Source organism: Phyllobacterium sp. (assembly GCF_037994405.1).
GTDB lineage: Bacteria > Pseudomonadota > Alphaproteobacteria > Rhizobiales > Rhizobiaceae > Phyllobacterium.
On record NZ_JBBNAN010000449.1, the window covers coordinates 1 to 53,152 of the forward strand.

Genomic DNA, 53,152 nt, shown 5'->3' on the forward strand with positions numbered 1-53,152 from the left:
AGGTGGTGCTATTTCGCCAGGAACTTTTCGATGCGTTCGATGGCGCGGAGGATGTTCTCCTCCGAATTGGCGTAGGAAAGGCGGACATAGCCTTCACCAAGTATGCCGAAATCCGGTCCGCCAATCAGCGCGACGCCCGCTTCGTCGAGCAGTGCCGCGGCAAGCTGCTTGGCCGGCCAGCCGGTTTCCTTGACGTTCGGGAAGGCATAGAAGGCGCCCTTCGGCGTGGTACAACTGATGCCCGGGAGACTGTTGAGCCCATCGACGACGATCTTGCGGCGATTATCGAAAGCCTTGCACATCTTTACCACATCGTCCTGCGGACCATCGATGGCAGCGATGCCCGCGAACTGGCTCGGCGCGTTGACGCAGGACCAGCAATTGACCGCGAGCTTGCGCACCTTGTCATAGAGCTGATCAGGCCAGATCGACCAGCCCATGCGCCAGCCGGTCATCGCCCAGGTCTTCGACCAGCCATTCAGCACGATGAGCCGGTCGCGAATCTCCGGGAAGGTGAGGAGCGAACAATGTTCCTCGCCGTCATAGGTCATGACGTCGTAGATTTCGTCGGACATGATGGCGACGTGCGGATGCGCTTCGAGGCCCTTCACCAGCTTTTCGATCTCGGCTTTGGGCGTTACGCCGCCGGTCGGATTAGCGGGTGAATTGAGGATCAGGAGCCGCGTCTTCGGCGTGATCAGGGCAAGTGTCTCTTCGGCGCAGAAGGCGAACCCGTTCTCCTCGCGGATCGGTACGGGAATGGGCTTCGCGCCGGTGAATTCGATCATCGAGCGATAGATCGGGAAGCCCGGATCCGGATAGAGGATTTCCGCCCCTGGCTCGCCGAAGATCAGAATAGCGGCGAACATCGTCACCTTGCCACCGGGTACGATCATGACGTTTTCCGGCGAGACCTCAACGCCAGTGGTGGTGAGTGCGCGCCGTGCCACCGCTTCGCGCGCAGCGAGCAGGCCGGTTGCCGGCGTATAGCCGTGATGGCCGTCCCTCAATGCCTTGATCGCGGCCTCGACGATATGGGCGGGTGTCTTGAAGTCAGGCTGGCCGATGCCGAGATTGATGATGTCCTTGCCTTGCGCGGCGAGGGCAGTAGCGCGGGCGAGAACCGCAAAGGCATTCTCCTCGCCGATACGGTCGAACCCGGAAATAGTCCGCAGCATTTTCTTGTCTCACATACAATTTTCAACTTCTGCTTTGTGCGTGGAGTACAGTAACAAGTCAAATACTCTGACGCTAAAGGCCCGCAATATCATGACCGATTTGACAAACTGGACGCCGCGCCCATTACCTGTCCGCGAACCGCTCGAGGGGCACTATGTGCGCCTGGAGCCGCTTGACGCGGCAAAGCATGGCGAGGAGCTCTACGAGGCCTCATCGGTCGCGGATGCTGGCGATCGGTTCCGCTTCCTCTTCGAAAATCCGGCCGACGACCGCGAAGCGTTTACGACGTGGCTGGAAAAGGTCGAAGCGAGCAAGGACCCGCTCTTCTTCGCCGTCATCGACAAGGCGAGCGGCAAGGTGGCCGGGCGCCAGACACTGATGCGCATCGATCCGGCGTTTGGTGTGATCGAGATCGGCAATATCTACTGGGGTCCGCTGATTTCGCGCAAGCCGGCAGCCACGGAAGCACAGTTTCTCTTCATGCAATACGCCTTCGATGGCCTTGGCTACCGGCGTTATGAATGGAAATGCAACAATGCCAATGAGCCATCGAAGCGGGCAGCAGAGCGGTTCGGCTTCACGTTCGAAGGCATTTTCCGCCAGCATATGGTGCAAAAGGGCAAGAACCGCGACACCGCCTGGTATTCTGTCATCGACAGTGAATGGCCGGCGCTGAAGGCCGCCTATCGGGCCTGGCTGTCGCCGGGCAATTTCGATGCAGACGGCAAGCAGATCAAGCGGCTGGAGGCGTTTCGGGCTGTAAAATAGTGGTGCGTGGTTCGACTCACCACGAGGGAAGTGGTTTGTTTGCAAGCAGGATCAGGAACCTCGGCGTTTCTTGGCTCCCTGCAAAACTCTACCTCCCTCATGGTGAGTCCCGTCGAACCACGCACTCCTTTACTGCCCCCACCCTTGCATTAAAACACAAGGAAGCTACAACGCACTGAAATGCGTTGGAAAAGGGCTTGTGAAGCGCGATGGATCCGAAAACCCGCAATGCGGCGATAGCGGCCGCCTGTATCATGTTCGGCTTCGGAATTGTCGCCTACTGGATGCCGACGATGATGCTGGCGCTCGGCGAACGCTCTACACTCGCGGCGGGTATCTTTGCCGTGGTATTTGTTGCGGGGTTCTTCTTTGTTTTTTGGCTGCGGGCCAGAAAACAGCATGAGGATGACCGGTCCTAAAACCGCATCGAGGCGGTCAGGAGCAAAGCGCCGAACAGCACAATGAACAGCGCGCCGCCGATCTCGATGATGTTTTGAACACGGCCTGAAAGCGCCGACGCGCCGGAAACCTTAAGCGCCACATTCTTCGCTGTGACTGCGAGGGTTGCCAGTGTCGCGACGGTGATGAACGTGCCGAGTGCCATGGCGAAGACGGAGAGCACGCCGCCGAGGATGAGGCCGTTCAGCAGCGAGAAGGTCAGGACAATCAGCGCGCCCGAACAGGGGCGCAGGCCTACCGCAACGATTGCCGCCCATGCGGTCTTCCAGTTGAATTCTCCGGCAAGCATCGCTGGATCGGGCGCATGCGAATGGCCGCAGGTCGCGCAGATTTCCCCCTCAGCGTGATGGTGATGACCATCATGGCCATGGTCATGGTGGTAATGGCCGTGGCTGCGAGCGGCGTGGGAATGCGCGTGCGAGTGATCGTGATGATCGTGACCATGATGATCATGGTGGTCATGCGCGTGATCGTGATCATGCAGAGCGCCATGCTTTTCGGGCACGAGATGCGCCACGCGCGGGCGGAAAAGCAGTGGCACCTTGCGCCACAGCAATGACAGGCCAAACGCGATGATCAGGACAAAGCTCGCCATTTCCATGTAATGGGCGGCGTCGTCCATCGAGACTGTCGAGCCGCGCAGCACCAGAAAGGTGAGGCCGATGATGAAAAGCGCGGTCAGCGCCTGCAGCATCGACGATGCAAAGGAGAGAAGGACGCCGCGTTTCAGTGTCGTCTCGTTGGCCAGCATATAGGAGGATATCACCGCCTTGCCATGGCCTGGACCGACCGCATGCAAAATGCCGTAGAGGAAAGACAGCCCGACGAGGATCGACGCCTGCCATGGGTCTTCGCGCATGCCTTTGAGCGCGTGCGTCATGGCCAGGTAGAAATTGCGCTGCTGGACATTGATCCACAGGATGAGTTCGGCGAATGGACCCGTGGGCTGCATGGCAACTTCATTCGAGCCGATGCCCAGAGACGATGTCTGCGCCAGCGCATGGCTGCCGAGGAATGCCACAAGGGCCAAAGCGCCAAACAAGGTCCGTTTTCGCATCATCTCACCCTTTCTTGGCGCATTCGATTTCGAGCCGGGTCGCGAAGATTTTCGACATGTTGGTGCCGGTCGGGTCATTGAAGAAAGCATCGGTCAGCGTCGCCTTGTTATCGGCAATTGCCTGGTCCGGGTCAGGGCGCACGACCTTCTGCGTGCAGCCGGCTGGCAGGCCGTTAACATGGATATCGGTATCATTCACGTAGTCGATGGCCGTGTAGAAGGTCGGGTCATAGACGCCAAAACTGGTCTTCTTGCCGAGTTTCAGCGGCTGTTTCGGTGTGCTTTCGAAGATGATCAGCAATTGATTGTTCTGGAAGTCGGCCAAGAGATGTGCAGGCGCTGCCATGGCGATGTTCTTGCCATCGAGAGTAACGGTCTGAAAATAATCGTACTCGGAGATGGACTCGTTGATAGTACTGGCGAGATCCGCCAGTTCCTTTTCATCGAGTTTCATATCGGCGTTCTTGTCGAACTCGACCAGAACCGTCGAGGAGAAGAGATCGTCGAAACGCCAGACATGGCCGAGTTTTTCGACCGTTCCATCGGGCTTGATGGTGATATCGAGCCGTGCTTCAGCAAAGACATGCGGATGCACATAGGCGGGCGTGGCGAAGATCAACCCAGCCGCAAGCGCGCCGATGAAGACCGCGAATCTCTGGTGCATAGATGACCCTTTGTAAGTTGCCGAACAGGACATCCCGAACTTGGCGAAATTGGGACGGTATAGCATTATGCGTTGCGCCGGTTGTCCTTGAACCACTTGGCCAGGTAGTCGACAAGAACCCGCACCTTGGCCGGAAGGTACCGGCGATGCGGATAGACCGCGTAGATGCCGGCATCGCGAGGCACGAATTCTTCGAGAACGCCGACAAGCCTGCCGCTGTCGATATCGGCCTGGGCGATGAAATCCGGGATCAGCGCAAACCCTAGCCCGGCAAGCGCCGCGCGCCGTCCCGAAAGGGGGCTGTTGATTTCGATTGGACCGGCGACCTGCACGGATAGTGGCGCCCCGTCATTATTATGAAACTGCCAGGCATTGCGCGTGCGATTGTTGGTGTCGATGATGCAGGGGAGGCCTGCCAGCTGTTCGGGCCGCGCCGGCTTGCCCACGCGCTCTATCAGCTCCGGCGAGCCGCAGACGATGACGTGAAAGGGTGCAATGCGCTTGGCAATGAGAGACGAGTCCTGCATGCGGGTGATGCGGATGGCGAGATCGAAGCCTTCTTCGACAAGATCGACAAAGCGATCGTCCAGCCGCACGTCGAGAACGATATCCGGCTGTTCGGCGCAGAAATCGACAAGGCACTGACCGATATCCGCATCGGCGAAGGTGCGTGGCGCCGATATCTTGATACGGCCCTTGATGTCGCTGCTCGATTCGCGCACCGCTTCCTGCAGGCTTTCGACTTCGCGCAGGATCTCACTGGCGCGCTGATAATAGGTGTGCCCTGCTTCGGTCAGCGAGAATTGCCGCGTGGTGCGGTTGAGCAGAAGCGCACCGAGTTCGTCTTCCAACTCACGCACATATTTGGACAACAGTGCCTTGGACCGCCCGATCTTGCGCGCCGCCGCCGAGAAACCTTCTGCCTCGACCACGTCGATAAAAGCGCGCATCCGGGTGAGCGTGTCCATCAGGTGGCCTTTTCCAATATGGTGCGCCCAAGCCGGATCAGTGCGTTATCGCTACCCTTCGGGCCGAGCAGGGAAATACCGAAAGGTGCGCCATGCACCTGCCCGAGCGGCAGGGTGATTTGCGGAAAACCCGACAGGCCGGAAAGGCAGAACAGTCGCACGCAGCGTTCGCGATAGGCTTGCAAATCGCCAAACGAGGCGGTGACAAGCGGCGCAGCGCCTGGGACTGTCGGCATGACCATGACACCGTCATCCTTCAACAAATCCGCCAACTCGCTACGAAACAGGTCACGCCGCTTCGTCTGCAAATTATAGGTTTCGATGTCGATGGTCGAACCATAATCAAAGCGCTCCTTGACGGCAGGACCCAAGTTCCGTTCTCTTGCCGAAATCCAGGTGCCATGTGCCGCCCAGGCTTCATAACCCTGGATCTGTCTCAGGCAGAGATAGAGATCGTCCATCGATGCTGTCGCCTGGCGGGCCGAACGCGCCTGACCGAGTTGCGCGCATACGGCCGCATACATCGCCCTGTAGGCCGCGTCTTCCGCCTCGCCGAGCAACAGGTGTTCGAGCAGGGGAATGAAGAGCGGGCGATTGAGCTTGAAGTCGGAACTATCCGGGCCGAGCAGGACCGCGCCGACCTTCTCGTAAAGCGCGATATCCCTGGCGAACCACCCGAAAGTGTCGAGGGAAGGGGCGAGCGGAATCGTTGCTTCAAGGGTGATGCGTCCATGCGAGGTGCGTAGCCCGACAAGTCCGCAAAAGCTTGCCGGTGCGCGGATGGAGCCGCCGGTATCAGAACCAACCGCTATTGTGGCGAGATCGCCAGCAACGGCAGCGGCAGAGCCGGAGGACGAGCCTCCGGTAACGCGGTCCGGCGCTGCCGGATTGACCGGGTGCGGGAAGTGTGTGTTCTGGCCCATCATGGAGAAGGCGAGTTCGTCGGTCTGGGTCTTGCCAATGAAGCGGGCGCCGGCGTCGAGCAGGCTTTGCACCGCTGGGGCGGTCTTCGTCGCAGCGGATGATTCGCGCGCCTTTTGCGGATTACCACCGCCGGTGACGAGGCCAGCCACATCAAATATGTCCTTGACTGCCAAGGTCTCGCCGGTCAGCGGGCCGCTACCCGAAGCAATGACGGGCAAAGGCAGATTCAACAGCGCGTTCAGAGGGGGAATTGTGCTCATCGTTCAACGATTCTAGGTCATTTATCCCCTGTTGTTCAATGAATAAAAAATTTCGCGCTGCCCCATTATTTTCATTGATTGGACACATCTTTCCACTTATATGGCCCTTGCCCAAAGTCGCACGTGCCCATGGGTGTCCGCCGATCTTCATTATGGTGAGGAAACGGTATGGTACCTGGAACTAACCCCTCCAGTCAGTTTAACGGCCAACTGTTAAGCTGAGGACATCTGAAGCAACGACGGTGCGGGCCTTTCTGGTGTCTTCCGGCTGTCCATAAGCCGGGATTACTGAAGAGGCACACCTTCATTGCCGGTAGTGCGGATGGGTTCATCCAAGCCAAGGCAGACAAAGCGGATTTACGCTGACTTTAGCGTCGATCCATCGCCGCATGAATCTTTCCCGTGGTTCCAGCATCTCCAAAGGCTGGCCTCGCGCTGGACCGACTCATGCACTTTGTCCCTGCGGTCCATCGGGCGTGTCCCATGAAAACCGCGACTTGCACAAGGCGGCCGGAAGTGCCGCTACGGATTGGAGACCCAAGATGGCTACACAGCGCATCCTCGACTTCATCAATACACGACGCCCGAACGGCCCCTGCATGGTGCTTGATCTCGAGGTGGTTCGGGAAAATTTCCATAATTTCGAGATGGCGTTGCCGGAATCGAAGATCTTCTATGCGGTGAAGGCCAATCCTGCGCCGGAAATCCTGCGCCTGCTCGCCTCGCTTGGCTCGAGCTTCGACACGGCATCGGTTGCCGAAGTTGAAATGGCGCTCGACGCCGGCGCAACGGCTGATCGCATCTCGTTCGGCAACACCATCAAGAAGGAGCGTGACATTGCGCGTGCCTTCGAACTCGGCATTCGGCTCTTTGCTGTCGATTGCGTCGAGGAAGTCGAGAAGGTCGCCCGTGCGGCTCCCGGCTCGCGCGTGTTCTGCCGCGTCCTGACCGACGGTGCCGGGGCCGAATGGCCGCTGTCGCGCAAGTTCGGCTGCGTGCCGGCAATGGCGGTCGACGTGCTGCGTGCCGCGCAGAAGCTTGGCCTGGAATCCTATGGTGTCTCGTTCCATGTCGGTTCGCAGCAGACGGATCTCTCCGCCTGGGACCGTGCGCTTGGCGATGCGAAGCAGGTCTTCGATACGCTTGCCCAGGAAGGCATCACGCTGAAGATGGTCAATATGGGCGGCGGGTTCCCGACCCGCTACCTGAAGGACGTGCCGACTGCACAGGCCTACGGCCAGGCGATCTTCCAGGCACTGAGCAAGCATTTCGGCAACCGTCTGCCCGAGACCATCATCGAGCCGGGCCGTGGCATGGTCGGCAATGCCGGTGTGATCAAGGCGGAAGTCGTGCTCGTGTCGAAGAAGGCCGACAATGACAATGTGCGCTGGGTCTATCTCGACATCGGCAAGTTCGGCGGTCTCGCCGAGACGATGGACGAGGCTATCCGCTACCAGATCACCACGCCGCGCGATGGCGATCACAGCGCGCCCTGCGTTCTTGCAGGCCCGACCTGCGACAGCGCCGACGTGATGTACGAGAAGAACCCCTATCCGCTCCCCATCTCGCTGACCATTGGCGATGAGGTGCTGATCGAGGGAACTGGCGCCTACACCACGACCTACTCGGCGGTTGCTTTCAACGGGTTTGAACCACTCCGATCATACGTAATTTAACATCTGGCACCTCTATACCCTCCCCTTGTGGGCAGGGACGGACCGCAGGTCCGCGGAGGGGTCTTTCGGGCGTACGTTGAGCATTTCAAAAGGCCCACCCTGCTGCTTCGCAGCCTGCCTCCCCAAAAAGGGGAGGGTATGGGAAACAGCCTTACGATCGAAGATTGGTCAAGACAATGAGCGCAGTAGACTTCATCGAACAAAACCTGCATCCGGACGGATCGCGGGCTTTTGCCATCCTCAACGAAACCGCGCAGGACGAACGGGCGCGGGAGGCCTTGCTGGACCGCGCCATGGGCGAGGGCCGCCGCCGCAAGTCATCGGAAAAGCTGCGGCGCGGCCGGCTGCCCTCCGAGGGTCTTGCCTTCGTGGCCCGTGGTCAGGACGGCACGTTGCTGGGCACGGTGCGGCTGTGGGACATCCAGGCCGGGCATGACGCAGCGGGCAAGCCGGTACGGGCTCTTTTGCTCGGACCTTTGGCCGTCGAACCGGCGCTCAAGGGGCAGGGCATTGGCGTCGCGCTGATGCGCCATGCGACGGCGGAGGCCGCGCGTCTTGGTCACGGTGCGGTCATCCTGGTTGGTGATCTGGAATATTACGAGCGCTTCGGTTTTACCGGCGCGAAGACCACCGACCTTGCCATGCCAGGTCCCGTGGAGCGCAGGCGGTTCCTGGCGCTGGAACTGAAGGCGGGCCATCTTGACGGTGCGCATGGATTGCTGACGCCAAGAGGGCGGCGGTCATCGCGGGCGATGAAGATCCTGCCCGTCTCCCTGCGGTTTTCAATGTAGATAAAAGAACCGGCCCGAACGGGCCGGTTTTGTTTAACGCACGTTCTCGCCAACGAAGCGCTCGATTGCTGCGACTTCGCTCTGCTGGATTTCATGACCACCGGAATGCCAGACAAGATTGGTCGCGGCACCCTGCAAGGTCAGATAATCTGCAAAGGATTGAGTCAGGTCGGGCGGACAGATCGGGTCCCGTTGTCCTGCAGTGATCAAAACGCGCTTGCCTGCAAGGCCAGGTTGTGGTGCCGGTTTCCAGGGTATCAATGGATGCAGCAGAACCGCGGCATCGAACAGGTCCGGTTTTGTCAGCATCACCGAAGCCAGAATATTGGCGCCGTTGGAATAGCCGAGGCCCATCGCATTCGAGGCCTTCGCGCTTTGCTTGTGGGTCTGGATGAAATCAGCCATGGCGCTGGTGCGTTCGGCGAGATCATCCATATCATAGACGCCCTCGCCGGTACGGCGAAAGAAGCGCGCTGCGCCGTGTTCTAAGACGTCGCCGCGCGGCGATACGATGCCGGCCTGCGGCAGCAACCGCCGGCCGAAATCGAAGAACTGATTTTCGTCGCCGCCGGTGCCATGAAAGACGAACAGCAGCGGGCTACCCGGCTGGTCAGCCTTGTGGATGCGATATTGATAAGACATGTCTAACCTCTCCGACGCGGATGTCTTTGTCCGCACCTCCATTGGTTGCGTTTGCATGTCTGGCATATGTTGCGAGGGTGGGCATTGTTAAACCCGCCTCCCGCTTGATAGATTGTCGCCGCCCTGTAGACAGTCGCGGCAGCATGCATCCTGTCTGTTGACGCTATCAACCCACATCCGACCAAGGACCGTGGAAGTCACCTTCCTCGTCCAGCCGCTTGAAGCCGTGCGCCCCAAAGAAATCGCGCTGGGCCTGGATAAGGTTGGCGGTGCCACGCGCCTGGCGGTAACCGTCGAAATAATTGAGCGCGGCCGAAAGCGCCGGGGTCGGCAGCCCGGCGAGGGCAGCTTCGGCGACGATCTTGCGCAATGACTTCGAACCGGTCTTCATCCGCTCGACGAAGGCTGGCACGAGGAGCAGGTTCTTGCCTTCGCTACCTTCAAAGGCGGCTGCGATCTGGTCGAGGAATTGCGAGCGGATGATGCAGCCGGCGCGCCAGATGCGCGCCGTTGTGGCGAGCGGGATATTCCAACCGTGTTCCTTCGATGCGCTTGCCATGACGTCAAAGCCCTGCGCATAGGCGGCGATCTTGCCGGCGAGGAGACCTTGTTCCAGCGCATCGATGAAAGCTGCGCTTGCATCGGAAAGCCTGGATGTCGCGTGATCGCCATAAGCTTTCGAAGCCTCGCCGCGTTCCTTGACGAGTGATGAGATCGAGCGTGCGGCGACGGCAGCTTCGATGGCGGTTGCCGGAATCCCGAGCATCTGCGCCTCGATCGCGGCCCAGCGCCCTGTGCCCTTCTGGCCGGCGCTGTCGAGAATGACATCGACCGCAGGCCTGCCAGTCTTGTTGTCGGTTGCCTGCAGCACCTTGGCGGTGATTTCGATGAGATAGGAGTTCAGTGGACCTGCATTCCACTTTTCAAAAATCCTGCCGATTGCTTCGGGCGCGAGGCCGAGACCGTCGCGCAGCACGCCATAAACTTCGGCGATCATCTGCATGTCGGCATATTCGATGCCGTTGTGGATGGTCTTGACGAAATGGCCAGCACCATCGGGTCCGAGCAGGGCGGAGCAGGGATAGCCTTCATATTTCGCCGAAATGGCGGTCAGGACCGGTTCGATGCGCGCATAGGATTCAGGTGTGCCGCCGACCATGATCGACGGGCCGTGGCGCGCACCTTCCTCGCCGCCGGAGACACCCATACCGACGAAGGTCGGATCATTGGGCCCGAGTTCGGCGAGGCGCCGTACGGTGTCGTGGAAATTGGCGTTGCCGGCGTCGATAATGATGTCATCCTTGGCAAGAAACGGCTTCAGCGCCGTAATCTGTTCGTCGACGGCTTCACCGGCCTTGACCATCAGGATGATCGGGCGTGGCGGACGGATGTTTTTTGCCAAATCTTCGAGCGTCTCGCACGGTATGATCCTGTCTTTCAGGCTGCCAGCTTCTTCGTAGAACTCATGGGTCTTTGCCACCGTCCTGTTGAAAACCGCGACGCGATAACCGTTTTCAGCGATATTGAGCGCCAGATTGGCGCCCATGACGCCAAGGCCGATCAATCCGATGTCAGCTTGCTGCATGATTTTGGTCCTTGCTTACTTCGATGCATATTCGCTGTGTGCGAGCCCTTGGAGACCTCTTCAGTCCGGGAAGAGCATTTGTATATCAATGAGCATCGGCGGCAATGGCTAGAGCAAATTTTGTCTATTTGGAGCCGGTTCTGTTTCGCGGATGGCGAGACAACCCACGCGGAAGGTGGCGAGGCCGATGCATTTCCATCGGACGAAGCCGCTTGACAAAGTGGTTGGCCGCCCGCCGGAAACCCAGCCGTTGGTTTGCATTGGCAAACCAACAAGCTGTCAAACCCGCTGGTCGAATTGACCGCATTTCGAGAGAAATGCGCTTCGACCGGTGGGCCGGGTGAATTCGGGCCAAATCCAGCGAGCTTTGCCTTCATCCGATGCAAAAGACATCGGCCTCGCCAAACCCCTTGTCCTTGTCCACCAATTCCCTCCGGCAGAACGACTGCAAATAGGCAAAACTTGCTTTGCACACGCTAAATATCCCGCAGCTTTTCCATCTCACGGATGCGGTTGGCGCTGCCTTTCTCCAGCTTGCGTGTAACTTCGGCGATAAGTGTTTCGGCTACGAGGAAGAGCGTTGCGGACGAGTCCCACGGCGAGGGGACGGCAGTTCGCCCGGCAATAACGTGGCGGGCAAATCGGGCGATGGGCGAAAGCCACTGATCGGTGATCAGGACGATCTCGACGCCGCGCGCCTGTGCCTTTTCAGCAAACCGGATGAGGCTTTCCTGGTAGCGGCGGATATCGAAGATGACGAGCACATCCTTCTTGCCCATGTCGATCAACTGGTCGCGCCAATGGCTTTCCTGCCCGGTGAGATGGGTAACGCCCGGCCGGGTGATCTTGAGGTGCGCCGCCATGTATCTTGCAATCGGATCTGTAAAACGGCCACCAAGAAGATAGATGCGCGCACGGTTGCGGCTAATGGCATCCGTAACATCGTCAAGCTGCTGCACGGAGAGGTGCTGGAAGGTTTCGCGAATGTTCTCAATGGCAGCTTCCATGAGAGGAAAAACAGGCCCACCTTTCGCGGTCTGGATCGCGGCCGCCCGGTTCCATGGCGATTGCACCTGCGCAGCGAGTTCCTCTTGCAGCGCACTCTGGAATTCCGGGTAGCTCTGGAAGCCAAGGCGGGAAACAAAGCGCAGAATCGTTGGTGAACTGACGCCGGCCTGAGTCGAAAACTCGGCAACTGTGCGCAAACCGATCAGTGGGTAGTTGCCAATCAGCGTCTGTGCGGCCTTGCGTTCCGATGCCGACATGGCGTCGATTTTCTCAGCAATCAGCTCGGAAATGCTGGTGTTCATCGATGGTTCCCGTCTCTGTCATGGCCGAATTCTGCGAAATGCGATTTTCGGATTTGACAATTTTAATTGTTGTGTATCAAATCATACGAGAGCGGAAATAAAAATACAAAATGTAATGTAAAGTACAGTTTGCCGAAGAGGGCAAGAAATGGGCCAGACAATCCCCAAAGGGGTGCCGCAGGCAGTGCAGCATGACTGGCGTCCTGTCCGGGTATCGAACCCTGATGGGCGTGGCCCGTATGTCATTCTTTGCGACCATGCATCCAATCATGTACCGGCACCTTTTGGCACGCTGGGGCTTCAGCCGGGCGATCTGCAGAGGCACATTGCCTGGGACCCGGGTGCCCTGGGTGTCAGTCAGGTCATGAGCCAACAGTTGGATGCGCCATTGGTCGAATCCTGCGTGTCGCGCCTTATCATCGATTGCAATCGGCCGCTCGACGCGCCAGACCTTGTCCCGTCGTTGAGTGAAGCCACGACGATTCCCGCTAATGTCGGTTTGGACGAGGCAGCAAAGCAGCAGCGTATCGCGCTATCGCATCGGCCCTATCACGCTGCCATCGAAAAGTTGGCGCAGGAACGGCCCGGCAAGGGCCTTCCTGACCCAATCTATGTGGCGGTTCATTCCTACACACCTGTTTATCGCGGCCTAGAGCGCCCCTGGCATATCGGTATCATTCACGATGATGATGACAGGGTTGCGGCGCCTTTGATCGCAGGCCTGCAGGCGTTGAATCAATTTAACGTCGGCATCAACGAACCCTATTCACCGGCGGACCGTGTCTATTACACGTTGGAGCGGCACGCATCTGCCTTTGGATTGCCGGCGGTAATGATCGAGATTCGAAACGATCTCATTACAACGCCAAAAGAAGAGATGGCATGGGCTGAAAAACTCTCAAGCCTCCTCAAGGACATCATACAAAACCCGCTTTCGGGAAAAGCGGGACTATCAAAAAGGGAAACGGCAAACAGGAATTAGAGGGCTTGTTGCTCTCACGGGCGGTTGGAATCTGACGTTGCAATTCTTTCAAGAATAACAGGGGAACGTGATGACACACCAAGATTATACCGAAACAGACAAATCGGAGGACGTGCAGGTCCTCCATAGCATGGGTTATGCCCAGGAACTCGAGCGGCGCCTCAGCCGCTTTTCTAACTTCGCAGTTTCATTCTCGATCATCTGCATCCTGTCCGGCGGCATCAACTCGCTGGCGCAGGCAACAGCGGGCGCCGGCGGCATCGGCATCGGCATCGGCTGGCTGGTCGGCTGCTTCGTATCACTGACATTCGCAGTTGCCATGTCACAGATCAGTTCTGCCTATCCGACCGCGGGCGGCCTCTATCACTGGGGTTCCATCCTCGGCAATCGCGGCACGGGCTGGGTAACGGCCTGGCTCAATTTGCTCGGCCTGATCACCGTGCTCGGTGCCATCAATGTTGGCACCTGGACGTTCTTCGTCGGTGCTTTTGGCCCGGCCCTTGGCATCGAAAACACACTCACGACACAAACGATCTTCCTGATCATCATCACCGGTGCTCAGGCGCTCATCAACCATCTCGGCATCAAGCTGACAGCCAAACTCACGGATTTTTCCGGTTACCTGATCTTCTTTGGCTCTATTCTCATTGCTGTCGTCTGCCTGTTCGCAGCCGAAACGTGGGATTTCAGCCGGCTGTTCACCTTCCACAATTATTCCGGCGAGGCGGGCGGAAATGTCTGGCCGGCCGTTTCGAACTGGTGGGTGTTCGCGCTTGGCCTCTTGCTGCCGATCTATACGATCACCGGCTATGACGCTTCGGCCCATACGTCGGAAGAAACTCTGAAGGCAGCTCATTCCGTACCGCGCGCCATGGTCATGTCTGTGGTGTGGTCGGCAATCTTCGGATATCTGTTCCTCGCCGCATTTGTGCTGATGATCCCGAACATGGACGAGGCTGCCAAGCAGGGCTGGAACGTGTTCTTCTGGGCGTTCGACCAACGGGTCGGCACGGGCCTCAAGGAATTTGTCTATCTGGTTGTGTTCCTGGCACAGCTGCTTTGCGGTCTCGCGACCGTGACTTCGGCATCACGCATGATCTTCGCCTTCTCGCGTGATGGTGGGCTACCTGGATCATCGGCACTGGCCAAGGTCAGCCCTACTTACCGCACACCGGTGGCTGCCATCTGGACATCGGCCGTTCTGTCGGTGTTGTTCGTCTGGGGCTCTTCAGTGGTATCGGTTGCAGGTACCTCGGCCTATACGATCGTCGTGTCCTGCACGGTCATTTTCCTGTTCCTCTCCTTTACTGTGCCAATCGTGCTTGGCCTGCTCGCTTGGGGCACACCGAAATGGGACAGGATGGGTCCGTGGAACATGGGGCGCGGTGTTTTCACACTCTTTGCCATCCTGTCGATCCTGTCGATGATCCTGATCTTTGTCATCGGCATCCAGCCGCCGAATGACTGGGCGCTTTACATCACGGTCGGGTTCTTCATCCTGACGGCGATCATCTGGTTCGGCTTCGAGAAGCGCCGCTTCCAGGGTCCGCCGCTCGGCGACATCATCGCCAAGCGCCAGGCGGTAATTGCCGCTGCGGAAAAGGCGGTCGGCGAAACATCCTGATTTTAGAACCAGGGGCGACCGGGCTTTGGCGGGTCGCCCCTTTTATTTTGCCCTAGATCGACATTTTGCTTGAGGAAAAAATATGCCCGGACATTGGAGTTTCGACGAATTAAAGCGCCATGTTACCAATGGCGAGATTGATACGGTGCTGGCCTGCTTCGTCGACATGCAGGGCCGCTTGATCGGCAAGCGGTTCCACGCTTCCTACTTCGTTGAATCCGCGCATGACGAGACGCATGGCTGCAACTACCTGCTTGCCAACGATATCGATATGGAGCCGGTGCCGGGGTACAAGGCCGCGAGCTGGAAGCAGGGCTATGGCGATTTTGTCATCAAGCCGGATCTTTCGACGATCCGCCATATCCCCTGGCTGGAAAAATGCGCGCTGGTTCTGTGCGACATTCTCGATCATCACCATCACGAGGACCTGGCGCATTCGCCGCGCAGCATTTTGAAGCGCCAGCTCGCCCGGCTGAAGGAGCGCGGTTATCTTGCCTATTTTGCTTCAGAGCTCGAGTTCTACCTTTTCGACGAGACCTATGAGAGTGCCCGTGCAAAGCACTGGACGGGCATGGCGACGGCGTCGCCCTATATCCAGGATTATGTGATCCAGATGACCACCAAGGAAGACGCGGTGATGCGCGCCATCCGCAACGGGCTCTTCGATGCAGGTATTCCGGTGGAGAATTCCAAGGGCGAGTGGGGCCCCGGGCAGGAAGAGATTAATGTGCGCTATGCCGAGGCGCTGGAAATGGCCGACCGGCATGTGATCATGAAAAATGGCTGCAAGGAGATCGCCACCCAGATGGGCAAGGCGATCACCTTCATGGCGAAATATGACTACTCGCGGGCCGGAAGCTCCAGCCATGTCCACAATTCGCTGTGGAGCGCGGACGGCAGGACACCGCTGTTCTACGACAAGAAGGCTGAACACACGATGTCACCGCTAATGCGGCAGTGGGTGGCGGGACAGCTGAAATATGCCGACGATTTCACTTATTTTCTTGCGCCCTATATCAATTCCTACAAGCGCTTTCAGGCGGGCACTTTTGCACCGACGAAGAATGTGTGGAGCCTCGACAACCGCACTGCAGGCTTTCGCCTGTGTGGCGAGGGGACGAAGGGTATCCGGATCGAATGCCGCATCGGCGGTGCCGATCTCAACCCCTATCTCGCCTTCGCCGGACTCATCGCTTCAGGTCTTGCTGGTATCGATGAGAAGCTGGAACTCGCCAAGCCGTTCCAGGGTGATGCCTATGGTGGCGCTCGCCTGAGGGAAATCCCGAAGACATTGCGGGATGCTACCGATACGCTCGCGCGCTCGAAGATGCTGAAAGAGGCGTTGGGTGAAGATGTCGTTGAGCATTACTTACACACCGCCAAATGGGAACAGTTCGAATATGACCGTCGGGTAACCGACTGGGAGTTGCATCGCGGCTTCGAACGGTATTGAAGAAAGTGGAATGCAGGAATACCCCTCGCTGCTGCTGCGCAGCCTCCCTCCCCCTTGTGGGGAGGGACGGAGCGAAGCGATGGGGAGGGGTCTTTGAATCAAATGAGTGAGGTTTTGCCATGACCGAGACGGTCAAACTGATTACCCCGATCGACGGCTCTGTTTATGCGGAACGTCCCATCGCAACCGACAAGGCCATCGATGCCGCTGTGGAATCTGCAAAGCAGGTGCAGGCAGACTGGGCGCAGACAAGCATTGCCGAGCGCGGCCGCCTGTGCCTGGCGGCGCTCGATGCGCTCCTTGCCATGAATGACGAGATCGTGTCGGAAATCGCCTGGCAGATGGGCCGGCCGGTGCGTTATGGCGGCGAGAAGGGCGGTGTCGAAGAACGCACGCGCTACATGGTCAGGATTGCCGAACAGGCACTCGCACCTGTCGTCGAGAACGACAAGCCCGGTTTCCGCCGTTATATCAAACATGCGCCGCTTGGCGTGGTCATGGTCATCGCACCGTGGAACTATCCATATCTTACAGCTGTCAACACGATCATCCCGGCGCTGATGGCAGGCAACAGCGTGATCCTGAAGCACGCGGCTCAGACGCTGCTTGTTGGTGAGCGCTTTGCGCAGGCGTTCGAGAAGGCGGGTCTGCCGAAAGGCGTGTTCCAGAACATCGTTCTCAGTCATGCCCAGACGGAAAAACTTCTGGGTTCTGGCCGTATCGATCACGTCAATTTCACCGGCTCCGTTGGCGGCGGCCGCGCCATCGAAAAGGCGGCGGCCGGGACATTCATGACATTGGGACTGGAGCTTGGCGGCAAAGATCCGGCCTATGTGCTGCCGGACGTCAATCTCGACCACGCAGTTGCCAATCTCGTCGATGGCGCTTTCTTCAATTCGGGCCAATGCTGCTGCGGTATCGAGCGTATTTATGTGCATGAAAAGGTCTACGACCGCTTCGTCGACGGCTTCATCGATCTCACCAAGCAGTATGTGGTCGGCAACCCGCTGGATGCGGCAACGACGATGGGACCCATGGCGCAGACGCGCTTTGCCGATCTGGTACGCGAGCAGAAGGCCGAAGCCCTGCGCAAGGGTGCCAAGGCGCATGTCAATATGAGCGTTGCCAATGACAAGGTCGGCTCGCCCTACCTTGCACCGGAAGTATTAACCGGCGTCGACCACCAGATGAGTGTCATGCGCGAAGAGAGCTTCGGCCCGATCGTCGGCATCATGAAGGTGCGCAATGACGAGGAAGCCGTCGCGCTGATGAATGACAGCCAGTACGGGCTGACGGCGTCACTTTGGACCACTGATACGGATCACGCGGCGGCCATCGGCGACCGGGTCGAGACGGGCACTGTGTTCATGAACCGTTGCGACTACATCGACCCGGCGCTGGTATGGACCGGTGTCAAGGAGACGGGCAAAGGGGCGGCCATGTCGGCCATCGGTTACGGCAATTTGACCCGGCCGAAATCCTATCACCTGCGTGAAGCAATATAAGTTCTCTGTTTTCTGAAAGAGCATGACATGAGCAAACTCATTTCCAAATGGAACTATCCGACCACTGTCCGCTTTGGTGCAGGGCGCATCAAGGAACTGCCGGAGGTTCTGGAGGCGACGGGGATCAAGAAGCCCTTGTTCGTCACGGATCCTGGCCTCGCCAAGCTGCCAGTGGTGGCGAGCACCTTGAAAATCCTCGACGATGCGAAGGTGCGTTACGGCGTGTTTTCGGACGTCAAGCCAAACCCGGTCGATTCCAATCTGACTGCGGGCATCGCGGTGTTCAAGAAGGGCAAGCATGATGGCGTCATCGCTTTTGGCGGCGGCTCGGCGCTCGATCTCGGCAAGCTCATCGCATTCCAGGCGGGGCAGACGCGGCCGGTCTGGGATTTCGAGGATGTGGGCGACTGGTGGACACGCGCCAACAGCGATGCGATCGCGCCAATCGTTGCCGTGCCGACAACGGCGGGAACGGGCTCCGAAGTCGGGCGCGCCGGTGTCATCACCAATGAGGAAACGCATACGAAGAAGGTGATCTTCCATCCGAAGCTGTTGCCGGCGGTGGTAATTGCCGATCCCGAGCTTTCGGTTGGCATGCCGGCATTCATCACTGCCGGGACCGGCATGGATGCGCTGGCGCATTGCCTCGAGGCCTATTGCGCTCCGGGGTATCACCCGATGGCGGACGGCATCGCGGTTGAAGGCATCCGGCTGGTGTTCGAGAACCTGCCGAAGGCCTTTACCAATGGCAAGGACCTGACTGCGAGGGCGCATATGATGAGCGCTGCAGCGATGGGTGCAGCAGCTTTCCAAAAGGGCCTCGGCGCGATCCATTCGCTATCGCATCCGATCGGTGCGCTCTACGACACGCATCACGGCATGACCAATGCGGTGTTCATGCCCTATGTGCTGGCGTTCAACCGCGATGCGGTGGAGGAGCGAATTGCCCGCCTAGCCAGCTATATCGGCATCAAGGGTGGCTTCGACGGGTTCGCAAAGTCGGTGCTGAAGCTGCGCAAGGAACTGAAGGTGCCGCACACTCTGCCGGGTCTGATCAAGGACCTGAACATGACCAAGAAGCAGAAAGAACTGATTGCCGACATGGCCATTGTCGATCCAACGGCTGGCGGCAATCCGGTCAAACTGACGAAGAAAGCAGCGTTGAAGCTGCTGGACGAGGCGATTGCGGGTTAGTTGTCGGGCAACCCCTTGAGCGTCAAACTGAAATGGGGCGCTGGAAACAGCGTCCCATCTGCTTTGAATCGCACGCGTTGTGTGACTTTGGTAGCGATTATCTCCACCGACATTCGTGCTACTCTTAGGGCATGCCAATCCGGAGGATACCGTGAACGAACCTGCCAACGGCGCTGCTAAAGCAATTGCATTTCAATACTTGTTCCACGGCGCGATGATGGCATTGGCTTTTGGCATGAGTTTCTATCTGCTTGACGACGGTCGAAGCCTCGCCTTTGTAAAAGCGCTGGCGACAGCGCTCTATTTGCTGGCGGGTCGTGGCGTAGCTGGCCTTTGCCCCATCGACCCTAGCAATCACTTCTTCTCAGGCCCATATCTTGGACGGCTATTCCTCGACGCGGCATTGCTTTCGGGCTGGCTTGTGATCTTCCTGTGGAACCCCGCCCAATCACTCGGGAGCGTGATCATTAGTTTCGTGACGTTTGCGCCGATCTATGTTGCCATTACGATTCTGTCGCGTTGGCTCAGGTCTGCTTTGCCCTAATGCCCCAGAACCAGCAGGTCCTTCGCGGCAAGGCTGACCTTGACGTCTTCACCGGGTTCTGGCGGAGGGGCGCTCGGATTGTTGAAGGTGTCGAAAGACACGGTGTTTTCGCCGAGCGATGCGCGGATGCGGATGACCGATCCCAGGAAATGCACGCTGTTGATCTTGCCATCGAGCGTGGTTTCACGCTTGTCGGTGGCTTCACCGAGGCTGACGGCTTCCGGGCGGACAGCGAGTGAAATCTTGTCGCCAGTCTTGTGGCCGTTGAGGCGAGTCCGGTCGATCGCGATATCCTTGCCATCGATGCTGATGACGCCCGATGCTGCATCGCGCACCGTGGCGTCCAGCGTGTTGAGGGTACCGACGAAGGAGGCCACGAAACGCGAGGCGGGCTGATTGTAGATCTCGAAGGGTGCGCCGACCTGCTCGGCATTGCCTTCATACATCACGACGATGCGATCGGAGATCGAAAGGGCTTCTTCCTGGTCATGCGTGACGAAGATCGTGGTGATGCCAAGCTTACGCTGGATCGCCCGGATTTCCTCGCGCAGGGAAACACGGATTTTGGCATCAAGAGCCGAGAGCGGTTCATCCAGCAGGAGAACCTGCGGCTTGGTGGCAAGTGCACGCGCGAGCGCCACGCGCTGCTGCTGGCCGCCCGAGAGCTGGTAGGGGAACCTTTCGGCAAGGTGGTCGAGTTTGATCAGCGACAGCATTTCATGCACGGTCGCGTTGATCTCGGCTTGCGCCTTCTTGGCAACCTTCAGACCGAAGGCGACATTCTGCGCGACTGTCATATTGGGAAAGAGCGCATAGGCCTGGAACACCATGCCGATATTGCGCTGGTTCGGCTTCAGATTGACGACATCCTTGCCGCCAATGCTGATCGTGCCGGAGGTCGGTGTTTCAAAGCCTGCAACCATGCGCAGGACCGTGGTCTTGCCGCAACCGCTTGGTCCAAGAAAGGATATGAATTCGCCCTTCTGGATGTCCAGATTGAAATCATGAACGACGGTGGTTGCTCCGAAACTCTTTTTCAAATGGCTGATGCTGAGAAAGGACATGAGTGAGGTTCCGGCTTATCGCTTGGTCGCGGCGAGGGACTTGTTGAAACGGGTAACGATCTGGATGAGGCCCATGCAGACCCATGTGATGGCAAAGGCGATCACGGAGAGTGCTGCCGGTTCGTAGGCACGATTGGCCCCGAGCAACTGCAGGAACGGGCCAAATGCCGGTCGATTGAGCAGCGCCGCCATGGTGAATTCGCCAATGACGATGGCGAAAGTCAGGAAGGCGCCGGACAGGACTGCGACGAGCACATTCGGGAGAATGATGCGCGACATGATGGTGATGCGGCTCGCTCCGAGGCTTTCAGCGGCTTCGGTCATTGTGCGGATATCGATCGCGCCAAGGCCGGTGTCGACGGCGCGGTACATATAGGGCAAGGCGAGCGTCGTGTATCCGAGGCAGAGCAGGATATTCGTTCCCATTGCCGATCCAGTCAGGGGCAGGATCGAAGATGTGTTGTAGAGGCGGATATAGCCAAACACGATGACAATTGCAGGAATAACGAGCGGCAGCAGCGTGATGAATTCTATAAATGGCCGCCAGCCAGGTAGCCTCAATCGCACCCAATAGGCAGTCGGAACGACGAGAACGATCCCGACGATGATTGTTGCGATTGCCATGACGACGGAAAAGGTGAACGTCGCCTGAAATCCCGGATCGCTTAACACTACCCAATACGCATCGAACGAATAGGTGCCGCGACGCATGCGCAGCGAAAACTCGAGCAGGCCAAGCAGCGGCAAGATGAAGTAGAGAATGCCGAAGGCGAGGGCAATCCAGGACCAGAAACGATTTGTTTTCATTTGAGCCACCGCTCGCTGCGGGCACGCATCCAGATGTAAATGCCGTTGGAAACGCCGGTGATGACGATCATGCCGAAGGCCAGGGCATAGCCAAGCTGCGGATCCTGCAACACATCGCCGCGGATCTGCGCGTAGAGGACGATCGGCACGATGCTGAGTGACGAGCCGGTCAGCGCATACGCTGTCGCGATCGCGCCGAAGGAATTGGCGAAAAGCAGGAGAATGGTACCGAGCAGCGCAGGCCACAGAATTGGGAAAGCAACCATGCGCCAGTATTGAGGGCCGGTCGCGCCAAGAATGAGTGCTGCTTCCTTCCATTCACGCTTCAACCCGTCGAGGGCAGGGGCGATGATGAGGACCATCAACGGGATCTGAAAGTACAGATAGGTGAGCGTCAGGCCCCAGAAGCTGAGCAGATTGAAGCCATGGGCATAGAGGTTGAAGCCGAAAATGTTGATCAGCAGGTAGGTGACGAGGCCAGTACGCCCAAGCGTGAACAGGAAGGCATAAGCAAGCGGAACGCCGGCGAAATTCGACGCGACGCCGGAAAAGGTCATCAGCGGTGAGCGGATCCAGCTTGGTAGTCCGCCAAGGGTGACGGCGGCGGCGATACAAAAGCCGATCGCTGCGCCCAATAGAGCGGATGCCAGGGAGATCTTGATCGATATCCAGTAGGCGTCGCGGATCGATGGCTGGAAGAGATTGACCATATTGGCCAGGGTGAGATTGCCCTGCGCGTCCTGAAAGGCGCCTGCCACAAGATAAATCGTTGGCAGCACCAGGAACATCACGGCAAAAATCATGAATGGCATGACGCCAAGCCAGTCGAGCGACAGGCGCTTGCGCTCCGGCGTGATAGCCGGACTTGCGGGACCAGTTTCTGAAATCACACTCATTTGTGTCTTCGAGACCGCTTCTTGGGTTCCAACTCGTTGCCGTCGCACAATTGTGAGACAAGCAACCCGACTATAGATTTATCCAGATCGCGCCTGCACAAAATAGCACGTTGCGTCATGGAAAACAGGAATCCCCGCGGATAGCTCCGCGGGGATGCAATAGTCAGAAATTACTTGACGTTGGCGCCGACGACCTTGTCCCAACCCTTGGTGATGGCTTCCTTGGCGGCCGCCTGCTCGTCAAGAGTAGGGAAGAATGCCTTTTCATAGGCTGCCGCAGGCGGAAGCTTGTCGAGGACTTCTTTCGGTACCTTGTTGTTCTTCACCAGATCCTGGAAACGTGCCGGGTGGCAATAGCCTTTCAGATAGCCGATCTGCCCCTCGTCGGAATAGAGATACTCCATCCAGAGCTTGGCGGCATTCGGATGCGGCGCATATGCGCTGATGGCCTGAACATAGACACCGGCAAGGACGCCGGAGGCAGGCACTACCACTTCAACCGGCGGATTGCCCTTAAGTGTATCGCGACCGGCCAGGGCGTTGTAATCCCAGGTGATGATGATAGGCGTCGCACCCTGCGCAAGCGTGCCGGACTTGCCGATAACCGGGACGAAATTGCCAGCCTTGTTGAGTTCGGCAAAATATTTCAGGCCGGCTTCGCCGCCTGTCGTGCCAGGCTTGGCACCGGTCGATGCGCCAGCAGCAGACACAGCAAGAATAGCCTGGTTCGATGCGCGCGGGTCGCCGGCCAGCGCAACGCTGTTGGCATATTCCGGCTTGAGCAGGTCAGCCCAGTCCTTCGGGATGTTCTTGACGATATCCTTGTTCACTTCAAGCGCCATGACGCCGTAGTAATCGCCATACCAATGGCCGTCAGCATCCTTCAACGCCGCCGGGATCGAATCCCAGGTGGAAACCTTATAGGGCAACGTCAGACCGTCTTTCTTGGCATCTGGGCCAAACGAAAGACCAACATCGATAACGTCAGGCGCCTGTGGCCCCTTATTATCCTTGTTCGCCTTGATTGCCTCAACTTCGTCCTTCGAACCGGCGTCCGGGTTCAACTCGTTGACTTCGAGGCCATATTTGGCTTTGAAGCCTGCAATAATGTCGCCGTAACCGCACCAGTCATGCGGCAGCGCGATAGTTGTGAGCGAGCCTTCCTTCTTCGCAGCAGCGACGAGTTCCGCCGGTGCATCGGCGAATGAAATTGTTGTGCCCGCGAACAGCAGAGCTGTCGACAGCGCGAGCGCGCGTTTTGAGTAACCAACCATTTTTAACACCCCTGTTTAAGCGATACGTCATTGGCTCTGTTTCGACGTTCAGCCTCCCGATATAGGTGTCTCGTGTCAGTTGGATGACAGACCGATGACATGGCCGTGAACGTTGTTTTCCTGAGCAGTGAACGGGAGTGAACCACTTTTTTCGTGGCTTAGCAATTCAGCCAAAGGGTAAATTTCTGGCGTAACCCCTTGATGTTTAAATTGGTTCATCAACGACAAAAATATTCGCAGTTGCGGCAATTAGCCGGATAATGAGCGTCGCTTTAATCTGGTTGCGACATTGCCGCTAGAAGCCAGCGCTTGACCAGTGAAAAATTACCTTAGGGGGCTAAGCTTATTCTTGCCAAATCCTCGCTTGGCCGGCGGCCGGCCAGAGCGAATCCTCAATGTCCGCCGCCGCCACCGGGAGCCGGAGCGCCTGGCTTGCGCATCATGATGGCAAAGACTGCAAGCGAGGCAAACAGCATGGTCAGGATGTAGAAAACATCCATGAACGATAGCAGCGACGCTTGCTGGTGCACCATGCCAGAGACTTTGCTGAGCGCGGTGGTTGGACCATCAAGACCATTGGAAGTGAAATTCCTGGTCATCGTCGCTATGAGGTCTTCTGCTTCGGGATTGCCCCAGTGGACGTTCTCGGAAAGCTGCGCATAGTGGATCGCGCCGCGATCGGTCAGGATCTGGTTGATCACGGCGAGGCCAACCGCGCCGCCGAGATTACGCATGAGATTAAAGAGGCCTGAGGCATTCTTGAGCCGGGCTGGTGGTAGCGTTCCAAGCGCCAGATTATTGATCGGCACCATACATAGCATCAGCGAGCAGCCGCGCAAGATCTGCGGGATCAGCAATTCATAGAAATCCCAGTCTGCCGTCAGATGGGTCATGGTCCAAGTGCCTGCGGCGAAGCCGAGAAAACCGGTCATGATCATGATGCGTGGGTCCATCCGGCCGGAGAGGAAGCCGGCTACCGGGGCGGTCATGAACATGGCAAGGCCGCTGACAAAGAGCGCTTCACCGATCATCAGGGCGTCGTAGCCACGGATCCGGCCAAGATAGACCGGATAGATATACGTTAGACCATAAAGGCCGATGCCGAGGACAAAGGAGAAAGCCGAACCGAAGGCAAAGTTCAGATTCTTGAACGCAAACAGATCGACGATCGGCTGTTCCGCCGTGAAGGCACGGTAGAAGAACACCACTGCACCAATGACCATGACAATGCTGCAATAATAGACAGCATGATCCTGCAACCAATCGTTGCGCGGACCTTCTTCCAGCACATATTCAAGCGAGCCGAGGAACGCGGCCATGGCAGCGAGACCCCACCAGTCGAACTTGTTGAGCAATGAGCGGTCGCCCTTGTCAAAATCGATGAGGTTCCAGGCGGCAATCGCCACTGCAATACCAGGGATGACGTTGACGAGGAAGAGCCAGTGCCAGGAGAAGGCGTTGCTCAGATAGCCGCCGACTGTCGGTCCGATGGTCGGTGCAAGGGTAGCAACCAGACCGATCATCGGGGAAACGATGGAGCGCTTTGACGGCGGAAAGATCGTGAAGGCAGCCGCAAACACGCTTGGGATCATACCGCCGCCGATGAAACCCTGAATGGCGCGGTAGACGATCATCTGGTCGATATTCGTTGCCGTAGCGCAGAGGATACTGGCTGCGGTGAAGCCCGCGGCGGAAACCGAGAACAGAATACGGGTCGATACCAGCCGGCCGAGGAAGCCCGAGAGCGGGATCATGATGACTTCGGCGATCAGATAGGACGTCTGAACCCAGGAAATCTCGTCGGAACTTGCGCTCAGGCCTGCTTGAATCTCTGCGAGCGACGCCGAGACGATCTGGATATCGAGAATGGCCATGAACATGCCGAACACCATCGCCAGGAAGGCGATGGCTTTCTTCGGATCGATATGCTCGTCCGGAACAGCAGGTGCTCCAGCATGACCAACAGTGGTGGCGTTCGACATGATCTTCGGCCTATCCGGAGGGTGTTGTTACTAGGTTGCTGGGCTTGTGCGCGTATCGACGTCGACGACCACGCTCAGACCGGCCTGCAGCTTACCGCTTGCCAGCACATCGGCGGGCAGGGCGATGCGAACGGGCACGCGCTGCACGACCTTGGTGAAGTTGCCGGTAGCGTTTTCCGGCGGAAGCAGGGAGAAGACTGCGCCGGACGCAGGAGCCACCGAGGCGACGGTGCCTTCGAACGTATCACCGGACAGGGCATCAACCCGGACCTTGACTTTCTGACCGACGACGATGTCACGCAGCTGCGTTTCCTTGTAATTCGCGTCGATATAGAGAGCGTTTACCGGAACGAGCGCGGCGAGACGCTGGCCGGGGCTGACGAGATCACCCTTCTTGGCGGCAAGATTGCCAATAACGCCGTCGACCGGAGCGCGGATGACAGTGAAGCCGAGGTCGCGCGCGGCCTTGTCCTTGGCGAGCTGCAGCGAAGCGATTGAGCTTTCGGTTTCCTTGTATTGGGCTTCAAGCACGCCGACATTGGCAACGGCAGTGGCAATCTGCGCGTCGGCAGATGCAATATTGGCCTTTGCCTGATCAAGGGCGGCAGTCGCATCGTCAAGCTGGGACTGCGAGGCGAAGCGTGTCGCATGCAGCTGGTTAGCGCGGACTGATGCGGCCTGTGCGTTGGTCAGTACGGCCTGGGCCGCCTGTTTGCCGGCTTGCGCCTGCTGCAGCGAAGCCTTGGCTGCTTCGGTCTGCGCCTTGATGCGGTCGAGCGACAGCTTTTGCGTCGCTATCTGGGCCTCGGCCTGATTCTCCGCGATCGTATAGTCGCCATTGTCGAGTGTAATCAATGGATCGCCGGCCTTGACGCGCTGGTTGGCAACCACATTGATCGTATCGATATAGCCCGTGACTTTCGGGGCAATCGCCGTGATGTCGCCCTGAACATAGGCGTCATCGGTCGAAACCATGAAGCGGCCGGTCGTCCACCAATCGTGACCGTACCAGGCGCCTGCGCCTACCGCTGCTATAATCAAAACAGGCAGCGCTAAGCGCTTTGCGGAGCGCTTGGGCGGGGCCGGTGTATTGGTTACAACATCGGGTTGCGGTGCTTCGACCTTTGCTGGTGCTTCAGCTTTTGAAGCAGGAGCCGGGGCTGGAAACTGACGGATCTCAGCTTCATTCGTTGCTTTCGACGCGGACATTTGATGGCTCTTTCTCAAGAAATTCACTCGGAAAAGTGATTGAACCAATCGGTTCGATCATTGACATAGCGCAAATGGGAGCGCATATCAAGTGGATCGAACCGATTGGTTCGAAAAAGAATCGAAAATGAGGAAATTAGGCTAAGATGTCATCTACGAAGCCAGCCGTTTCATCAACGACGGTGTCAGATGCAGATTTCATGACTGACGTGGAACGCCCCAGCCGCCTTGCGGCAGGACAGGATCCGGCCAAGCGCCAGCAGATACTCGAGGGTGCAAATCGCGTTTTTTCGCAGATGGGCTTCGATGCCGCGAGCATGAACGACATAACCCGTGAAGCTGGTGTGTCCAAAGGGACGATTTACGTCTACTTCGACAGCAAGGAAGAGCTCTTCATGGAGCTCTGCAACCATTATCGCGAAATCCTGTTCGCCGATATCTACCATGCGCTGGAAAGCGATGGGGATCTCCGCGATGCGCTGATCGAGTTCGGAACAGCCTTGGCGACGGTCGTTACGTCCGATGTCGTCATTCGTGCGCAACGCGTGGTGATCGGCGTTGCCGAGCGCATGCCGTCGATGAGCCGCGAGTTCTATGAGAGAGGTCCAAGACGCGGACAGGCTCTGATGCGAGCGCTCATCGAAAAACATGTGGCCGCGGGCACACTCGATATTGATGACACCGAACTTGCCACCTATCAGCTGGCGGATCTGTTCATGTCGGGCATGTTCAAGAAGCGCCTGTTTGGTTGCATGGCGACTGCTCCGTCGCAAGAACTTATCCGCAAGACGGTGACGTCGGGTGTTGATCTGTTCCTGAAAGCCTACAAGCACTGAGCCTTGGGCTCAGGCAGTCCCGCAGCTGGCGCAAACGCCGCGAATTTCGATCGTTGTCTTGGACTGCTTGAAGCCGTTGCTGCTGGTCCATTCGCGCACACGGGCGGTGATGACATCGTCGGAGAATTCCGAGACCTGTCCGCATTTCTCACAAATGGCAAAAGCGATCATGCCATGGCTGTGGCTATGGCTGTGCGGATGCGAACAGGCGACGAAGGCATTGATGCTTTCAAGCCGGTGGATCATGCCGTAGTCGAGCAATTTGTCGAGGGCTCGGTAGACCTGGAGCGGGGCACGGAAGCCATCGCCGCGCAGTTGGTCGAGGATTGTATAGGCGCTGAGCGGGCCATCAGCGCGAGCCAATGCATTGAAAACCAGGGATTGGTTTTTGGTCAGCTCCTGCGTCGATGTCATGCCTTATGCGCTCCTTGGTGACAGCCTAGAGATAGGAATTTTTTTCTTCTGACGCCAGTGGGTAGATCAGGTCGATGCAATTATGAATTGACGACCTGAATTTCCACTGTTCTCAAATTCGCCATTGTTGACTAATGTAATAACATCACATATCGAAATGGCAAGCTGCGACATGGCCAACCGCCCCGTCGCGTTTCCGGATGCGGATATTCGAATGACTGAATCATGCCTGACCTTTAACGATCTGACGCTTGGCTATCATCGCCACCCGGCCGTTCATCATTTGAGCGGAAGCATCAAACGTGGCTCATTAACAGCGGTCGTCGGTTCCAACGGTTCAGGCAAGTCGACACTCATGAAAGGTATTGTCGGTGTTCTGAAACCGATGTCCGGTTCGTGCACAGTCGAGAACGATGTTCGTATAGCCTATCTGCCGCAGCAGTCCGAGCTCGACCGGTCGTTTCCGGCGCGTGTAATCGATCTGGTATCGCTCGGCCTTTGGCCCAAGCGCGGCCTGCTTGGCCGCTTTACATCAGATGATCGCGAAAGAGTATCCAAGGCATTGATGAGCGTCGGGCTCGAAGGTTTTGAGAAGCGCCCGATCGACACGCTGTCCGGCGGACAATTGCAGCGCGCGCTGTTCGCAAGGGTGCTGGTCCAGGATGCGGATCTGATCCTGCTGGACGAACCGTTCAATGCGATCGACGCCAAGACGGTGAGCGATCTCATTGAGCTGATCAAGCGCTGGCATGGCGAAAAGCGCACGATCATGGTCGTTGTGCACGATCTGCATCTGGTGCGCGAGCATTTTCCCGAGACGCTGCTGCTGGCACGCAAGCCGATTGCCTGGGGCGAATCGCGCGAAACCTTACGCCCGGAGAATCTGCTGCATGCCCGGCAATTCCATGAGGCTTGGGAAGAAGGTGCGCCATGGTGCGAGGACGATCCGGCGCATGCCGCACATGACGATCACAGCCATGGTCATACGCATTCCCATCATCACCACGATGATCATGATCATAGCGGGCCAAAGGTGGCGTGATCCATGTATGATTTCCTGATCGCTCCCTTTGTCGACTACAGTTTCATGCAGCGCGCGCTTATCGGCTCGCTCGCTCTTGCTCTTGGCTCGTGTCCGGTCGGTGTTTTCCTGATGTTGCGGCGCATGAGCCTGACCGGCGACGCAATGGCCCATGCGATCTTGCCGGGGGCTGCGGTTGGGTTCCTGCTCTATGGGCTGCAGATCGTACCGATGACGATTGGCGGGTTGATCGCCGGTGTCATCGTGGCGCTCGGCGCCGGTGCCGTGTCGCGCTTCACGATCCAGAAGGAAGATGCCTCAATGGCAGCTTTCTATCTCATCTCGCTGGCTCTTGGCGTCCTGATCGTCTCGTTGCGCGGATCGAATGTCGATCTGATGCATGTGCTTTTCGGAACGGTTCTGGCGCTCAACAATGAGGCGCTGAGCCTGATCGGGATGATTTCTGCGATCAGTGTCATAACGTTGGCGATCTTCTGGCGCGGGCTCGTCGCGGAATGCCTTGATCCGCTGTTCCTGCGCTCGGTCAGCCGAATCGGAACGCCCGTCCATTTCATCTTTCTGGCGCTGGTGGTCATCAATCTTGTCGGCGGCTTCCAGGCGCTGGGGACGTTGCTCGCGGTCGGATTGATGATGCTGCCGGCTGCTGCCGCGCGTTTCTGGACATCCCGGGTCGGACCCATGTGTGGGCTGGCCATCATCATCGGTTGCGTCTCGTGTGCGGGCGGGCTGCTGATCTCCTACCACTTCTCTGTGCCGTCGGGACCAGCCATCATCCTTTCCGCCGGTGCAATTTACCTCTGCTCCATCCTCATCGGCTCACGTGGTGTTATCAACACCCGCCTGCGCCCGCATCGCCACAGAACAGCTTAGAAACAGAAGGAAGTCGCTATGATCAAGGTCATCAAACTCGCCATTGCGTTGAATGTTATACTATTACTTAGTGCCGGATATTCTGTCGCCTCGGCTGAAGGTCTGAAAGTGGTATCGAGCTTCACTGTTATTTCCGATTTTGCCAGGAATGTGGGCGGCGACAAGGTCTCCATCACGACGCTGGTAGGACCGGACGGCGACGCCCATGTCTACGAGCCAAAGCCTGCTGACGCGGCTGCGGTAGCCGCAGCCGATGTGGTGTTGGTCAACGGTCTGCATTTCGAGGGGTTCCTGCCGCGTCTTGTCGAGGCCAGCGCCACCAAGGCACCCATCGTCGAGCTAACCAAGGGCGTCGAGCCGATCAAGAGCGCCGAAGAAGATCATGACCACGGAGCCGCAGGTGCGGAAAAGCAAGAGCATGGCGCCTATGATCCCCACGCCTTCCAGTCCATCGCCAACGCCAAGATTTACGTAACGAACATCGTCGACGCCTTCTGCAATGCCGACGCAGCGAATTGCGATATCTATAAGACCAATGCCGCGGCCTACACAAAAAAACTCGATGCGACCGAAGCCGATGTAAAGGCGGCAATCGCCTCTATTCCGGAATCAAAGCGTCTGATCATTACTTCGCATGATGCGTTTGGCTATTTCCAGCATGAATATGGGCTGAAATTCCTCGCGCCTGAAGGTATCTCGACCGATGCCGAAGCATCGGCTGCCGATATCGTGGCCCTCATCAAGCAGATCAAGGAAGACAAGGCTTCGGCAATTTTTGTCGAGAACATCACCAATCCGCGCCTGATCGAGCAGATCGCCAGCGAAACCAAGCTGAATGTCGGCGGTACGCTGTTTTCGGATGCACTTTCGAAGCCGGAAGAAGGCGCTAGCACCTATATCGACATGATGCATCACAATATCGATACGTTCAAAAAGGCCATTCTCGGCAGCTGAACACCAAACCCAAGCAAAAGCGGAGCTATGGTTCCGCTTTTTTCATCAACAGTTTTGTAATGTTATTACATAAAAAGGCATCGTCATGCAAAACAAAGCCACAGTCAATCGACTGCCAGTCACCGTCCTTTCGGGCTTTCTCGGAGCGGGAAAAACCACGCTTGTCAATCATATTCTGAATAATCGTGAAGGCCGCCGCGTTGCTGTCATCGTCAATGACATGAGCGAGGTCAATATCGATGCGGCGCTGGTGCGCGATGGCAGCGCCAATCTCTCTTGCACCGACGAACAGCTTGTCGAAATGACCAATGGCTGCATCTGCTGCACGTTACGCGACGATCTCCTGAAGGAGGTCCGTGCGTTAGCGGAGCAGGGCAGGTTTGATCATCTGCTGATTGAATCGACGGGGATTTCCGAGCCCTTGCCGGTCGCCTCCACGTTCGACTTTCGTGACGAGAACGGGCACAGCCTTTCCGATGTATCGCGGCTTGATACAATGGTGACCGTCGTCGACGCCGCGAACCTCGTCAATGATTACGCATCGAGCGATTTCCAGAAAGATCGTGGCGAGTCGCTTGGCGATGCGGATAATCGCACACTCGTCGATCTTCTGGTCGATCAGATCGAGTTCGCGAACGTGATCATCCTCAACAAGATATCCGCTGCATCGCTCTACGATCGCGATCTGACGCGCAAGATCCTCCGTGCCTTGAACCCCGATGCAAAGGTCATCGAAACAGACTTCGCAAAGGTTGCATTGGATGAGGTTTTGAACACCGGCCTCTTCGATTTTGACAAGGCGCAGGAGCATCCGCTCTGGTACAAGGAGCTGAACGGCTTTGCCGATCATGTGCCTGAGACCGAGGAATATGGCGTGCGGTCCTTCGTCTATCGCGAGCGGCGGCCTTTCGATCCGCAAAAGTTTCAGGATTTCATCCAAAGAAACTGGACCGGCGTGATTCGGGCCAAGGGATTTTTCTGGCTGGCAACGCGGCCCGACCATGTGGGCGAGCTCAGCCAGGCGGGCGCTCTGGTTCGGACAGAAAAGCGTGGCCTGTGGTGGGCGTCAATTTCGAGGAGTCGCTGGCCTGATCATCCGGAATGGCAGGTTGCGATGAAGCCCTATCTCGATCCGGTCTGGGGCGACCGGCGGCAGGAACTGGCTTTCATCGGGGTTGATCCGATGAATGAAGCGGACCTGCGTGCGCAGCTCGATGCCTGCCTGGTCAATGCGACGGAGTTCACGCCGCACAAATGGGAAGACTTGTGCTATCCGTTTCCGAGTTGGGCACCGCAGGCAGCTTGAGCTGAACTTTCTTAGCCAGGGAGGCATTTCCTACCCTCCCCCTTGTGGGGAGGACAAGCGGAGCCGGGCCATGTCAGCCTCAAATAAAGGCAGCCGTTTGTGTCGGCGAGATGCGTACCTTGCCAATATTGCGGCCGTCCATCTCGACGATTTCATATTCAAGGTCGTCGACGGTCAGTCTCTCGCCTTCGGCCGGGATATGGCCGAGATTCCACAGGATATAGCCGGCGAGCGTCGTATAGCGGTCGCCCTCGTCCGTTAGATCGCGTTCGATCAGGCCACCGAGCCGGCGTATGTCGATATAGGCATCGACAACCATGCTGCCATCTTCCGAGCGTTCGAGAACAGGGCTTTCCTCGCCCTCTTCGGGAAAGTCGCCGGCAATGGCCTCGAGAACGTCGGTCGGCGTGACGACGCCTTCGAACGAACCATGTTCGTCGAGAACCACGCCCATCTGCACCGAGGAACCACGCAGCTGTTCCATCACACGCAGCACATTGGCATTTTCGTGCAGGATCAGCGGCTGGCGGGTCACCTTGTCCCAGTCGATCTTGCCACCGTCGAGAATAGCGAACAACAGATCCTTGGTCAGCGCGACGCCGACGAATTCATCGACTCGCCCGCGTGCCAGCACGACGCGGCTGTGGCTGAGTGTACGGATTTCAGCGAGCAGTTCCTCATTGGTCTCGTCAAGGTCAAGCCACTCGACCTCGTTACGCGGCGACATGATTGAGCGCACCGGGCGTTCGACCAGATCGAGCACGCCGCGGATCATTTCCTTTTCCTCTGGATGGAACACTTCGCCCGCCGCGCTGTGCTCGGCGATGACATCAAGCGTGTCGGAATGGGGTGCATCGCCGCGCCCTCCACCGAGCAGCCGCAGGACCGCGCCGGCAGTGCGATCGCGCAGATCCATTGTGGTGATGCGCTTCTCGCGATTATGCCGCCCGACCTGGTTGGCCGCTTCGACGAGTACCGAGAAGCCAATGGCTGCGTAGAGGTAACCCTTCGGGATGTGGAAGCCAAAACCTTCGACGATCAGGCTGAAACCGATCATCATCAGGAAGCCAAGGCAGAGAATGACGACAGTCGGATGCTTGTTGATGAAGGTCATCAAGGGTTTCGATGCCAGCATCATGACGCCGACAGCGATCACCACCGCGATCATCATGACCTCAAGATACTTCACCATGCCGACGGCAGTGATCACACTGTCGAGGGAGAAAACGGCATCAAGGACGACAATCTGAGCAATCACCTGCCAGAAGACCGCATGGGCCGCATTGCTTTCCTTGGCGGACAAATGGCCTTCCAGCCGTTCATGCAGCTCCATTGTGCCTTTGAACAACAGGAAGATGCCGCCGAGAATGAGGATAATGTCACGCCCGGCGAATTCGAGACCTGCGACGCTGAACAGGGGTGTGGTGAGCCTCACAACCCAGGATATGGAGACGAGCAGCAGGAGGCGCATGATTAACGCCAGCGAGAGGCCGACAAGGCGTGCTCGGTTACGCTGGTGCGGGGGCAGCTTGTCGGCGAGGATCGCGATGAAAACGAGATTGTCGATGCCAAGCACGATCTCAAGCACGACAAGCGTGGCAAGACCAATCCAGGCATTGGGGTCGGCAATCCAGTCCAGTGTCCAGTCCATTGGAGAGTCAGATCCTCTTAATGATGAAATCAGCGTGCGGCTTCACAAGCGGATACGCTTGCGAAAGACAGCGCAGACCCACCTGAAATGCAGGCAGAAGGGAGAACGGGAAACAGGGGGATTGGTTGCTGACGCTGCAGAGGCAGGGTCAGCATGCTTCGCAAGTCCGGACTTGGAGGCTCTTCAGATTGATCGTCCGGCATCGATGCGCGGTCAGTCCCTGTTTGACTGGCGGTCACGGTGAAATTGAAAGGTGCCAGATGCACCTATAATGGCAGTCCGGAGGGTACCGTTCAAGAGGCCAGCACAAGAAAGGCAATAGGCCAATCAATGTCACTCTATCCGGAGAATCCGCCGCCATCGAGGAACGCCTGTTCCTCTTCAGTCGTAGGGCGCCCCAGAATGATGTTGCGGTGGGGGAAACGGCCGAAGCGGCGGATAATATCATAGTGATGATCGGCATATTCGAGGTTGGCCGGGGCGCCCTCCCGGCAAAGTTCGACCGAGCGGCGCTGGTCGTCGACATTTTCCGAATGCATGAACGGCAGATAGAAGAAGGCGCGCAGTTGCGGCATGAATGACAGGTCGTGCCCCTTTTCCAGCGCTCGGCTGGCATAGATGCGGGCAAGGCCATCCGTTGCATACATGTGGCCGGTGTCGCGGAAGAAATTGCGTGGGAACTGGTCGAGCAGGATCATCAGTGCGAGCGCGCCGTCCGGTGTCTCCACCCAAGTCTCATGTTCGCGGCGCGCGGCGGCATAATGATCGTCGAGAAAGCGCTGGCGACAGGTCTCGTCGAACGCTTCGTCTTTGGCGAACCATTTGTCTGGACCGGCTTCGCGCCAGAAATCGACGATGGCGGCAATGTTCTCGCTCTCAGCCATGAGCTTTGCTCCCCCGTTTGTTCAATTTGCATCCGCGCGTTGCGGCGAAGGCAGGACGCTGGCGGTCTCTTCATTGAGCGCGCGGCCCGTCTGGCGCGGCTTGACCAGCGGCCCCGGTACCGGCGCGTTGCCCTTCATCAGGTCGCTGCCGGCCCGAATGCCGCCCGCGAGTTGCAGATCAAGCCGTTCGGCGTCACGCCGGCGCACGTCAGCTGCGATGTCGGCTGCTTCCTGCGGATCCACGCCAAGGCCGATCAAGGTGTTTTCGCCGAAGACCACTGCCGATTCGAATGTCTCGCGCATCTGATATTCCACACCGAGCTTGACGAGTTCGATTGTCGTGCCGCGATCATAGGCGCGCGCGTAGACCTGCACGAGCGGAAATTCGGACTTGACGAGAGCGGCGATGGTCAGAATGGTTTCAGCCTTGTCGACGCAGATGAGGACGGCCTGCGCCCGGCCAGCACCTGCCGCATGGAGAATGTCGAGGCGCGTGCCGTCGCCATAATAGACCTTGAAGCCGAACTGTGCCGCGGCCTGGATCATCTCGATGTCATTGTCGATGATGGAGATATCGACGCCGCGCAGCAGCAGGGGCTGACTTGATATCTGACCGAAACGGCCGAAACCGATGATCAGCACGCTGCCGGACAGGCCTTCGGCAATTTCGACACCCTCCAGCGCCTGCTCCTCTTTTGGCAGAAGGAGACGCAAGGCGAGAATGAACAGCGGCGTGAGCACCATCGAGAAGATGATGATAGCGGTCAGGATGGCATTGGCCTCGCCATCAAGAATGCCGACGGCGGTCGCGGTCGAATAGAGCACAAAGGCAAATTCACCGCCTTGCCCCATGATGACCGCTCGCTCGAGCGCTTCGCGATTGGAGGACTTGAGCAGCCGCGCCGCGATATAGATGCCGGCGCCCTTGACGATCTTGAAGGCGAGAACGTAGAACAGCACCGTATGCCAGTTCGCCGCGACAACGCTGAGGTCGAGCGACATGCCGACGGCAAGGAAGAACAGGCCAAGCAGAATGCCGCGGAATGGTTCGACATCGGCTTCGAGCTGATGGCGGAAGGTCGATTCAGACAGGAGCACGCCGGCGAGAAATGCGCCCATCGCCATCGAGAGGCCGCTGACCTGCATGACGAGCGCGGCACCCAGCACCACGAGAAGCGCGGCAGCCGTCATGACCTCACGGGCGCGCGACTGGGCGAGAAATCCGAACAGGGGATTGAGCAGGTACTTGCCCGCAAGGACAAGACCGACAATGGCGCCGATACCGATCCCCATATCGATCCAGTGCAGGCCGCCGGTCTCTGTCGTGCTCATCGGTGCAAGGAAGGCGACGAGGGCGAGGAGCGGAACAATCGCGAGATCCTCGAGCAGCAGGATCGACACGATGCGCTGGCCCTGCGGCGAAGCGATTTCGCCGCGCTCCTCTAGCAATTGCATGACGATGGCCGTTGATGTCAGGACGAAACCGGCGCCGGCCACGAACGACTGGGCAATCGGAAAGCCCGTCGCGATACCGACACTCGTCAAAAGCACGGCGCAGAGCCCGACCTGCAGTGCGCCAAGGCCGAAAATATCCTTGCGCAGACCCCAGAGCCTGGAAGGTTGCATTTCTAGTCCGATCAGGAACAGGAACATCACAATGCCGAGTTCCGCGACATGCAGGATCGTTTGCGGGTCGGTGAAGAATTTAAGGCCGAACGGACCGATCACGAGACCGGCCGCGAGATAGCCAAGGACAGAGCCGAGCCCCAGCCGTTTGAACAGCGGCACGGCGACGACCCCGGCGCCAAGCAGAACGACAACACTCAAAAGGTCGGGTCCGCTTACTTGCGCTGCCATTGTCGCTCCTGCCTATATTCGCTTGCTCTGATGTCAGAGGTAAAGCGGGAGGATGCTACAGGCAAGTCTATTCGGATGGGCGCGAGGGTTTGGTACGATTACGCCAAGTTCCAAATCCGCTTTGCGTTCGCTGAAAACAGCTTGGTCTTTTCACTGTCACTGCAGCCGGACAGCAGAGCGTGGGTTGCAGCAACCCAGGTGGCGAGACCACCGCCGAGCGTGCAGACCGGCCAGTCACTGCCCCAGACGAGGCGATCCCAGCCAAAACGTTCAATGACATGAAGCACGTAAGGTTCGAGGGTTTCGACCCGCCACGTCTGCGCATCAGCATAGGCGACGACACCGGATATCTTGGCAGTCACGTTTGGCCGCTTGGCGAGATCGGTGATCTTGCCACGCCAGTCGTCCAGGCCGTCGCCCTTGATATCGGGAACGCCACAATGGTCGAGTATAAACTGGACATCGGGGGCAAGGTCGGCGAGCGCGATGGCCTTGTCGATCTGCCTGGGCAGCACACAAAGGTCGAAGGTGTGGCGTGTACCTGCGAGCCGATTGATGTTCTCGCGGAACAGAGCGCTTTCCGACAGATCGTCCGGCATGACATGGAGCACGCGGCGAAATCCCTTTACAAAGGGATTGGCCTGCTGGCGCTCGAGGAAAGCGGCAAAGCCATCCTCTTCCGGACGGCAGGAGGCGATGGCGCCGGCGATCAGGTTACCCTCGCGAATTGCAAGGGTTGCGATGTAGTCCGACTCCGATTCAATATCGGAAGGCGCTACATCCACTTCCATGTGCAATGCCTGGGTGATGCCCGCGCGATGCGCTTGAAGCGCATATTCTTCATAGCGAAAGTCGCGGTTGAGGGCTACAACCCCCGACAGCCATGGATAGGACAGGGCTGACTGATCGATCAAATGTAGATGAGTGTCGATCATCGGCGTAAGTGACATGGTCGATCTTCCTCCGTTCAAGCTTGGCGAAGAACGCTCGAATGAATGACGTCGGCGCCGGCGAGTTGCGAGAGTTTTTGCGCAGTAGCAACGAGCATCTTGCGTGCATCATCGACACCCGGCGCATCAGGAATGTTGAGCAGCTGAATATAAGGACAGGTCAGTGCCGCAATGGCTCTTCCGTCAGGTCCAAGGACAGGTGCCGAGACGTTGAATACACCAGCGGTTTGCGCGCTAGGCATGATCTCATAGCCGCGTTCGCGGATCTGGTTCAGGCGCTCGCGGAAATCCGGCGGCTCCGCAACATCGTCGGCACGTTTTTCGGATTCGGCGATCATCAGGGCTCGTTCTTCGTCAGAGCGAAAAGCCAGCAGGACATGGCCGGACCCAGTGTTGAAAAGGCTGATATGTGAGCCCACCCGGATCGAAATGCCCCAATAGTCGGGCGCTTCCTGCTGGGCGATCACGACCGCTGCGCCGCGGTCAAAGACACTGAGCTGATTGGCCTGTTTCGAGAGGACGGCAAGGTCGCGCATCAACGGCGTCGCATAGGAGGCGAGGCGTCGAACAGGAGCGTGCAGTTGAGCCAGGCCGAACAGCTTCAATGTCAGTGAATAGCGGTCGCCTTCAAGCCGCGTGACATAGCCGCGGCGCACCAATCGGTCGAGCATGCGATAGAATTCATTGGGACTGCGGCCAAGAAACTTGGCGATTTCCGCCTGGGTCAGGCCGCCGTCGATACCGGAAAGAAGTTCCAGAATATCCAGTCCCTTATCGAGCGCCGGGGCGCGATACCGGTCGCTGTCGTCTTCTTCTGTCATGTGGATCTCCCCCTCAACGCGTATGCATATACGAAGATCATATTCGTAGGAAAGCAGTTTCCTTGCTTGACGGTCAAGTCTATTAATGTTTGTATATGAATGAAACGCCCATATGTGGGTATTCAAAATTGCGAGAACCAGGATCGGTGCTCGCCAAGGGGAGGAATTTTCAATGAAGAACCTGTTGGCCAGTGTTTCAGCTGGCGTGATTGCAATTCTCAGCGCGCAAGCTGCCTTTGCGGCAGATCTGCCGGGAAAATTCGAAGGCGTGACGATTGACGCCAAGCTTATTGGCGGCCAGCAATACGAGCCGCTCTACGAGCGCATCGGCGAATGGGAAAAACTTACCGGCGCCAAGGTCAATATCCTGTCGAAGAAGAATCACTTCGAACTCGACAAGGAGATCAAGTCGGACATTGCCTCGGGCAGCCTCAACTGGTGTGTCGGCTCGAATCATTCGTCCTTCGCCCCGCAATACCCGGGCATCTATACCGACCTGAACAAGATTATACCGGCCGAAGAGATTGCTGCGTTCGTCCCGACCAACATCAAATCGTCGACCCTTGATGGCAAGCTGATCATGCTGCCGCGCGCACAGTTCGACGTGTCGGCGCTTTATTATCAGAAGAGCCTCTATGAGGACGAGGGCAACAAGAAAGCCTTTAAGGAGAAGTACGGCTACGATCTGACCCCGCCGGACACCTGGCAGCAGGTCACCGACCAGGCGATGTTCTTCACCAAGGCGCCGGATTTCTACGGCACGCAGTTTGCCGGCAAGGAAGAGGCGATCAATGGCCGTTTCTATGAAATGGTGCTTGCGGAGGGCGGTGAATATATCGACGCTAAAGGCAAGCCCGCGTTCAATTCGGAAGCCGGTATCAAGGCGCTTGACTGGTTCGTCAATCTCTACAAGGCCAAGGCCGTTCCGGCTGGCACGACCAATTATCTCTGGGATGATCTTGGCCAGGGCTTCGCGTCAGGTTCCATCGCCATCAATCTGGACTGGCCGGGCTGGGCCAGCTTCTTCAATGATCCGAAATCGTCGAAGGTTGCCGGCAATGTCGGCGTGAAGGTCGCGCCGGCGGGCTCTTCAGGCAAGCGGACAGGCTGGTCCGGCCATCATGGCTTCTCGGTGACGGAAGCCTGCGCCCACAAGGATGCGGCCGCCTCCCTCGTCTGGTGGCTGACCAATGAGGACAGCCAGAAGCTCGAAGCCAAAGCCGGGCCTTTGCCAACGCGTACCGCCGTCTGGGCCTGGGACATCGAGCAGGCGAAGGGCGATCCCTACAAGACCGAAGTCCTCAACGCCTTCCAGGAAGAAGCGAAGAATGCATTCCCGGTTCCGCCGCTTGCCGAGTGGATCGAGATTTCCAATGCGGTCTATCCGGAGCTGCAGGCGGCCATTCTCGGCGACAAGACGTCGAAGGAGGCACTCGACACCGCCGCCAAAAAGGCGACCGAAATCCTGCAGGACGCCGGCAAGCTTTGATGGAATCGTCACCTCCTCCTCCCCTCCCCACAGTGGGGAGGGACGGACGGCAGGTCCGGGGAGAAGCATTTTTGTGACCAGCACGGCTGATCAATAAGAAATAAAACAGGTCCCCTCCCGGCTGCTCCGCGGCCTCCCTCCCCACAAGGGGAGGGTGGAGAGGCGGCAAAGCAGAGATCAAAGGCCAATATTTCAGATGAAATTTCCCAAGTTATCAGCGCCAACGCTCCTGCTGCTGCCCGCCATTGTCGTTCTTGCTGCGGTCATCGTGTTGCCGCTGGTGTTTTCGCTCTATTCCAGCTTCACGCCGTTCCGGCTGACCAAGCCTGAGTCGATCTGGGTCTTCATCGGCTTTCGCAATTATGTCAGTGTCTTGGCCAATCTCGAATTCTGGACTGCTTTCGGCCGGACGGTCCTGTTGTTGACCATCGCGCTGAACGCCGAAATGTTTCTCGGGCTGGGACTTGCCATGCTGGTCAACAAGGCGACGCGCGGCCAGCGCATCCTGCGCACGCTGATGATGTTTCCGATGATGTTCTCGCCGGTGCTTGTCGGCTTCCAGTTCAAGTTCCTGTTCAACGACAATATCGGCTTCGTCAACAATGCGCTGCAGTCACTGGGTCTCACGACAAGCGCCATCCCATGGCTCATCGATGGCAACCTGGCGCTGTTTTCGATCATCATTGCCGAAATCTGGTCGTCAACCGCCGTCTTCGCCATTCTGATCCTGGCCGGGCTGCTTGCCATGCCGCAGGAGCCCGTGGAAGCGGCGCGAGTTGACGGCTGCACGCCGTGGCAGACATTCCGCTACGTGACTTGGCCCTATCTGATGCCATTCGCCTTCATAGCCATGACGATCCGTTCGCTCGACGTGGCACGCGCCTATGACATCGTGAAGATCATGACCGATGGCGGGCCTGCCAAGCGAACCGAGCTTCTATGGACGCTGGTCGGAAGGACGGCCTATAGCGATGCACGCATGGGCCTTGCCAATGCGATGGCCTATATCTCCATCCTTTTGTCGATCCTGTTCACCGTATATTTCTTCAGAAAGCTTGCGGCCGCCCGCCAGCAAATCGGAGCGGAGTGGTAAGATGGACCAGAATAGTTCTCACCGTCTCAAACGCCGTGGCCTGAAAGTCCTGCACCTCATTGGACTATTCCTGGCGATGCTGGTCATCTGCCTGCCGGGTCTGTGGATTGTTCTCAGTTCGCTGCGGCCGACAGTCGAGATCATGGCAAAGCCGCCGGTGTGGATACCGCAGGACGTCTCCCTTGATGCCTACCGCGCCATGTTTGGTGGCGCCGGGCAAGGCGGCATCCCTGTCTGGGAGTATTTCCGCAACTCGCTGATCATCTCGATCACCTCGACAATCATCGCGCTCATCATTGGTATGGCCGGCGGCTATGCGTTTGCCCGCTACAAGTTCAAGGGCAAGTCCGGAATCTTCCTTGGCTTCATGCTGACACGCGCCGTCCCGGGTATCGCTCTTTCACTGCCGCTGTTCATGATCTTCGCCCGGGTCGGCATCATCGATACGCATTTCGCGATGATCCTCATCTATGTGGCACTCAACGTGCCGTTCACGATCTGGCTGATCGATGGTTTCTTCCGCCAGGTGCCGAAGGATCTGGCGGAAGCCGCACAGATCGATGGGTGCACGCGCTGGCAGGCGTTCTGGCAGGTGGAGTTTCCGCTGGCCGGGCCTGGTATCGCCTCGGCAGGTATTTTTGCCTTCCTCACTTCCTGGAATGAATATGCGCTGGCATCGCAGATCACCCGTTCGGTGAATTCGAAGACGCTGCCCGTCGGTCTTCTCGACTACACGTCGGAGTTCACCATCGACTGGCGCGGCATGTGCGCGCTGGCCGTCGTCATGATCATTCCGGCACTCACACTTACTTTCATCATCCAAAAGCATCTCGTGTCCGGACTGACGTTCGGCGCGGTGAAAGGTTAATCCATGGCTCCCGTAACACTGAAAAAGCTGGTCAAGCGCTATGGCAATGTCGATGTGGTCCATGGCATCGACCTCGACGTCAAGGATCGCGAGTTCATCGCGCTGGTCGGCCCGTCCGGCTGCGGCAAATCGACGACGCTGCGTATGATCGCCGGGCTCGAGGATATCAGCGACGGCGTTATCGAAATTGGCGGCAAGCCGGTAAATGACCTGCCGCCGCGCGCCCGCAATATCTCGATGGTGTTCCAGTCCTATGCTCTCTATCCGCACATGACCGTGCGCGAAAACATGGGGTTCTCGCTGAAGATCGGCAAAGTCGCACAAAGCGAGATCGACACGCGTGTGAACGAAGCCGCCGCAATTCTCGATCTGGACAAGTATATGGACCGGCGCCCGTCGCAGCTTTCCGGCGGCCAGCGCCAGCGCGTGGCGATGGGGCGCGCGATCGTGCGCAAGCCGGATGTGTTCCTGTTCGACGAACCACTATCCAACCTCGACGCGAAACTGCGCACGCAGGTCCGCACCGAGATCAAGCGCCTGCACGCCAAGGTACAATCGACAATGATCTATGTGACGCATGATCAGGTGGAGGCGATGACGTTGTCCGACCGCATCGTCATCATGCGCGATGGTCATATCGAACAGGTCGGCACGCCGGAAGAAGTGTTCAAGCGCCCGGCTACGCGCTTCGTCGCCGGTTTCATTGGTTCGCCGCCAATGAACCTGAATGAGGCGACGGTCGCCGATGGCAAGTTGATGTTTGCTGGGGGGCAGAGCCTGCCGCTGCCGATCGAATTTCGCAGCAAGGTTGCGGCGGGCGGCAAGGTCATCTTCGGCCTGCGCCCAGACGATATTTACCCGACCGGTCATGGCTTGAATTCCGGAGAGGCCACCGATGTCCACGAGATGGAGCTTCCCGTTGCGATCACCGAGCCGCTTGGCAATGAGACGCTGCTCTTTGTCACCATGGCACAGCGCGAATGGGTGTCGCGCATGCTCAATCCGCGTCCCATAGGCGCGGGCGAAATGGTAAAATTCAGTTTCGACCTGTCACAGGCGCACCTGTTCTCGCCCGAGACCGGTAAAACCTTGCGGAGTTAAAGCCATGGCAAAGATTGAAAGAGTCGAACTGCGCATGGTTGACCTGCCGCCGAAAGTGCTGCGCACCGATGCGATCCAGAGTTTTGTCAGCCAGGAAACCCCGATCGTCACGATCACTGACAGCGATGGTGCGGTGGGCGCCGGCTATAGCTATACGATCGGCACGGGCGGATCTTCTGTGATGCGGTTGCTCTCCGATCATCTGGCTCCGCGCCTGCTTGGCAAGGACGCGGATCAGATCGAAGCGATTTGGCGCGACCTCGAATTCGCCACCCATGCGACGACCATTGGTGCAATCACGGCGATTGCACTTGCCGCTGTCGATACGGCGCTCTGGGATTTGCGTGCGAAGAAGCAGAACCTGCCATTGTGGAAACTCGCAGGTGGGGCAAGGGATCGCTGCCCGCTCTATACGACAGAAGGCGGCTGGCTGCATATTGAAAAGCAGGCGCTGGTTGACGATGCACTGCAGGCGAAGGCCAAAAGCTTCAAGGGTGCCAAGGTCAAGATCGGTCGCCCGCACGGATCTGAGGATCTGGACCGTTTGTCGGCTGTGCGCGATGCGGTCGGTTCGGGTTTCGAGATCATGACCGACGCCAATCAGGGCTTTACGCTGGACGAGGCCATTCGCCGCTCGCAGGTCTTGCGCGATGTCGATCTGGCCTGGCTGGAAGAGCCGCTGCCCGCCGATGATATTGACGGGCATGTGCGTCTTTCAGCGGCGACGCAAACGCCGATCGCCATTGGCGAGTCGCTCTATTCCATCCGGCATTTCCGCGAATATATGCAAAAGCGGGCTTGCTCTATCGTACAGGTCGATGTCGGGCGCATTGGCGGCATCACGCCTTGGCTGAAGGTGGCGCATACCGCCGAGACCTTCGACATTCCTGTCTGCCCGCATTTCCTCATGGAGCTGCATGTCAGCCTTACCTGTGCCGTGCAGAACGGCAAATATGTCGAATATATCCCGCAGCTCGATGATCTCACCCAGACGCAGATGCGCATCGAAAATGGCTATGCCATCGCGCCTTCGCAACCGGGCATCGGTATCGACTGGGACTGGGGTGCGGTCAAGGCACGCAGCATCGATGAGTTCACCACCGAGATACGGAGCTGATGCGATGCAGCGTATGGGGATGATGGTCGGGCTGAACGCTGACAAGGTTGCCGAATACAAGCGCCTGCACGCGGCTGTATGGCCGGAAATCCTCGAGCTCATTTCGAGTTGCAATATCCGAAACTACACGATCTTCCTGCGCGAACCTGAGAACATCCTGTTCGGCACATGGGAATATCACGGCACGGACTTCGACGCCGACATGGCGAAGATGGCGACCAATCCGAAGAACAAGGAATGGTGGGCTGTGTGCATGCCATGCCAGGTACCGCTGGAATCCCGCGCGGCAAGTGAGTGGTGGGCGATGATGGAAGAAGTCTTCCATCTCGACTGATGAGGAATTGTTATGAGTTTTGATCCCGCATCCCTGCAGCAGAGCTGGCCCTTACCGGCGAAGCCACGACCGATCGTGACCTTCGGTGCTGGCAGCATTGTCGGCGACGCGCATTATCCGGCCTATCGCAAGGGCGGCTTCCCGATCGCCGGACTGTTCGATCCGGATCTGGCCAAAGCGCGGAAACTGGCCGAAGAGTGGGGCGCAACAGTCTATGCTTCAGCCGCTGAGGCTGCTGCGGTGGAGAACGCGATTTTTGATCTTGCGACGCCGCCAGCGCGTCATGCCGATATTCTAAAAGCCTTACCGGCAGGCTCGTTTGCGCTGATCCAGAAGCCAATGGGCAGCGACCTAAGGGAAGCGTCTGAAATTTTGCGGATTTGCCGCGATCGCAATATTACGGCCGCGGCGAACTTCCAATTGCGTTTTGCGCCGATGATGCTGGCCCTCAAGGATGCGATCGCACAAGGCTGGCTCGGCGAAGTGATCGACTTCGATGCCTGGCTGGCGCTCGATACACCGTGGTCGCTTTGGCCCTTCCTTTCCGACCTGCCACGTGTCGAAATCGCCATGCATTCGATCCATTATGTCGATCTCATCCGGCAAATCCTCGGCAATCCACTGGGCGTGCATGCCAAGACGCTCGGCCACCCTGGCCACAAGGTGGCGCAGACGCGGACGAGTGCAATCCTGGATTATGGCGACAGGGTGCGCTGTTCGCTGTCGGTCAATCACGACCACAAGTTCGGCCGCAAGTTTCAGGCGTGCGAGTTCCGTATCGGCGGCACGGAAGGCGCGGCCTATGTGAAACTCGGCGTCAATCTCGACTATCCGCGCGGCGAACCCGACGAGCTGATGATCTATCCGAAGGGCGGTTCCGATTGGATCAATGTTCCGCTGAAGGGAGCGTGGTTCCCCGATGCCTTTGTCGGGCGCATGGCCAATCTGCAGCGCTTCGCCAGTGGCGAGGATACAGAGCTGGTGAGTTCTGTCGAGGACGCCTGGCACACCATGGCGCTGGTCGAGGCCGCTTACCAATCCAGTGCGGCGCCGGCAACGCCACTCGCAAAGAAGCCGGAGGCCTGAATGTCGGAACGATCAATCTATTTCGAAGACTATGAGCTCGGGCATGTGCGGGTAACGACGGGCCGCACGATAACTGAGACAGATTTCGTCGTCCATGCCGGCCATACGGGCGATTTCTTCCCCCATCATATGGATGCGGAATTCGCCAAGACGACACCATTCGGCCAGCGTGTCGCCCATGGCACGATGATCTTCTCCATCGGCGTCGGCCTGACGGCAAGTCTGATCAATCCGGTAGCATTTTCCTATGGCTATGACCGGCTGCGTTTCGTCAGGCCGGTTTTCATCGGCGATACAATCCGCACGCGCGTCACCATCAGCGCCAAGGAAGACGATCCGAAACGTCCGGAGAGTGGCCGCGTGGTCGAGCGCTGCGAGGTCATCAATCAACGCGACGAGGTGGTCCTCGCTGCCGATCATATTCTGATTGCCGAGCGCAATACTGATAGACCTTTGATAACTCCACCCTGACGGGCATCTGATGCGATTTTCTACGCTTCCGGTGCTCATGGACGAAAATGTCCACTGCGCTCCGGTTCTCGAAAACCACACCATCTGCCGCATCAGGCTGGGTTCTCAAAAGGTCTCACAAGGTGCATGACTGGCGTTGTGAAATGTCGAATGGAGATTTGAAATGACTGGTAAGCTTGAAGGCAAGCGCGTTCTGATTACAGCAGCAGGGCAGGGTATCGGCCGGGCGTCGGCTCTAGCTTTTGCACGCGAAGGCGCGATTGTTCATGCGACGGATATCAACCAGCAGTTGCTCGACGCGCTGCCGAAGGACGCCGGCATCCAGCCGCGCAAGCTCGATGTGCTTAAGACCGATGAAGTCAATCAGGTGATGAGCGAGATTGGCGCGATTGATGTCCTGTTCAACTGCGCCGGGTTCGTCCATGGCGGCTCAATTCTGGAAATGCCCGACGCGGATCTGGATTTTGCGCTCGATCTTAATGTCCGCGCCATGATCCGCACCATAAGGGCGGTTCTGCCGGGCATGATCGAGCGCAGGGATGGTGCGATCATCAACATGTCCTCGGTTGCCAGCAGCGTGAAGGGCGTACCGAACCGCTTCGCCTATGGTGTAACCAAAGCTGCGGTTCTTGGGCTCACCAAGGCGGTCGCGGCCGATTACATCACGCAGGGTATCCGCTGCAATGCGATCTGCCCCGGCACGGTCGAGAGTCCGTCGCTAGAGCAGCGCATGCGCGCTGGTGGCGACTATGAGGCGGCGCGCGCTGCCTTCATCGCGCGTCAGCCCATGGGCCGTCTTGGCTTGCCGGAAGAAATCGCTGACCTTGCCGTCTATCTTGCAGGCGCAACCTATACCACGGGTCAGGCCTATAACATTGATGGCGGCTGGACGGTTTGAGTCTCCAAATACTTGGAAGGAATAGACAATGAAGTTTCTACGCTTTGGCGAGCCGGGACAGGAGAATCCGGGCGTTCTCGATGCCAAGGGGCAAATCCGCGATCTGTCTGGCAAGGTGGGCGATCTTTCTGGCGCGGTGCTCGATCCGGATGCGCTGGCCAAGCTCGGCGACCTGGACGTCGAGAGCCTGCCTGTTGTCAGCGGCAATCGGCGTCTTGGACCGTGTATAACGGGCATCGGCAAATTCATCTGCATCGGCCTTAATTATGCGGATCATGCTGCGGAATCCGGCATGGCCGTTCCGCCCGAACCGGTCATCTTCATGAAGGCGACATCGGCAATCGTCGGTCCAAATGACGATCTGGTCATTCCGCGCGGTGCAGAGAAGACCGATTGGGAAGTCGAGCTTGGTGTCGTGATTGGCCGAACCGCGAAATATGTGACTGAGGCCGAGGCGCTGGATTATGTGGCAGGCTACTGCACTGTGCATGACGTCAGCGAGCGCGCATTCCAGACCGAGCGTGCCGGTCAGTGGACCAAGGGCAAGAGCTGCGACACGTTCGGCCCGACCGGCCCATGGCTGGTCACCAAGGATGAGGTTGCCGACCCGCAAAACCTTGCCATGTGGCTGACGGTGAACGGCGAAACCATGCAGAATGGCTCGACCAAAACCATGGTCTACGGCGTTGCCTTCCTTGTCTCCTATCTCAGCCAGTTCATGAGCCTGCAGCCCGGTGACATCATCTCCACCGGCACACCTCCCGGCGTTGGAATGGGCATGAAGCCGCCGCGTTATCTCAAGGCTGGCGATGTTGTCGAACTCGGCATTGAAGGCCTGGGCACCCAGAAACAGGTGACGCGCGCCGACATTTAAGCGCGCCGCACCTTAACAACATATACATGAGGCATATTGTGACCCGCATCACCGATCTTCGCGTTTTTGACATCCGCTTTCCTACTTCGCAAGGCCTCGACGGGTCGGATGCGATGAATCCGGATCCGGATTATTCGGCGGCCTATGTCGTCCTAGACACGGATGCGGATGGTCTTGCCGGTCACGGCCTTACCTTTACCATCGGGCGCGGCAACGAAATCTGCTGCCTCGCGATCGAAGCGATGAAGCATCTCGTCATTGGCCTTGAGCTGGATTGGATCAAGGAAAACCCAGGCCGCTTCTGGCATTTCATTACCGGCGATAGCCAGTTGCGCTGGATTGGTCCGGACAAGGGCGCAATGCATCTTGCCACCGGCGCCGTGGTCAATGCGGTGTGGGACCTGTTTGCGAAGGAAGCGAAGAAGCCAGTCTGGCAGCTTGTCGGTGAGATGACGCCGGAGGAGATCGTCAACATCGTCGATTTCCGCTATCTGACCGATGTCCTGACGCGCGATGAAGCGCTGGCGATCCTGCGCAAGGCCGAGAACGGCAAGAAGGAACGGATCGCGACGCTGAAGGCAGAAGGCTATCCCTGCTATACGACCTCGGCCGGCTGGCTTGGTTATTCTGATGAAAAGTTGCGCCGCCTTTGCCAGGAAGCGGTGGATTCGGGCTTCAACCATATCAAGATGAAAGTCGGCCGTGACCTTGAAGACGATATTCGCCGCCTAACGATCGCCCGTGAGGTGATCGGACCGGATCGCATCCTGATGATCGATGCCAATCAGGTTTGGGAAGTCAATGAGGCGATCGACTGGGTGAAGCAGCTTGTTTTCGTCAAGCCGTTCTTCATCGAAGAACCCACGAGCCCTGATGACGTCGCCGGCCATCGCAAGATTCGCCAGGCTATCAGCCCGGTGAAAGTTGCCACCGGCGAGATGTGCCAGAACCGCATCATGTTCAAGCAGTTCATCGCCGAAGGCGCCATCGATGTCGTGCAGATTGATTCCTGCCGCATGGGCGGACTGAATGAGGTGCTGGCGGTGCTGTTGATTGCGGCGAAGTACGATCTGCCCGTCTGGCCGCATGCAGGCGGTGTTGGCCTGTGCGAATATGTGCAGCACCTGTCGATGATTGACTATGTGGCGGTCTCGGGCACGAAAGAGGGCAGGGTGATCGAATATGTCGATCACCTGCACGAACATTTCGTCGATCCATGCGATATCAGGAATGCCGCCTATATGCCGCCATCTCTTCCAGGCTTCTCAATCGAAATGAAGCCGGAGTCCATCAAGCAGTATCTGTATAAGGCCTAGGGTTAGGACCTATTAGCTGTCTGATTGTGAGACCTCATTGGCATAATACAGGATTTCATCGACCTTTGGCATCAGGTCATTGCTGTCGACGGGCTTGTAGCGCGGGTTTGCCAGCCGGCCGCTTGCCTCCAGCGACTTATTGATGCTGGCTAACCCACTATTAATTGTATTCAAGCTGTTCGGCCTGGAGCCTCAAGACGGTAGCCATCGCCTGCTCGTACCAGCCAAGTAGAGCCCGACGTCGCATTTTTGGCTCCACCCCTTGCCCGTGATCACGTCACGATAACGATCTTGCCACCGGCCGTGTCCTCTTCCATTTCGCTGTGAGCCTCGACGATGTCGTCGATACCGAAGATCTTGCCGATGGGCGGCTTGAATCGGCCCGCCTCGACTTCTTCGATGATCTCCTGCAGGGGAGTGGACACAAAATCGTCTGCGCCGCCGGAATAGGTCGTCAGGTTCACCGTCGACGGAATTACATCCATCGGACTGAACCGCTCGTATTCCCATGCATCGCCGACCATGCCAGCCATGCAGACCGCGCCGCCTTTAGCGGCACAGCCAAGGCTATCAGTCAATGTCGTGGTGCCGACGAGTTCAAGCACCTTGTGAACGCCGTTGGGATAGATGTTCCGCACTGCTTTCGCTATCTCGCCCGTGTCGATCACCACATGATCGGCACCGTTCGCCAAGAGCATCTCGCGCCGATCACCGCGCCGGGTGGTGGCGACAACACGCAATCCGCGACGCTTTGCGAGAATGGCGGCCGTTAGGCCTACCGATGTGGTCCCACCGCGGATCAGAAAGGTTTCCCCAGTCTTGATATGCAGCGCGCTTTCAAGCGCACCCCAAGCGGTCTGCACCATCTCGGGTAGGGATCCGAGAACTTCCCAGGCGAGGTCGGTTTTCAAGCGCATGACGTTTGCGGCGGGCACCAAGGTGAATTCGGCATAACCGCCATCGAATGCACGGCCCATGCCACCCATGGCCGAGGCGACGACTTCTCCCTCGGCGAACTCTCCCCCTGGAGCTTCAACGACAGTGCCGACAGCCTCGATGCCGAGGATTCGCGGGAAGGCGACACTGGGAGAATGGCCCTGCCGAGTGAAAAGTTCAGATCGATTCAACCCGAAAGCCCCAACACGGATAAGGACCCAACCGTCCCTTGCCGCCGGTACGGGGCGTTGTTCGATCTTCAGAACCTCGGGGGGACCGGCCTGGTGGATAACAACGGCTTTCATCATAGTCATGAACTGGCTCCATGGCTCCGTTACTTTAGGTGGCGGCCAAACTCATGCGCGCCGAAGCCCGCGGCCACTTAATGAGGCAAGGCACCGATCTGCTGCATCAAGCCGAGTAAATCGGGCTGACCATATTCCTGTACGATCTGGCCATCGCACAAGTGATAGATGTTCAGCGCCTGAACGGCGATCTGCTTTCCGGTGGCAGGTACGCCAAAAAAGGTTCCTTTGTGCGTGCCATACATCATGAACCGGGCAGCGACCTTGTTGGGTTCGACGACCGCTTCTTCCAGTTTCCAATGAATGTCCGGGAAGCCGCTGCGCATCATTTGGATAATGGCCATGTAGCCTTCAGGACCTTTGACGGGATCGGGGCGACCCGGCACGTAGAAAATCGCCTGCTTTGAAACAAGTTCCTCGGCCATTTTTTCGTCCGCGGTGTTAATGAAGTCGACAAATCGGTTCATTAGCCGTTTGTTGGCTTCAATCGCGTTGGCGGGGAGCGCCTTTTGTTTGCAAATGACCGCCGGCGTCGCTTCGCCCTGGGCGCGCGCAGGCTGGCCTGTCGCCATCCCGCCGACGGAGGCGAGAATCGCCATGAGGGCAAGAGGCCTAAGATGTGATGGTGTGGTCATCAGTTTCGTTCCTTAATTGCGAGCGTGCGACGCGAGGTATCGAGCATCGGGCACACGCCCGACCTAGCGCATTCCACGCATGGCTATTTTGCGTGCGTCGATCAAATTACCCCTTGGAAGCGCGATCGAGAAAGATTTGCCCCATCGCCGTCAGGCTGACACCGGAAACATCCTTTCTGGTCGCACCGAGATAGTCCAGGAAGTAACCAAAAATCACCGGCGTCTCTTCGAGCAGCAGTTTCTGGATTTTGCCGGCTTCGGCCTTCTGCGCATCGGGATCGAGCGCACCGATATAACCAGCTACGAGTTGGTCATACGACTTGTTCTTGAAGTGCGCCGAGTTCCAGGTGCCGTCGCTTTTCAAGGGAGCGGTCAGGTAGACATTCGGCACCCCGCGGTGACCATAGTCCGTAATCCCCATGGGCGAATCCAGCCACTGCGACTTGCCGTAGACCGCATCGCCATAATAGGCGGCGGAATCAATAATGTTGAGATCCATCTCGATGCCAATTTCCTTGACGGCGTTCTGAATCAACTCGGCATACTCAGGAATATCCTGAAAACGCTGGGTGGTCAGTGTGACCTTGGTACCCGTTTTCCAACCAGCAGCGGCGAGCAATTCCTTTGCGTGGGAGAGATCCTGGGCTCTCTGAGGGACCGACGCGTCCGTCGACGGATATACCGGCGCGAAAGGGCTGTCGTTTCCAAGAGTCGCAAGCCCGCGGCGCAAGCCTTTAACGAGCTTCTGGCGATCGATAGCAAGTACAACAGCACGTCTCACACGCGGATCCTTGAAAGGCTCCACATCGGTGCGCATGTGAACCTGATAATGTGTCGCCGACTTGATGCTCAACATCGCGACGTCGGGATTGGTCATGAGGCTTACCGATGCAAGCACAGGCAATTGGTTGACGACGTCGACCTCGCCAGCCTGTAGCGCGATGATCTGCGGCTGGACATCGTCGAAGAAAACGAACTCAGTCCTAGCCGGAAGCGCTTTTTCACCCCAATACTCTTCATTGCGCACGAAAGTCGCGCCAACTTTTGGCGTGTAGGTCTCAAGCTTGAACGGCCCGGTACCGACGAAGTCCATTTCGAAATCGCCAGCGTAGGCTGGCAGGATGATGGCATTGTAATTATCGGAAGAAACCAGATAGGGGAAATTGCCGTTCTGCGCATCAAGATGGAAGGCGACAGTATGATCGTCCACCTTCCTGGTCCCGCCCTTGGAAAGCACGCCGGCAAATACCGAAAGCGCGTTTGATGGATTCTTTGGATTGGCGAGACGATCGATCGATGCAACGACATCATCAGCCGTCATTTCTGCGCCCGAGTGGAATTTGACGCCTCGACGAAGCTTGAAGGTCCAAACAAGGCCCTTCTCATCTGAGGACCACGACTCCGCAAGCATCGGCCTGAGCACGAGGTCCTGACCGTCCATGCAGAGGAACTCGCCCGTCTGACTGATCATGACAAGGCCACCAACATCGGGGACCGTCACAGGATCTATCGCGCCCGTCGGCGTGCTGCAGGCGACCTTGATGGTTGCGCCCGGCGCCCCTTCGGCACGAGCGAGCGAGGGCGTGAAGCTGAGACCCGCGGCGAACCCGATCTGACCGAGTAGTGGCAACGACAAACCGAGCACGCTGCCATGACGCAGGAATTCGCGGCGACCAATGCGGCCATCGACCAAGCCGTCGATCAGGTGATTTTCGATGGCGCCGCGATCGCGGCGTAACAAGTCAAGAAGTCGAAGGTTTCGCAAGTTTGTCCCTATCTTTGATATCGATGTTCAAGGGCCGTTGCATATCTCGCCCATTCGACAGGCGTCCCATGGGCAGGGGCGGCGGGAGCCATCTTTCAGGAACCTCACTGCATTAGCGGCCGTAGTTTCGGATGACTTCATCGAATGGTAGTTATATGCACATCTGATGCATTTTCTATGGTCAATCCATGCCCCAGCATGGTAAATAATGGACAAATCTGTGGCCCTTCATCGCGGCTCCAATATTGAGCATCGTAAGTATGATCCCTCGGGCTCTTATCCCTTCGGTGTCGAAATTGTCTCCATGTTTGATCTCAAGCAGCGAACCGGGAAAACCCATCTCTCCCGTGTGCATTGTATTGAGTTCCATATGCTCATTTTGGTCACTCGAGGTGAATGCACTCACGTCATCGATTTCGAGGCGGTGCGATGTCGGGTTGGTTCGCTGATCCTGCTGAAACC

50 protein-coding genes are annotated in these 53,152 nt (G+C 57.9%); 27 read left to right on the top strand and 23 right to left on the bottom strand.

What is annotated here, in order from left to right:
- Positions 1–8: 8 nt before the first annotated feature.
- Complete coding sequence (locus AAAC48_RS24515; RefSeq protein WP_340656694.1) at positions 9–1,178, bottom strand: pyridoxal phosphate-dependent aminotransferase; 1,170 nt, start codon at positions 1,176–1,178, stop codon at positions 9–11.
- Between the two features lie 91 nt (positions 1,179–1,269).
- On the opposite strand from AAAC48_RS24515, the gene AAAC48_RS24520 reads away from it, so the two are divergent.
- Positions 1,270–1,947: a GNAT family protein gene (locus AAAC48_RS24520; protein WP_340656695.1), complete on the top strand. Its 678-nt coding sequence runs from the start codon at positions 1,270–1,272 to the stop codon at positions 1,945–1,947.
- Between the two features lie 209 nt (positions 1,948–2,156).
- Positions 2,157–2,366: a hypothetical protein gene (locus tag AAAC48_RS24525; protein WP_340656696.1), complete on the top strand. Its 210-nt coding sequence runs from the start codon at positions 2,157–2,159 to the stop codon at positions 2,364–2,366.
- On the opposite strand, the gene AAAC48_RS24530 is transcribed toward AAAC48_RS24525, so the two are convergent.
- The 4 genes from AAAC48_RS24530 to AAAC48_RS24545 all read right to left on the bottom strand — a co-directional run bounded on the left by AAAC48_RS24530 (position 2,363) and on the right by AAAC48_RS24545 (position 6,279).
- A complete protein-coding gene (locus tag AAAC48_RS24530) occupies positions 2,363–3,466 on the bottom strand; it encodes a nickel/cobalt transporter (RefSeq protein WP_340656697.1) in 1,104 nt (367 codons plus the stop codon). The two genes, AAAC48_RS24525 and AAAC48_RS24530, sit on opposite strands and share 4 nt — an antisense overlap.
- Before the next feature lies 1 nt (position 3,467).
- A complete protein-coding gene (locus AAAC48_RS24535; protein ID WP_340656698.1) occupies positions 3,468–4,127 on the bottom strand; it encodes a DUF1007 family protein in 660 nt (219 codons plus the stop codon).
- Between the two features lie 65 nt (positions 4,128–4,192).
- Positions 4,193–5,095, bottom strand: a complete 903-nt coding sequence (locus tag AAAC48_RS24540; protein WP_340656699.1) for a LysR family transcriptional regulator — start codon at positions 5,093–5,095, stop codon at positions 4,193–4,195.
- On the bottom strand, positions 5,095–6,279 hold the full coding sequence (locus AAAC48_RS24545) for an amidase (protein ID WP_340656700.1): 1,185 nt from the start codon (positions 6,277–6,279) through the stop codon (positions 5,095–5,097). Before AAAC48_RS24545 ends, AAAC48_RS24540 begins: the two co-directional genes overlap by 1 nt.
- Positions 6,280–6,821: 542 nt before the next feature.
- Between AAAC48_RS24545 and odc2 the strand changes: the two genes are divergently transcribed.
- Together odc2 and AAAC48_RS24555 are read left to right on the top strand one after the other, a co-directional pair.
- On the top strand, positions 6,822–7,955 hold the full coding sequence (gene odc2, locus AAAC48_RS24550; RefSeq protein WP_340656701.1) for an ornithine/lysine decarboxylase: 1,134 nt from the start codon (positions 6,822–6,824) through the stop codon (positions 7,953–7,955).
- A gap of 176 nt (positions 7,956–8,131) precedes the next feature.
- Complete coding sequence (locus tag AAAC48_RS24555; RefSeq protein ID WP_340656702.1) at positions 8,132–8,746, top strand: N-acetyltransferase; 615 nt, start codon at positions 8,132–8,134, stop codon at positions 8,744–8,746.
- Between the two features lie 33 nt (positions 8,747–8,779).
- On the opposite strand, the gene AAAC48_RS24560 is transcribed toward AAAC48_RS24555, so the two are convergent.
- From AAAC48_RS24560 to AAAC48_RS24570, 3 genes are all read right to left on the bottom strand, one after another.
- On the bottom strand, positions 8,780–9,388 hold the full coding sequence (locus AAAC48_RS24560; RefSeq protein WP_340656703.1) for an alpha/beta hydrolase: 609 nt from the start codon (positions 9,386–9,388) through the stop codon (positions 8,780–8,782).
- Positions 9,389–9,554: 166 nt separating this feature from the next.
- On the bottom strand, positions 9,555–10,973 hold the full coding sequence (gene gndA / locus AAAC48_RS24565; RefSeq protein WP_340656704.1) for an NADP-dependent phosphogluconate dehydrogenase: 1,419 nt from the start codon (positions 10,971–10,973) through the stop codon (positions 9,555–9,557).
- A gap of 476 nt (positions 10,974–11,449) precedes the next feature.
- Positions 11,450–12,283: a MurR/RpiR family transcriptional regulator gene (locus AAAC48_RS24570; RefSeq protein ID WP_340656705.1), complete on the bottom strand. Its 834-nt coding sequence runs from the start codon at positions 12,281–12,283 to the stop codon at positions 11,450–11,452.
- Between the two features lie 148 nt (positions 12,284–12,431).
- Between AAAC48_RS24570 and AAAC48_RS24575 the strand changes: the two genes are divergently transcribed.
- The 6 genes from AAAC48_RS24575 to AAAC48_RS24600 all read left to right on the top strand — a co-directional run bounded on the left by AAAC48_RS24575 (position 12,432) and on the right by AAAC48_RS24600 (position 19,585).
- Entirely contained in the window at positions 12,432–13,265 is an 834-nt protein-coding gene (locus AAAC48_RS24575; protein ID WP_340656706.1) for an N-formylglutamate amidohydrolase, read from the top strand.
- 70 nt (positions 13,266–13,335) lie between these two features.
- Positions 13,336–14,889 carry an amino acid permease gene (locus AAAC48_RS24580; protein WP_340656707.1) on the top strand — a complete coding sequence of 518 codons (1,554 nt, stop codon included), beginning with the start codon at positions 13,336–13,338 and terminating at the stop codon, positions 14,887–14,889.
- Between the two features lie 82 nt (positions 14,890–14,971).
- On the top strand, positions 14,972–16,342 hold the full coding sequence (locus AAAC48_RS24585) for a glutamine synthetase family protein (protein ID WP_340656708.1): 1,371 nt from the start codon (positions 14,972–14,974) through the stop codon (positions 16,340–16,342).
- Positions 16,343–16,461: 119 nt separating this feature from the next.
- Positions 16,462–17,847 (top strand): aldehyde dehydrogenase family protein, encoded by a 1,386-nt coding sequence (locus AAAC48_RS24590; RefSeq protein ID WP_340656709.1) that lies wholly within the window; start codon positions 16,462–16,464, stop codon positions 17,845–17,847.
- 27 nt (positions 17,848–17,874) lie between these two features.
- Positions 17,875–19,041, top strand: a complete 1,167-nt coding sequence (locus AAAC48_RS24595) for an iron-containing alcohol dehydrogenase (RefSeq protein ID WP_340656710.1) — start codon at positions 17,875–17,877, stop codon at positions 19,039–19,041.
- Positions 19,042–19,192: 151 nt separating this feature from the next.
- Positions 19,193–19,585: a hypothetical protein gene (locus AAAC48_RS24600; protein WP_340656711.1), complete on the top strand. Its 393-nt coding sequence runs from the start codon at positions 19,193–19,195 to the stop codon at positions 19,583–19,585.
- Here the strand turns inward: AAAC48_RS24600 and AAAC48_RS24605 are convergent.
- The 6 genes from AAAC48_RS24605 to AAAC48_RS24630 all read right to left on the bottom strand — a co-directional run bounded on the left by AAAC48_RS24605 (position 19,582) and on the right by AAAC48_RS24630 (position 26,817).
- On the bottom strand, positions 19,582–20,649 hold the full coding sequence (locus tag AAAC48_RS24605) for an ABC transporter ATP-binding protein (protein WP_340656712.1): 1,068 nt from the start codon (positions 20,647–20,649) through the stop codon (positions 19,582–19,584). The genes AAAC48_RS24600 and AAAC48_RS24605 overlap by 4 nt on opposite strands.
- Before the next feature lie 15 nt (positions 20,650–20,664).
- Positions 20,665–21,456: an ABC transporter permease gene (locus AAAC48_RS24610; protein ID WP_340656713.1), complete on the bottom strand. Its 792-nt coding sequence runs from the start codon at positions 21,454–21,456 to the stop codon at positions 20,665–20,667.
- Complete coding sequence (locus AAAC48_RS24615; protein ID WP_340656714.1) at positions 21,453–22,352, bottom strand: ABC transporter permease subunit; 900 nt, start codon at positions 22,350–22,352, stop codon at positions 21,453–21,455. Before AAAC48_RS24615 ends, AAAC48_RS24610 begins: the two co-directional genes overlap by 4 nt.
- A 170-nt stretch (positions 22,353–22,522) precedes the next feature.
- A complete protein-coding gene (locus AAAC48_RS24620; protein WP_340656715.1) occupies positions 22,523–23,626 on the bottom strand; it encodes an ABC transporter substrate-binding protein in 1,104 nt (367 codons plus the stop codon).
- 392 nt (positions 23,627–24,018) lie between these two features.
- Positions 24,019–25,608: a DHA2 family efflux MFS transporter permease subunit gene (locus AAAC48_RS24625; RefSeq protein ID WP_340656716.1), complete on the bottom strand. Its 1,590-nt coding sequence runs from the start codon at positions 25,606–25,608 to the stop codon at positions 24,019–24,021.
- 30 nt (positions 25,609–25,638) lie between these two features.
- Complete coding sequence (locus tag AAAC48_RS24630; protein WP_340656717.1) at positions 25,639–26,817, bottom strand: HlyD family secretion protein; 1,179 nt, start codon at positions 26,815–26,817, stop codon at positions 25,639–25,641.
- Between the two features lie 200 nt (positions 26,818–27,017).
- Here AAAC48_RS24630 and AAAC48_RS24635 point away from each other — a divergent pair, with 200 nt between their 5' ends.
- On the top strand, positions 27,018–27,653 hold the full coding sequence (locus AAAC48_RS24635) for a TetR/AcrR family transcriptional regulator (protein WP_340656718.1): 636 nt from the start codon (positions 27,018–27,020) through the stop codon (positions 27,651–27,653).
- 9 nt (positions 27,654–27,662) lie between these two features.
- On the opposite strand, the gene AAAC48_RS24640 is transcribed toward AAAC48_RS24635, so the two are convergent.
- Entirely contained in the window at positions 27,663–28,067 is a 405-nt protein-coding gene (locus AAAC48_RS24640; protein WP_340656719.1) for a Fur family transcriptional regulator, read from the bottom strand.
- 214 nt (positions 28,068–28,281) lie between these two features.
- Between AAAC48_RS24640 and aztA the strand changes: the two genes are divergently transcribed.
- The 4 genes from aztA (at position 28,282) to zigA (ending at position 32,239) form a co-directional block, all read left to right on the top strand.
- Positions 28,282–29,109, top strand: a complete 828-nt coding sequence (aztA, locus tag AAAC48_RS24645) for a zinc ABC transporter ATP-binding protein AztA (protein WP_340656720.1) — start codon at positions 28,282–28,284, stop codon at positions 29,107–29,109.
- Between the two features lie 3 nt (positions 29,110–29,112).
- Positions 29,113–29,979 (top strand): zinc ABC transporter permease AztB, encoded by an 867-nt coding sequence (gene aztB, locus AAAC48_RS24650; RefSeq protein WP_340656721.1) that lies wholly within the window; start codon positions 29,113–29,115, stop codon positions 29,977–29,979.
- Between the two features lie 18 nt (positions 29,980–29,997).
- Positions 29,998–30,933, top strand: a complete 936-nt coding sequence (aztC, locus tag AAAC48_RS24655; RefSeq protein ID WP_340656722.1) for a zinc ABC transporter substrate-binding protein AztC — start codon at positions 29,998–30,000, stop codon at positions 30,931–30,933.
- 85 nt (positions 30,934–31,018) lie between these two features.
- The gene (gene zigA / locus AAAC48_RS24660) at positions 31,019–32,239 is read left to right on the top strand and encodes a zinc metallochaperone GTPase ZigA (RefSeq protein ID WP_340656723.1); all 1,221 of its coding nucleotides are present in this window, start codon (positions 31,019–31,021) and stop codon (positions 32,237–32,239) included.
- Between the two features lie 79 nt (positions 32,240–32,318).
- Here zigA and AAAC48_RS24665 read toward each other — a convergent pair whose 3' ends face one another.
- The 5 genes from AAAC48_RS24665 to AAAC48_RS24685 all read right to left on the bottom strand — a co-directional run bounded on the left by AAAC48_RS24665 (position 32,319) and on the right by AAAC48_RS24685 (position 38,402).
- Positions 32,319–33,890, bottom strand: coding sequence for a TerC family protein (locus tag AAAC48_RS24665; RefSeq protein ID WP_340656724.1), 1,572 nt, complete (start codon positions 33,888–33,890; stop codon positions 32,319–32,321).
- Between the two features lie 338 nt (positions 33,891–34,228).
- On the bottom strand, positions 34,229–34,774 hold the full coding sequence (locus tag AAAC48_RS24670) for a DUF924 family protein (RefSeq protein ID WP_340656725.1): 546 nt from the start codon (positions 34,772–34,774) through the stop codon (positions 34,229–34,231).
- A 21-nt stretch (positions 34,775–34,795) separates the two neighbouring features.
- Positions 34,796–36,631 (bottom strand): monovalent cation:proton antiporter-2 (CPA2) family protein, encoded by a 1,836-nt coding sequence (locus AAAC48_RS24675; protein WP_340656726.1) that lies wholly within the window; start codon positions 36,629–36,631, stop codon positions 34,796–34,798.
- 98 nt (positions 36,632–36,729) lie between these two features.
- Positions 36,730–37,581, bottom strand: a complete 852-nt coding sequence (locus tag AAAC48_RS24680) for an amidohydrolase (protein ID WP_340656727.1) — start codon at positions 37,579–37,581, stop codon at positions 36,730–36,732.
- Between the two features lie 17 nt (positions 37,582–37,598).
- Positions 37,599–38,402, bottom strand: a complete 804-nt coding sequence (locus AAAC48_RS24685) for an IclR family transcriptional regulator (protein WP_340656728.1) — start codon at positions 38,400–38,402, stop codon at positions 37,599–37,601.
- 172 nt (positions 38,403–38,574) lie between these two features.
- On the opposite strand from AAAC48_RS24685, the gene AAAC48_RS24690 reads away from it, so the two are divergent.
- The 11 genes from AAAC48_RS24690 to AAAC48_RS24740 all read left to right on the top strand — a co-directional run bounded on the left by AAAC48_RS24690 (position 38,575) and on the right by AAAC48_RS24740 (position 49,049).
- Positions 38,575–39,891, top strand: coding sequence for a sugar ABC transporter substrate-binding protein (locus AAAC48_RS24690; protein WP_340656729.1), 1,317 nt, complete (start codon positions 38,575–38,577; stop codon positions 39,889–39,891).
- Between the two features lie 196 nt (positions 39,892–40,087).
- A complete protein-coding gene (locus AAAC48_RS24695) occupies positions 40,088–40,984 on the top strand; it encodes a sugar ABC transporter permease (protein ID WP_340656730.1) in 897 nt (298 codons plus the stop codon).
- Position 40,985: 1 nt separating this feature from the next.
- Positions 40,986–41,852, top strand: a complete 867-nt coding sequence (locus tag AAAC48_RS24700) for a carbohydrate ABC transporter permease (RefSeq protein ID WP_340656731.1) — start codon at positions 40,986–40,988, stop codon at positions 41,850–41,852.
- Between the two features lie 3 nt (positions 41,853–41,855).
- Positions 41,856–42,953, top strand: a complete 1,098-nt coding sequence (ugpC, locus tag AAAC48_RS24705) for a sn-glycerol-3-phosphate ABC transporter ATP-binding protein UgpC (RefSeq protein ID WP_340656732.1) — start codon at positions 41,856–41,858, stop codon at positions 42,951–42,953.
- Between the two features lie 4 nt (positions 42,954–42,957).
- Positions 42,958–44,070, top strand: coding sequence for a mandelate racemase/muconate lactonizing enzyme family protein (locus tag AAAC48_RS24710; RefSeq protein ID WP_340656733.1), 1,113 nt, complete (start codon positions 42,958–42,960; stop codon positions 44,068–44,070).
- Between the two features lie 4 nt (positions 44,071–44,074).
- Entirely contained in the window at positions 44,075–44,404 is a 330-nt protein-coding gene (locus AAAC48_RS24715; RefSeq protein WP_340656734.1) for an L-rhamnose mutarotase, read from the top strand.
- A gap of 6 nt (positions 44,405–44,410) precedes the next feature.
- Entirely contained in the window at positions 44,411–45,490 is a 1,080-nt protein-coding gene (locus AAAC48_RS24720) for a Gfo/Idh/MocA family oxidoreductase (RefSeq protein ID WP_340656743.1), read from the top strand.
- Positions 45,491–45,961, top strand: coding sequence for a MaoC/PaaZ C-terminal domain-containing protein (locus AAAC48_RS24725; protein ID WP_340656735.1), 471 nt, complete (start codon positions 45,491–45,493; stop codon positions 45,959–45,961).
- A gap of 163 nt (positions 45,962–46,124) precedes the next feature.
- The gene (locus AAAC48_RS24730; RefSeq protein ID WP_340656736.1) at positions 46,125–46,859 is read left to right on the top strand and encodes an SDR family oxidoreductase; all 735 of its coding nucleotides are present in this window, start codon (positions 46,125–46,127) and stop codon (positions 46,857–46,859) included.
- A gap of 28 nt (positions 46,860–46,887) precedes the next feature.
- The gene (locus tag AAAC48_RS24735) at positions 46,888–47,733 is read left to right on the top strand and encodes a fumarylacetoacetate hydrolase family protein (protein ID WP_340656737.1); all 846 of its coding nucleotides are present in this window, start codon (positions 46,888–46,890) and stop codon (positions 47,731–47,733) included.
- Positions 47,734–47,771: 38 nt separating this feature from the next.
- Positions 47,772–49,049 carry an L-fuconate dehydratase gene (locus AAAC48_RS24740; protein WP_340656738.1) on the top strand — a complete coding sequence of 426 codons (1,278 nt, stop codon included), beginning with the start codon at positions 47,772–47,774 and terminating at the stop codon, positions 49,047–49,049.
- A gap of 272 nt (positions 49,050–49,321) precedes the next feature.
- Here AAAC48_RS24740 and AAAC48_RS24745 read toward each other — a convergent pair whose 3' ends face one another.
- The 3 genes from AAAC48_RS24745 to AAAC48_RS24755 all read right to left on the bottom strand — a co-directional run bounded on the left by AAAC48_RS24745 (position 49,322) and on the right by AAAC48_RS24755 (position 52,666).
- Positions 49,322–50,299: a zinc-binding alcohol dehydrogenase family protein gene (locus AAAC48_RS24745; protein ID WP_340656739.1), complete on the bottom strand. Its 978-nt coding sequence runs from the start codon at positions 50,297–50,299 to the stop codon at positions 49,322–49,324.
- Positions 50,300–50,367: 68 nt separating this feature from the next.
- Positions 50,368–50,925, bottom strand: a complete 558-nt coding sequence (locus AAAC48_RS24750) for an ester cyclase (protein ID WP_340656740.1) — start codon at positions 50,923–50,925, stop codon at positions 50,368–50,370.
- A 106-nt stretch (positions 50,926–51,031) separates the two neighbouring features.
- A complete protein-coding gene (locus AAAC48_RS24755) occupies positions 51,032–52,666 on the bottom strand; it encodes an ABC transporter substrate-binding protein (RefSeq protein WP_340656741.1) in 1,635 nt (544 codons plus the stop codon).
- Positions 52,667–52,898: 232 nt separating this feature from the next.
- Between AAAC48_RS24755 and AAAC48_RS24760 the strand changes: the two genes are divergently transcribed.
- Positions 52,899–53,152 (top strand): AraC family ligand binding domain-containing protein (locus tag AAAC48_RS24760; RefSeq protein ID WP_340656742.1); only part of this gene is annotated, 254 nt, incomplete at its 3' end.

Coding starts and splice junctions, on each gene's coding strand:
- aztB (WP_340656721.1), top strand. CDS start 29,113: ATGTATGATTTCCTGATCGCTCCCTTTGTCGACTACAGTTTCATGCAG.
- AAAC48_RS24530 (WP_340656697.1), bottom strand. CDS start 3,466: ATGATGCGAAAACGGACCTTGTTTGGCGCTTTGGCCCTTGTGGCATTC.
- AAAC48_RS24725 (WP_340656735.1), top strand. CDS start 45,491: ATGTCGGAACGATCAATCTATTTCGAAGACTATGAGCTCGGGCATGTG.
- AAAC48_RS24680 (WP_340656727.1), bottom strand. CDS start 37,581: ATGTCACTTACGCCGATGATCGACACTCATCTACATTTGATCGATCAG.
- AAAC48_RS24610 (WP_340656713.1), bottom strand. CDS start 21,456: ATGAAAACAAATCGTTTCTGGTCCTGGATTGCCCTCGCCTTCGGCATT.
- AAAC48_RS24595 (WP_340656710.1), top strand. CDS start 17,875: ATGAGCAAACTCATTTCCAAATGGAACTATCCGACCACTGTCCGCTTT.
- odc2 (WP_340656701.1), top strand. CDS start 6,822: ATGGCTACACAGCGCATCCTCGACTTCATCAATACACGACGCCCGAAC.
- AAAC48_RS24635 (WP_340656718.1), top strand. CDS start 27,018: ATGACTGACGTGGAACGCCCCAGCCGCCTTGCGGCAGGACAGGATCCG.
- AAAC48_RS24525 (WP_340656696.1), top strand. CDS start 2,157: ATGGATCCGAAAACCCGCAATGCGGCGATAGCGGCCGCCTGTATCATG.
- AAAC48_RS24535 (WP_340656698.1), bottom strand. CDS start 4,127: ATGCACCAGAGATTCGCGGTCTTCATCGGCGCGCTTGCGGCTGGGTTG.
- AAAC48_RS24700 (WP_340656731.1), top strand. CDS start 40,986: ATGGACCAGAATAGTTCTCACCGTCTCAAACGCCGTGGCCTGAAAGTC.
- AAAC48_RS24685 (WP_340656728.1), bottom strand. CDS start 38,402: ATGACAGAAGAAGACGACAGCGACCGGTATCGCGCCCCGGCGCTCGAT.
- AAAC48_RS24545 (WP_340656700.1), bottom strand. CDS start 6,279: ATGAGCACAATTCCCCCTCTGAACGCGCTGTTGAATCTGCCTTTGCCC.
- AAAC48_RS24580 (WP_340656707.1), top strand. CDS start 13,336: ATGACACACCAAGATTATACCGAAACAGACAAATCGGAGGACGTGCAG.
- zigA (WP_340656723.1), top strand. CDS start 31,019: ATGCAAAACAAAGCCACAGTCAATCGACTGCCAGTCACCGTCCTTTCG.
- AAAC48_RS24615 (WP_340656714.1), bottom strand. CDS start 22,352: ATGAGTGTGATTTCAGAAACTGGTCCCGCAAGTCCGGCTATCACGCCG.
- aztA (WP_340656720.1), top strand. CDS start 28,282: ATGACTGAATCATGCCTGACCTTTAACGATCTGACGCTTGGCTATCAT.
- AAAC48_RS24560 (WP_340656703.1), bottom strand. CDS start 9,388: ATGTCTTATCAATATCGCATCCACAAGGCTGACCAGCCGGGTAGCCCG.
- AAAC48_RS24515 (WP_340656694.1), bottom strand. CDS start 1,178: ATGCTGCGGACTATTTCCGGGTTCGACCGTATCGGCGAGGAGAATGCC.
- AAAC48_RS24570 (WP_340656705.1), bottom strand. CDS start 12,283: ATGAACACCAGCATTTCCGAGCTGATTGCTGAGAAAATCGACGCCATG.
- gndA (WP_340656704.1), bottom strand. CDS start 10,973: ATGCAGCAAGCTGACATCGGATTGATCGGCCTTGGCGTCATGGGCGCC.
- AAAC48_RS24630 (WP_340656717.1), bottom strand. CDS start 26,817: ATGTCCGCGTCGAAAGCAACGAATGAAGCTGAGATCCGTCAGTTTCCA.
- AAAC48_RS24520 (WP_340656695.1), top strand. CDS start 1,270: ATGACCGATTTGACAAACTGGACGCCGCGCCCATTACCTGTCCGCGAA.
- AAAC48_RS24555 (WP_340656702.1), top strand. CDS start 8,132: ATGAGCGCAGTAGACTTCATCGAACAAAACCTGCATCCGGACGGATCG.
- AAAC48_RS24710 (WP_340656733.1), top strand. CDS start 42,958: ATGGCAAAGATTGAAAGAGTCGAACTGCGCATGGTTGACCTGCCGCCG.
- AAAC48_RS24585 (WP_340656708.1), top strand. CDS start 14,972: ATGCCCGGACATTGGAGTTTCGACGAATTAAAGCGCCATGTTACCAAT.
- AAAC48_RS24750 (WP_340656740.1), bottom strand. CDS start 50,925: ATGACCACACCATCACATCTTAGGCCTCTTGCCCTCATGGCGATTCTC.
- AAAC48_RS24590 (WP_340656709.1), top strand. CDS start 16,462: ATGACCGAGACGGTCAAACTGATTACCCCGATCGACGGCTCTGTTTAT.
- AAAC48_RS24540 (WP_340656699.1), bottom strand. CDS start 5,095: ATGGACACGCTCACCCGGATGCGCGCTTTTATCGACGTGGTCGAGGCA.
- AAAC48_RS24640 (WP_340656719.1), bottom strand. CDS start 28,067: ATGACATCGACGCAGGAGCTGACCAAAAACCAATCCCTGGTTTTCAAT.
- AAAC48_RS24690 (WP_340656729.1), top strand. CDS start 38,575: ATGAAGAACCTGTTGGCCAGTGTTTCAGCTGGCGTGATTGCAATTCTC.
- AAAC48_RS24620 (WP_340656715.1), bottom strand. CDS start 23,626: ATGGTTGGTTACTCAAAACGCGCGCTCGCGCTGTCGACAGCTCTGCTG.
- aztC (WP_340656722.1), top strand. CDS start 29,998: ATGATCAAGGTCATCAAACTCGCCATTGCGTTGAATGTTATACTATTA.
- AAAC48_RS24675 (WP_340656726.1), bottom strand. CDS start 36,631: ATGGCAGCGCAAGTAAGCGGACCCGACCTTTTGAGTGTTGTCGTTCTG.
- ugpC (WP_340656732.1), top strand. CDS start 41,856: ATGGCTCCCGTAACACTGAAAAAGCTGGTCAAGCGCTATGGCAATGTC.
- AAAC48_RS24730 (WP_340656736.1), top strand. CDS start 46,125: ATGACTGGTAAGCTTGAAGGCAAGCGCGTTCTGATTACAGCAGCAGGG.
- AAAC48_RS24575 (WP_340656706.1), top strand. CDS start 12,432: ATGGGCCAGACAATCCCCAAAGGGGTGCCGCAGGCAGTGCAGCATGAC.
- AAAC48_RS24625 (WP_340656716.1), bottom strand. CDS start 25,608: ATGTCGAACGCCACCACTGTTGGTCATGCTGGAGCACCTGCTGTTCCG.
- AAAC48_RS24695 (WP_340656730.1), top strand. CDS start 40,088: ATGAAATTTCCCAAGTTATCAGCGCCAACGCTCCTGCTGCTGCCCGCC.
- AAAC48_RS24665 (WP_340656724.1), bottom strand. CDS start 33,890: ATGGACTGGACACTGGACTGGATTGCCGACCCCAATGCCTGGATTGGT.
- AAAC48_RS24735 (WP_340656737.1), top strand. CDS start 46,888: ATGAAGTTTCTACGCTTTGGCGAGCCGGGACAGGAGAATCCGGGCGTT.
- AAAC48_RS24715 (WP_340656734.1), top strand. CDS start 44,075: ATGCAGCGTATGGGGATGATGGTCGGGCTGAACGCTGACAAGGTTGCC.
- AAAC48_RS24605 (WP_340656712.1), bottom strand. CDS start 20,649: ATGTCCTTTCTCAGCATCAGCCATTTGAAAAAGAGTTTCGGAGCAACC.
- AAAC48_RS24670 (WP_340656725.1), bottom strand. CDS start 34,774: ATGGCTGAGAGCGAGAACATTGCCGCCATCGTCGATTTCTGGCGCGAA.
- AAAC48_RS24745 (WP_340656739.1), bottom strand. CDS start 50,299: ATGACTATGATGAAAGCCGTTGTTATCCACCAGGCCGGTCCCCCCGAG.